We start from the raw sequence: 57,671 nt of genomic DNA, 5'->3' as shown, positions 1-57,671 counted from the left end.
GTCGCCCTGGGCGAGGCCGGTGAAGACGACGCCGGCGTCCGCCGTCTCCATCTCCACCTCGTAGCCCTGCTCCTCGAGGATGTGCTGCCACAGGTGGGAGACGGCGATGCCCTCCTCCCAGCCGGAGTGGATGCCGATGGTGATGGGGCCGGCGTCGCTCCCGGTCGTGGCGCCGGTGTCCGTGCCGTTGTCGTCGGCGGTGTCGTCGCCGCAGGCGCCGAGGGTGAGGGCCAGCGCGGTGGCGGAGGCGAGGACTGCCCCCGTGCGTCGGGTGTTCTTCATCGTTCGTCCTTTCGTGTGGCGTTCACGTCGTGTCGTGGAGGGTGCGGTTTCGTGTGGATCGGTCAGTCGTCGGAGGCGCGGACCTTCATGGCCCGCGAGACCGGGGCGCGGTCACCGAGTGCGGCGGTGACGCGGTCGAGGAACATCGCGAGGATGACGACGGAGAGTCCCGCCTCGACGCCCAGGCCGATGTTCACGCTCTGGAGCGCGCGGACGACGTCCTGCCCCAGGCCGGGGGCGCCGACCATGCCCGCGATGACGACCATCGACAGCGAGAGCATGATGAGCTGGTTGATGCCGGCCATGATCGTCGGCAGGGCGAGCGGGAGCTGGACCTGCCGCAGGATGCGACCGGGGGTGGCGCCGAAGGCGTGGCCGGCCTCGACGACCTCCCGGTCGACCTGCCGGATGCCGAGCTCGGTGAAGCGGACACCCGGGGCCATGGCGAACACGATCGTCGCCACGATGCCGGGCACGACCCCCACCCGGAAGAAGAGGATGGCCGGGATGAGGTAGACGAAGGCGGGCATCGTCTGCATGAGGTCGAGCACGGGACGGATGGCAGCGGACACCCCGGCGTTCCGGGCGGCCCAGATCCCGAGCGGGATCGCGACGACGGTCGCGATGAGCGAGGCGACGAGGACGAGCGCGATGGTGATCATCGCGTTCTCCCACTGGTCCACCCCGACGATCACCGCGAGACCGATGACCGTGCCCAGTGCCAGCTTCCAGCTCTTGGCGAAGAAGGAGATCGCGGCGAGCACGAGGATCACCGCCCAGAAGGGTGGGGCGGTGAAGAGGACCTCGGCCGTGTCGAAGAGCCAGCCGAGAACCCTGGTGACGAGGTCGAACAGGCCGGCGAGGTTGGTCCGCAACCAGTCGACGGCGGCTTCCGCCCACTCACCGACGGGGATGCGGAACGCGAAGGAGTCGTTCATCGGGTCTCACCCTCAACCGGGGTCTCGTCGGGGACGGGAACCGAGGCGGTGACCTCGTTACCGGCCGCGCCGGCGGCCTGGACCGCCCCGGGCGGGGCGCCGGCGGTGCCGGGGGACTGGTCGGCGGCGACATCGGGGCTCTCCGCGCCGTCGGAGCTCGGGGGGACCATCGCCTCAAGCATCGAGACCCGTGGGACGACGCCGACCAGGCGCCCGGCGTCGTCGGTCACGGCGAGCGGCAGCTGGGCCTCGGCCGCCGGCGCGAACATCTCCGACAGCGGGGTGTCGGGCGAGACGGCGGACGTGTCCGGCCGCACGACGGACTCCAGGGTCCGGTCTCCGCGGCGCTGGGCGTCCAGGAGGTCGTGGTCGTAGACCGTGCCGTGGAGCACGCGCCGACGGTCGACGACGTAGGCCGCCGATCCCTGGGTGCTCTGCAGCTCGCGCAGGGCCACGCCCGGGCCGCCGCCGAGCTGGACGACCGAGATCGGCCGCCGCATGAGCGCGCCGGCCGTGATGACGCGGGAGCGGTCGACGTCGGCGATGAACTTCGCGACGTACTCGTCCGCGGGATGGGCGAGGATCTGCTCGGCGGTGTCGATCTGGACGACACGCCCGTCGCGCATGACGGCGATCCGGTCCCCGAGGAACATCGCCTCGTTGAGGTCGTGGGTGATGAAGACGATCGTCTTGCCGAGCGTGGACTGCAGCTCGACGAGCTGCTCCTGCATCTCCCGGCGGATGAGCGGGTCGAGGGCCGAGAAGGCCTCGTCCATGAGGAGGATGTCGGTGTCCGCCGCCAGGGCGCGGGCCAGGCCCACGCGCTGGCGCATGCCGCCGGACAGCTGTGCGGGCAGCGAGCTCTCCCACCCGGCGAGCCCGGTGAGGGCGATGACCTCCTCGGCCTTGGCCACGCGCTCGGCCTTGGACACCCCGCGGATCTCCTGCGGGTAGGCGACGTTGTCGAGCACCGTGCGGTGCGGCAGCAGCGCGAAGTGCTGGAAGACCATCGAGATCTTCGTGCGCCGGATCTCGCGCAGCTCGGCGGGGGAGACGTCGGTGACACTCTGGTCACCGATGAGCACCCGCCCGGCGGTCGGGGTCAGCAGACCGTTGAGCATGCGGATGAGGGTCGACTTCCCGGAGCCCGAGAGCCCCATGACCACGAAGGTCTCGCCCTGCTGCACCTCGAAGGACGCGTCGATGACGGCGGCGGTGCCCATGGGCCTGATCTCGTCACGGGCGGCCCCGGCCTTGAGCCGACGAACGGCTTCCTGGGACCGGCGCCCGAAGACCTTGTAGACGTTCTCTGCGCGTAGCGCGCTCACGCTCACCTCACTGCGGCTCGGTGTGGACACGGCGTGGAGGCGCCGTGGCCGCTCACGATCACCGCACCAGCTGGTGGGCATCGCAAACTCGGGATGGATGGGGGAACGGCCATCCACCATGCCACCGAAACTCGCGCAGGGCCACCACCTCTCCGGCTTTCGACGCACCACAGCCCGTCGTCGGGACGCCGACAACCACGGCGTGACCTGCGGCTTTACCCGTCGTATAAACGTTACTGAACTGTGACGGGGTTAACCAGGCGGAACCCTAGCATTCCCGCTTTTCGGCGGCGACGTGAGACGGCGCGTCTCAGGTGTCGGAACGACGGCGGCGTCGCAGCACGATCCCGCCGGTGACGACCACCACCACCACCAGCCCGGCCGCGACGACGACCCAGGGGGTCGTGGCGTCGTCGTCCTCGCGGTCCGGCGTGGCGGCCGGGCTCGTCGCGTCGAAGGTGTGCTCCCAGCGCGTCGTCGCGTCGTCGGCGAGGTGGTAGGCCGACGGCGGATCGGGCTCGACCGTCACGACGACGGTGCCGGTGGCAGGGTGGGAGCCGGGGTCGGCCGGCGCACCGTCGACGAGGTAGACGACGCCCGTGCTGCGGGGGATCTCGACCGTGTCGGCCTCGGTGCCCGCCAGGTCGGTGAAGGTGACGTCCGTCGGCGTCACCTCCTCCGTACGGCGCAGCCCGAAGCCGACCTCGGCGAGGACGGTGCCGTCCTGCGCGGTGACCTCCACGGGAAGCCGGCCGGTGGGCAGCTCGCGACCCGAGAGGACGGCGGCGGCACCCCGGAAGTTGACGGTGGCCGCGCCGTAGCTCGCGACCACGCCGTCGATGTCCGCGGGGACCGCCGCGAGGTCGTACGGCGCACCGGCCAGGACCGCGAGGACGGGTGCGGCGCCGGCGGCGAGCTCCTCGAGGAGGGCACGCTGGGCGGCGTTGGCGCGCAGGTCGTCGACCGCGGCGACGACGGCGCCGACGTCCTCCTGCGCGGCGGCCCTGACGGCCGCCGACCGGTAGCCGGCGCTCGGGCTGTCGCCACTCTCGAGGAGCTTGGTCACGGTGAGGCCCTCGTCCTCCAGGAGCGGGCTCAGCCGTTCCGGCCACGCCGACCCGGCGCCGACGACGAGGACGTCGGCCTCCGGGTCGAGCGGCAGGGAGAGGTCGGGCTCGTCGCGCAGGACGGTGAGCGCCCGCTCGGAGATCGTCTGCGCGGTCGCGCGGTGCTCCTCGCTTCCGACGACGTCGAGGCCGGGGCCGGGTGTGCCGATCCCGCGCTCCGCCTTCCAGTCCAGGATGCGTGTGACCGACTCCTCCAGGCGCTCGCGGGTTAGCTCGCCCGAGGCGAGCGCCTCCTGGATGCCCGCGATGGTGGCGTCGACGTCGGGGGAGTCGAGGAGGATGTCCGAGCCTGCCTGGATGGCGAGCACGGCGATGTCGCCGTCGTCGAGCGGGTTGCCGGGCAGCTGCTTGAGCGCGGCCATGTCGAGGGCGTCGGTGGTGACGAGCCCGGTGTAGCCCAGCTCCTCCCGCAGCAGATCGGTGAGGACGCGGGGGGACAGGGTGCCGGGCAGGTCGGGGTCGAGGGACTCCACGACGATGTGGGCCGACATGATGATGTCGACGCCCGCCGAGATGGCGGCGCGGAAGGGCTCGAGGTGCGCGTCCAGGACCTCGGGGTCTCCCGCGACGACGGGCAGGCCGGTGTGGGAGTCGACGTCGGTGTCCCCGTGCCCGGGGAAGTGCTTGGCACCGGCCGCGACGTGCTGGGACTGCAGGCCCTCCACCTGCGCGGCGGTGAGCTCGGCGACATGGGCGGGGTCCGCGCCGAGGGAGCGCAGGCCGATGACCGGGTTGGCCGGGTTGGTGTTGAGGTCGGCCACGGGCGCCCAGTCGACGTTGACGCCCATGGCGGCGAGCTCGCTGCCGAGGAGCTCGCCCTGGGCGCGCGCGAGCCCGGCGTCGAAGGTCGCGCCGAGCGCCATCCCGCCGGGCAGGGCGGTGGCGGGCTCGCCGATCCGGGAGACCTCCCCGCCCTCCTGGTCCACCGTGATCGCCAGCGGCACGCCGGAGCTCCGGTCGGCGGCCTCCTGCAGGCCGGCGGAGAGCTCGGCGACCTGCTCCGGGGACTCGGTGTTGCCGGCCCAGGCGAAGTAGAGGACGCCGCCGAGGCCGTACTTCTCGACGACCTGCGCGGGGGTGTCGACCCCGTAGCGGGTGCGGTTCTCGGCGGCCATCGACGTGTCGTCCGCGGAGGAGCCGTACACGTGGGCCCAGACCATCTGCCCGATGAGCTCCTCCTCGCTCATCTCCGCGACCTGCGCCGCGGTGCCCGTGCCGGCCGTGGTGCCCGGGGCGGCCGCGTGGGCGGCGGGGGCGAGGAGGGCGAGGGCCGCGAGCGCGGCGCCGAGGACGGTGCGGGAGAGCGTCATGAGCCTGCCTGGGTGAGGGTCGACCGAGCACCCCCACGCTACGCCGCCCCTCGCCGTCGGGGCGTCCACGCACGAGGCCCCGCACCGTGTGGTGCGGGGCCTCGCGGGCGTGCCGTGGGTCAGGCGGCGGGGGTGCGGCGCACGCCGATGCTGTCGCGGCCGTCGCCGTCCCAGTCACCGACGAACACCTCGTCGCCCTCGCGCCCGTAGCGCATGACCTGCTCGGCCTCGCCACCACGCAGCGTGTTGGACACGTGGTAGTCGCGGCCGCGGCGCACCGCGAAGGTGTCGCGGCCGTCGCCGTCCCAGTCACCGGCGAGGGTGACGTCGGACTCGCGCCCGTAGGCGAAGACGGTGTCCGCGTCGCCTCCGGCGATCACGTTCTTCACGTGGTAGACCTTCCCGCGGCGCACGGCGAAGGTGTCGCGGCGGTCGCCGTCCCAGTCGCCGACGACGACGGCGTCACCCTCGCGGCCGTAGACGACCACGTGGTCGGCGTCCCCGCCACGCAGGGAGTTCTTCACGTGGTAGGTGGCCCCGCGACGCACCGCCAGGGTGTCGGTGCCGTCGCCGTCCCAGTCGCCCACGAGGACGACGTCGTCCGCGGTGCCGTAGGTGACGACGCTCTCCGCCGGCCCGCCGGTGGGAGCGTTGTTGACGAAGTACTGGTTGCCGCGGCGCACGGTGATCGAGTCGCGCCCGTCCCCGTCCCAGTCACCGACGAGGACCTCGTCGGTGTGCCGGCCGTACTGGAAGGCGTAGTCGGCGTCGCCGCCCGCCCAGCCGTTGGTGAGGAAGAAGCCGTAGCGCTGCGTCGGCTCCTGCGGCTCCTCGTCCTCGTAGCTGAGCCCGAAGCCCATCTCGTGGAGGATCTCCTCACCGGCGGCGTCCCAGATGTTGACCGGGAGCCGGCCGCTCGGGTTGACGTCGCCGGCGAGCGCGGCGACGGCCCCGTGGAAGTTGACGTTGTTCCAGCCGTAGATATTGAGGACGGCGTCGGCGCCGGGCAGCACGTTGGCGTCGTAGGGGTTGCGGGTGGCGACGACGACGACCGGTGTGCCGGTCTCCGCCAGCGCCGCGACCATCTCCTGCTGGGCGACGTTGCCGCTCGCGTTGTACGAGGCGAAGACGACGACGTCGTGGTCCGCGGCCGCCGCGACGGCACGCTCCCGGTACTCCGCGCTCGGGGACGCGCCGTTCTCGTAGTCCTCGGTGACCTCGAAGCCGCGCTCGGCGAGCATCGGGCCCATCCGCTCGGGCCACGCGCTGCCGGACCCGACCATGAGGACCGAGTCCTCCTCCGGGTCCAGGGGCAGCAGGCTGTCCTCGTTGCGCACCAGCGTGACCCCGTGCTCGGAGATCTCCTGGGCGGTGGCGGTGTGCTCGGCGGTGCCGACGACGTCCATCACCTCGTCGACGGGGACGCTCGGGTCCTCCTCCCACACGCCGCGCTCCTGCTTCCACTCGAGGATGCGGGTGACCGACTCCTCGAGGCGCTCGCGGGTGATCTCCCCGGACTCGACGGCGGCGCTGACCGCCTCGAAGGTGGCGGGGACGTCGGGGGACATGAGGAGGATGTCGGAGCCCGCCTGGATGGCGAGGACGGCGATGTCACCGTCGTCGAGCGGGTTGTCCGGGAGCTGCTTGAGTGCGGCCATGTCGAGGGCGTCGGTCGTGATGAGGCCGTCGAAGCCGAGCTCCTCGCGGAGCAGGCCGGTGAGGACGGCGGGGGAGAGGGTGCCCGGCATCTCCGCGTCGAGCTCCTCGACGATGACGTGCGCCGTCATGATCATGTCGACGCCCGCGTCGATGGCGGCCTCGAAGGGCAGGAGGTGCTGGTCGAGGGTCTCGCGGTCGTAGGTGACGATCGGCAGGCCGGTGTGGGAGTCGGTCTCGGTGTCGCCGTGGCCGGGGAAGTGCTTGGCGGCGGCGGCGACGCCCTGCGACTGCATCCCCTCGATCTGGGCGACGCCGAGCGTGGCGACGTTCTGCGGGTCCTCGCCCATCGAGCGGACGCCGATGACGGGGTTGACCGGGTTGGTGTTGACGTCGACGACGGGCGCGAAGTCGGCGTTGATGCCGACGGCGGCGAGCTCTGAGCCGAGGATCTCGCCCTGCGCGCGGGCGAGCCGGGTGTCGTAGGTCGCGCCGAGGGCCATGTTGCCGGGGAGCACCGTCATCGGCGCGCCCATGCGGGCGACGATGCCGCCCTCCTGGTCGATCGTCGTCGCGAGCGGGATGCCGGAGGCCTCGTCACCGACGGACACGGCCTGCAGGCCGTTGGACAGCTCGGCGGTCAGCTCGGGGTCGTTGACGATGCCGGGGTTGGACCAGGCGAAGTACAGGACCCCCCCGAGGTCGAACTTCTCGACGACCTCCGCCGGGGTGTCGACGCCGTAGCGTGCCTGGTTCTGGTCGGCCATCGAGGCGTCGTCGGCGGAGTTGCCGTAGACGTAGGTCCACGTCATCTGGCCGATGAGCTCGTCGACCGTCATGGTGCTGACGATGTGGTCGATCGGGTTCGCCGACTCCGGCGCGGACGTGGCGCCTGCGGGGACGGCGGACGCGAGCAGCATCCCCGCCCCGAGGGCCGTGGCGACGCCTGCGCGGGCGCCGGGTGTTCTTGTGGACAACGTTCCTCCAGGGGTGTGAGTCGTCATCGATCACGCGCGAGACCACGCGCGGCAACTCTTTTCGCGCATCCATGCGCAGGGGAAAGACCTGCCGTCATCACCCTACGCCAGCACAGTGGTCCGGGTCACGTCCTGGTCTAGACCAAGGTCCAAGGTCCCAGGTGGGCCGGGCCGGGGGATAGCACGGTAGGTCCCGTGGATATACCCCTGGGACCGCTGCCGGCACGTGGCCGCGCGCGCGAGGGCCTCTCGCCGGCCCGCCGCACGACGCTGGACGCGCTCCTCGAGCTGGGCGGGCGCCGCACCGTCGCCGAGCTCGCCGAGGCGCTGGGCCAGCACCCCAACACGGTCCGCGAGCACCTCGACGCCCTCGTCCGCGCGGGCCTCACCGAGCGGACGCTGCGGCACTCGGCCGGTCGCGGGCGTCCTGCCGCCCTCTACCGCGCGACGCTGGCCGCGACCCCCGCCGGCCCGGAGTACGCCGTCCTCGCCGAGGTCCTCATCGGCGCCCTCGCCCGCGCCGTGCCCGACAGGCGTGCGCGCGCCGCCCAGGCGCTGGCCGCGGGCCACGACTGGGGCCGCGCCATCCGCGAGCGCGAGCTCATCGACCGCCCCCTCCCCGCCGATGAGCGACGTGCCGCCGACACCCCCCTGACCGCCGACACCCCACCTCCCGCCGACAGCGGACTTGTTACCGACAGTCGACCTCCCGCCGTCGCGGAGGACCCCGCCGCCCTGCGCGACTCGGTCACCCGCCTCGCCGACATGCTCGACCGCGCCGGTTTCGACTGTCGCACCACCCCGGAACCCGACGGCGGGTACACCCAGCGCCTGCGCCGCTGCCCCGTCCTCGACCTCGCCCGGGAGCACCCGGACATCGTGTGCACGAGCCACCTCGGCATGGCCCGCGAGCTTCTCGCCCACGACGGCGTCGCGGCCGAGCGCGTCACCCTCGAGGCCTTCGCCGAGCCCGGCGCGTGCCTCCTGCGCATCGCCCCACCGGCGGCGGACGATGACTGACGGCCGCGGTGTCCTCACCCGTACGTCCTTCCGTCTACCCTTCCTCCTCCTCGGCGGGCTCGGCCTGCTCGCCGGCCTCGACGCCGCCCTCGCCCTCCTCGGCCTCCCGCACGTCCTCGTCGGCGCGCGGCTCGCCGACGTCCACGGCCCGCTCATGGTGCTCGGCTTCGTCGGCACGGTCATCGGGCTCGAACGCTCCGTAGCCCTGGGACGCGCCTGGGGCTACGTGGCCCCCGCGCTCAACGGCCTCGGCGTCCTCGCCACCGTCTCGGTCCTGCCCGACACCGTCGGCGCCGGCCTCATCGTGGCCGGCCAGCTCGGCGGGCTCCTCGTCTACCGCCCGCTGTTCGCCCGGCAGCCGGCCGTCGCCGTCGCCGTCCAGACGCTCGGCCAGCTCATGGCCGTGGCGGCAGCAGCCCTGTGGCTCGGCGGCGTCCCGGTGCCCGGGCTCATGCCGTGGCTCGTCGGCTACCTCGTTCTCACGATCCTCGGCGAGCGCCTCGAGCTGGCCCGCCTCGGTGCGCTGAGCCCGCGCGACGCCACGACCGCCCAGGGCATCGCCGTCGCCGTCCTCCTCGCCGCGGTCGTCTCCCTCCTCGCGCCCGACGCCGGCTTCACCCTCCTCGGAGCAGCGCTCCTCGCCGCGGCCCTGTGGCTCGCCGTCAAGGACGTGGCCCGCCACACCGTGCGGTCCACGGGGCTGCCCCGCTTCATCGCGGTCTGCCTGCTGGCCGGCTACGTCTGGCTGGGCGTCGCCGGGGCCGTGTGGTTCCTCGGCGGCCAGGTCGAGGGCCGTGCCTACGACGCCGCGGCTCACGCGCTCTTCCTCGGCTTCGTCATCTCGATGGTCATGGCCCACGCGCCGGTGATCATGCCCGCCGTCCTGCGCCGCCCGCTGCCCTACCGGCGCGCCTTCCTCGTTCCGGCCGGCCTGCTGCACATCACGCTCGCCTTCCGTCTCGCCGTCGGTGACGCGCGCGACCTCGAGTGGGCCGTCCAGGCAGGCGGGGTCGGGAACATCGTCTCGGTCCTCCTCTTCGTCGCGGTCGCGATCTGGTCGACCCTCACGGCACGGACGACGACGACGGCGCCGCCCGCGCCGTCGTCATCCTCCACCCGCGGGCAGGAGTCCGGCTCCCGGCGGGATGGTGAGGGACGGGGCGGGGAAGAACCCGGCTCGCGGCGTGAGGGCGGTCCCTCGCGGGAGCGCGCTCCCCGGCGGGACGAGAGAGTCAGCACGAGCTACGGAGCGTCCTCATGAACCTCGGCCGACCGACCCGCCCGCCGATGGCCCGCCGGCCGTGGCACGTCACGGTCAACGCGCTCGTCGTCGCGTGGTTCCTCGCCGCCTTCGTCGTGGCCGTCGCCCACCGGTGGATCCCCGAGGCGAACTACCTCATGGTCCACCTCACCCTGCTCGGGGCGGTGACGACGGCGATCCTCATCTGGTCCGCCCACTTCGCCGACACCCTCCTCGGCCGGCCCGCACCCGGCGGGCAGGGGCTGATCTTCCTCCGGCTCGGTGTCCACACCGTCTCGGCAATCTGCGTCATCGTCGGCATCGCGACGGACCGGTGGCCGCTCGTCGTCGTCGGTGGGGTCGGGATCACGCTCGTCGCGCTCGCCCACGTCGTCGTCATCCTCCTCCAGCGGCGGGGTGCTCTCATGGCGCGCTTCGGTGCGCTGTCCCTCTTCTACGTGTGCGCCGGGCTGTGCCTGGCCGTGGGGGTGTGGCTCGGCGTCATGCTCGCGCGGACCACGCCCTCGGCCGAGGTCGAGGGCCGCCTCTACACCGCGCACACGACGACGATGCTGCTCGGCTGGGTGGGGCTGACCGTGCTCGGCACGCTCGTCGTCCTGTGGCCGACGATGCTGCGGACGAAGATGGTCCCCGGCGCCCCGCTCGCCGCCCGCCGCGCCATGGTCGTCCTGGTCGCCGGCCTCGCGGTCATCTGGGTCGCCGCCGCGACGGGCCAGCGGCTGCTCGTCGTCCCCGCTGTCGCCGTCTACCTCACCGGCATCGTCCTCATCGTCCGGCCGATGGTTGCCATCGCCCGCGACAAGCCCCCGCGCAGCTACGCCACCCTGAGCGCGACGACGGCCGTGGTCTGGCTCGTCGGCTGCCTCCTCACCCTCGCCGTGCTCGCCGCGACCGCGCCCGACTGGGCGGCCCTGCGCGAGAGCCTCGGCGTCCTCGCCGCCCCCTACGCCGCAGGCTTCGCCGGCCAGGTGCTCCTCGGGGCGCTGAGCTACCTCGCCCCGGTGATGCTCGGCGGAGGCCCGCGCGTGGTCCGTCGCGTGGACGAGGAGATGAACCGTGCCGCCGGCGCCCGGATCGTCGTCGTCAACCTCAGCCTCCTCCTCTTCGTCCTCCCGCTGCCCAGCCTCGTGCGGGTGACCACCTCCCTCCTCGGGCTGGCCGGGCTGGCCTCCTTCCTCGTGCTCCTCGGTCGCGCGCTGTGGGCGCGCCGCCAGGCGGACAGGGAGAGCTCCGGAGCGGTCATCGCGGCCTCCATCAGCACCGGCCCGCCTCCGGTCCCGCGCCGCCTCGGTGCGCTGTACGGCGTCGGTGCGGTGGCGCTCGCGGTGGTCCTCGGGGTGGCCGGGGACCCGGCCGCCGCGGGCCTCACCGGCAGCTCCGCCGACGACGGCGCGGCCGCCACCGGCCGCACGACCACCGTGCGCGTGGAGGCCCGGGACATGCGCTTCGTGCCCGACGTCGTCGAGGTCCCCGCGGGCGACCGGCTCGTCGTCGAGCTCGTCAACACCGACGACGACGTCCACGACCTCGTCCTCGACAACGGCGTCCGGTCGGGTCGCATGTCGGCCGGGGAGACCGTGGAGCTTGACCTCGGGGTGGTCGGGCGGGACGTCGAGGGCTGGTGCTCGGTCGCCGGGCACCGGCAGATGGGGATGACGCTCGACGTCGTCGCGGTCGGCGCCGCGCCGGCCGCGGCCGCGGACCACGGCGACCACGCGTCGTCGTCGTCCGCGGCCGACCCCGCGCACGAGCAGCCGGACCTGCGCGCGGAACCGGACGAGGACTTCACCGCCCACCCGGCCGAGCTGCCTCCGGCGCCCGCCGGGAAGCTCCACCAGGTGACCCTCACCGTCGGTGAGGTCACCGCAGAGGTGGCGCCCGGCGTCGAGCAGGAGCGGTGGACGTTCAACGGCACGGACCCCGGGCCGACGCTGCGCGGGACGGTCGGCGACGTCTTCGAGATCACCCTCGTCAACGACGGCACCATCGGGCACTCGATCGACTTCCACGCCGGGGCGCTGGCCCCCGACGAGCCGATGCGCACCATCGCACCGGGGGAGTCGCTCGTCTACCGCTTCACCGCCGAGCGGGCGGGCATCTGGATGTATCACTGCTCCACCGCGTCGATGTCGATGCACATCGCCCAGGGCATGGTCGGTGCCGTCGTCATCGACCCACCGGGTCTGGAACCGGTGGACCGGGAGTACGTCCTCGTCCAGTCCGAGGTCTACCTCGGGGAGGCGGGCGGTACGGCCGACGCCGACGCCATCGCGTCCGAGCAGCCCGATCTCGTCGTCTTCAACGGCTACGCCAACCAGTACGACCACGAGCCGCTCATCGCCCGCGTGGGCGAGCGCGTGCGGGTGTGGGTCCTCGCCGCCGGACCCAACCGCGGCTCGGCCTTCCACGTCGTCGGCGGGCAGTTCGACACCGTGTGGAGCGAGGGCGCCTACCGGCTGGGCGGGCCCGAGGGGATCGGTGGCGCGTCCGGTGGGGCGCAGGTGTTGCCGCTCGTGCCGGCGCAGGGCGGCTTCGTCGAGCTCGAGCTGCCCGAGGCCGGGCACTACCCCGTCGTCTCGCACGCGATGGTCGACGCCGAGCGGGGAGCGCACGGCATCATCCGGGTCACCGAGTAGAGCGCCCCGGCGCGGCGGCCACCACACCCCTCAGGCACTGTGCGCCCCTTGGGTTCACCATGCGCCCGGTCGACCGGGCGCACAGTGGCCCGACGGGCGCACAGTGGGCGGACGGAGTGAGCCACACCCGGTGGCCGGGGCGATGAGCGTCAGCCCTCCAGGGCGAGCAGCTCGCGGACCGCCTTGACCCGCTTGTGGGTCTGGCGGCGCAGCGGCTCGAGCCGGTCCGCCTCCCGGGCGCGCTGCATCCGCGCCTCGAGCCGGGACAGCACGACCACGTGCGCGAGCGCCAGCTGCTCGGCCAGGGAGTAGTGGCCGCTCGTGTGGCCCACCAGCCCGCCGAGGGCGCCGTCGAGCCGGTCGAGCGCCTGACCGGCGGGCCCGGCGTTGACGTGCATCTTGGCGAGGTCGAAGGCCACGGGCCGGGTGCCGGCGTACTCCCAGTCGATGAGCACCACGCGGTCACCCACGCGGAGCACGTTGGAGGAGACGAGGTCGCCGTGCGTGAAGCTGACCTCCAGCAGCTCGTCGCGCGCGATCAGCCGATCCAGCCGGGCAGCGAGCTTGGGCGGGACGTGACCGTCCGTGACGACGCCACGCCAGCGCTCGGGGAAGGCCGGGTTGACGACGGCGGAGAGCGGCTTGCTCGTCACGCCCACCGCGCGCTGGAGGACCGACAGCTCTTCCGCCACCACCTCCATCGCCGCGGCGATCTCCGTGGGTGTGCGCGGGGTCCGCCCCTCGACGACCTCCTCGACGAGGTAGGCGGTGCGCCCCGAGAAGAGCGTGCCGTGGTCACGCATGGCCGGGGCCAGCCCCGGCCGGTGCGCGGCGACCAGCTGAGCGGCGCGGACGCTGCGGCTCACGCCGTGCTCCCGCTCGGGGTGGCGCGAGCCGGCCTGGATGCGGGCGCACAGGCCCTCCTCGGCGTAGAAGGAGCGCATGCGCACCTGGCGGCCGCGGTCGAACTTGCCGATGAGGACGGCGTCGGCCGCGACGGGCGCGGTGACGGGCACGGAGGGGGCGCCGGGATCGGTGGGGACGACGCCGCCGGGCAGCGCGGGGTGCGGGGGCACGCCGTGGGCCACGGGCCCCGAGGCCTCCAAACGTCGCCAGCGGACCGCGGCGGGCAGGACCGGGCTGCGCCGCTCGACCACGGCGAGCGCTCCCAGGGCGCGCCGCCACCGGCCGGTCGTCTTCCTCCACATGTCGTCCTCCGTCCTAGCCCTCGAGGCTAGGGCGCATCGATGGGATTGGGGGCGAGCCCCGCCGCGCTCACCGCAGCTGGAAGGGCAGGCGGCGCAGCTCGGCAGTGGTCGCGGCGAGCACCTCTCTCGCGCGCAGGCCCACGGCGTACTCCCGGTCGCGGCGGGCGACGAGCACCGCGGCGAGGAACCGCTCGGGGTGGGTGCCCCACGGCGGCGGTGGCGCCACGAGCGGCTCCACCCGGGCGGCGAGCTGGCGGCCGAGCTGCTCCCGCGAGGCGGGGTCGAGGGTGCCGGTGCGGTCGAGGAAGCGGCGCGCGGCCAGCGCCACGCCGTCGGGCATCGCGCGGATGTCGGCGCCGCGGGCCCACTCCTCGAGCTCGGGCGGCATGAGGAGCGGCGGTGCCGTGCGGTCCGCACCCCGGGTGCGCACGGCGTAGGTGCCGGCGAGCAGGTCGCCCAGCCGCTTGCCGCGGCCGTTGAGGAGCGCGGTCATGACGGCGATCGAGCCGGCCGTCAGCCACAGCTCGCCGAAGCCGGTGAGCGCACGGATGAACGCGTGCCGCAGCCTGATGGGGCCACCGTCGTCGCGCACGATGCGGATGCCGGTGGCGAGCTTGCCCAGCGACCGGCCGCGGCTCAGCGTCTCGACGACGGTGGGCGCGACGACGACGACACCGGCGAGCGTCGCGATCGACACCGCGGTGGCTCGGGCCTCGTTGACGTCGCCGAGGCTGCCGAGGACCCCGACCGCGAGGGCGAGGAGCACGGCCGCGTAGGCGGCGGCGTCGATGAGGGCGCTGACCACCCGCAGGAGGAACGCGGCGGGACGGACCTCCAGCGCGACGGCCTCCCCGGTGATGATGAGGTCGTCGGGCAGCTGTGCCGCCTGCAGCGCACGGCCTGCGGAGTGCGCCGCGTGCGTGGTCATGTGTGGCAGGGTACCCGCGTGGACATCGACGCCTTCGCGGCCGTGCACCGCCCGGAGTGGGAGCGGTTGCGTGCGCTGTCCACGCGCAGCCGGCTCGCCGGCGCGGAGGCCGACGAGCTCGTCGCGCTCTACCAGACGGCGGCCGGGCACCTGTCGGCGCTGCGCACCTCGGCCCCCGACCCGCTGCTCGTCTCCGAGCTCTCCGGCCTGCTCGCCACCGCCCGCGGCCGGATCGCCGGGGCCCACGAGGCCCGGCTGTCCGACGTCGCCCGTTTCTTCCTCCTCTCGCTGCCGGCCGCGTTCTACCGGGTGCGCTGGTGGACGGTGTGGGTGGGCCTCGCGTTCGTCGCCGTCGGCGCCGTCAGCGGCTGGTGGGTGGCGACGAACCCGGCGGCGCTCGCGTCCATGGGCTCGCCCGCCGAGCTCGAGCAGTACGCGGAGGAGGCCTTCGCGGCCTACTACTCCAACTATCCCGCCGGTGACTTCGCCGGGCAGGTGTGGACGAACAACGCGTGGATCGCCGCGCAGTGCATCGCCCTGGGCATCACCGGGTTCTTCCCGGCCTACGTGCTCGTGGCCAACGCCGTCGGGGTCGGCTCCGCGGGCGGTGTCATGGCCGCCCACGGGCACCTCGACGTGTTCTTCGGGCTCATCCTGCCCCACGGGCTCATGGAGCTGACCGCGATCTTCATCGCCGCAGGGGCCGGCCTCAAGCTGTTCTGGGCGTGGGTCGCGCCGGGGCCGCGGACGCGTTCGCGGGCGCTCGCGGAGGAGGGGCGCTCGTTGTTCGTCGTGGCGATGGGGCTCGTGCTCGTGCTCGCCGTCTCCGGCATCGTCGAGGGTTTCGTCACCCCCTCGGGGCTGCCCGGGTGGCTCAAGATCGCCATCGGTGCCCTCGTGCTGGCGGCCTACTGGGCCTACGCCCTCGTCCTGGGCGGACGTGCGGTGCGAGCGGGGGAGACCGGTGACCTCGAGGAGGACCTCGCCGGGCACACCCTCGCCCAGGCGGGCTGATCACCACGCCGGGACGACCGTGATCCCCTCCCGCCGCAGGGTGCGGTGGAAGGCGGGGTCGCGCAGCAGCCGCAGCTCCCACAGACGCTTGCGGCCGTCGGCTGCGGGCAGCCGGGCCGCGGCCGACCGGGGGGCCGGGTGCACGATGAGCTCGGACGTGCCCGGTGGCAGGCGGCGCAGCTGGGACAGGACCTCGGCGCGCAGCTGCGGGTAGCTGAGCGTGAGCCGGCCCGGCAGCCACGCACTGACGAGCACCTCGGGCAGGCGCACCCCGCGCTCGTCGGCGCGGGCCACCGCTCCGCGGTGCGCGCCGCGCAGCCCGCGCGCCGCCATCCCGAGCACCGGGCCGAGCCGCCGCGGCAGGCGGAAGGTCAGCCCGTGGGTGGCGCAGAAGTCGACGGCGGTGTCCGCCAGCGAGCGCCCGTGCAGGCCGTAGAGGGTGCCGGAGTGGGAGTCGATCGCGGGCGGGCGCAGGCCCGCGGACCGCATCCACTCCAGCTGGGCGGCCATCTCGCGGGTGACGTCGGCAGGGGCGGCCCGGTGCTCGGCCACGCCACCCTGGACCGGCAGAGCGCCGTCGGGTCCGGTGAGGGAGTCGACGCCGGGGGCCAGGGGCCGCCACCCGGCCCACTCGTGCCCCGTGGAGAGGGCGACGTGGAGGCGCGCGTCGAGGCCGGCGGCGCGGAGGCGGCTGACGGCGTCCTCGGCGGCCGGCGCAACGGGGATGAGGGTGGTGGCTGAGACGAGCCCGTCACGCATGAGGTCGACGATCGCAGCGTTGATGTCGGCGTCCGCCCCGAGGTCGTCCGCCGTGATGACGAGCCGGCGCTTCACGAGGCTCACGCTAAGGCCGCCCCCAGCACTCCGCACCCGGTCCGCCGCGCCCGCCGTCCCCCAGAACCTCGCACGTGGTGGACGTCTCAGCCGCCTGGAGCGTCGCCCGACCCACCACATGCGCAGTTTGCGGGGGAGGGGAGGGGGCTACAGGCGGCCGGCGGCCTTGAGGGCGAGGTAGGTGTCGGCGAGGGCGGGCGGGAGGTCGTCGGGGGTCGCCTCGACGACCTCGACGCCCCGCCGGCGCAGCCGGGCCGCCGCGGCCGCCCGTTCAAGGGCGGCGCGCTCGGCGGCGGCCGCGTCGAAGACCTCCTCGCTCGTGCCGCGCCGGCGGCGGATCTCCTCGGCCTCGGGGTCCGCGGCGGAGGCGAGCACCACCTGGTGGTCGCGGGTCATCGCCCCGACGACGGGCAGCAGGTCGGACATGACCGCGGCGGTGTCCAGCGCGGTGAGGAGGACGACGAGAGAGCGCTGGGAGAGCGCGTCGCGCACGGTCTGGGTGACGGTGGGCCAGCTCATCTGGACGAGGGAGGCCTCGACCGTCGCGAGCCCCTCGGCCAGCGCCGACATGAGGCGCGGCCCCTGCACCCCCGACACCCGGGCCCGGACGGCGGAGTCGACGGCGACGACGTCGACCCGGTCCCCGGCCCGCGAGGCGAGCGCCGCGAGCAGGAGCGCCGCCTCGATCTGCGCCTCCAGCCGCGGAGCGTCCCCGAGCCGCGCGGCGGACAGGCGCGAGGAGTCGACGACGACGAGGACGCGGCGGTCCCGCTCGGGCCGCCACGTGCGGACGACGACGTCGCCGCCGCGGGCGGTGGCGCGCCAGTCGATGGCGCGGACGTCGTCGCCGATGACGTACTCACGCAGGGAGTCGAACTCGGTGCCCTCGCCCCGGGTCTGGACGGCGGCGCGGCCGTCCATCTCCCGCAGCCGGGCCAGCCGGGAGGGCAGGTGGCGGCGGGAGGTGAAGGCCGGCAGCACCCGCAGGCGAGCCGGGGCGGGCAGCGAGCGCTGCCGGGCGGCGAGCCCGAGAGGCCCGTGGCAGCGCAGGGTGACGAGGTCGGCCTCCCGGTCCCCGCGCCGGCTGGGACGCAGCACGGTGCGCACGCGCCGTGCCTCACCGGGCGGCACCGTGAGGCGGTGGCGGTTGCGCTCGGCGCCGGCCGAGGGCACCCACGCGTCGCGGACGAGCAGCCTCGCGGGGCGGGCGCCGGTGTTGACCACGGTGAGCGTCGACGTCGCCGGCTCGCCCAGCCGCACCGAGTGCGGGACCGACCGCTCGAGGCGCACGGCCCGCGGCGAGGCGGCGAGGACGAGGTCGGCGGCCACCGCCAGCACGAGCAGCGCCGCCCACGCGAGCACCGTCGTCGTGCGCGGCACGAGCAGCACCGGCAGGACGCCGGCGGCGGCGACGAGGACGGTGCGCAGGGTCAGCGCCATGTCGCCTCCTCGGGTCGGGTGGGCCGCGGTCGCACGACGCTCAGCGGGGGACGGGGACGGTGCGCAGCACGCCGTCGAGGACGGTCTCGGCGGTCACGCCCTCGAGCTCGGCCTCCGCGCGCAGCTGGACGCGGTGACGCAGGGTGGCGTGCGTGAGCGCCTTGACGTCGTCGGGGGTGACGTAGTCGCGGCCGGTCAGCCACGCCCAGGCACGCGCGGTGGCGAGCAGCGCCGTCGCCCCGCGCGGGGAGACGCCGAGGGACAGCGACGGCGAGGTGCGGGTCGCGCGGCAGATGTCGACGACGTAGCCGAGCACCTCGGGGGCGACCTGGACGCGGGCGACCTCCTCGCGGGCGGCGGCGAGGTCCGCCGGCCCGGCGACGGGCCGCACGCCGGCCCCGGCGAGGTCACGCGGGTCGAAGGCGTGCGCGTGCCGGTTGAGCACCTCGATCTCGTCCGCGCGCTCGGGCAGCGGGACGAGCAGCTTGAGGAGGAAGCGGTCCAGCTGCGCCTCGGGCAGCGGGTAGGTGCCCTCGTACTCGACCGGGTTCTGCGTGGCGATGACCATGAACGGGTCCGGCAGCGGGCGGGGACGGCCGTCGACCGACACCTGCCGCTCCTCCATCGCCTCGAGGAGCGAGGCCTGGGTCTTGGGGGGCGTGCGGTTGATCTCGTCGGCGAGCATGAGGTTGGTGAAGACGGGCCCCTCGCGGAAGGAGAACTCCGCGGACCGCGAGTCGTAGACGAGGGAGCCGGTGACGTCACCGGGCATGAGGTCCGGGGTGAACTGCACCCGCGTCGTGGCCATGTCGAGGCTCGCCGCGAGGGTGCGCACGAGCAGCGTCTTGGCCACGCCCGGCACCCCCTCGAGCAGGACGTGCCCGCGGCACAGCAGGCCGATGACGAGGCCGGTCACGGCCGCCTCCTGGCCGACGACGGCCTTGCCCACCTCCTGGCGGAGCGCCGCCAGCCGGGCACGCGGCGAGTCGGGCGCCGGCGTGGCGGGCGGTGGCACGGGTGCCTGCGTCGGCGGCGGCAGGGGCTGGTCGCCGGGGGGGTGGGTGCTCACGACGGGTGGACCTCGCTTTCCAGGGTGTCGAGCTCGCTGGTGAGTCGGACGAGCTCGGCGTCGGACGTCGGGGGTGGGCCGTACAGGAGTGCGCCGACCGCGGCTTCCTCGCGCCCGGTGGCGCGGGCGACGGCGGCGACGAGGGCCTCGGCGCGGGCCGAGGACGGCACGCCGAGCCGCGCGGCCACCCGGGTCGCGCAGCCGGCGCGCAGCCCGGCGGCGGCGTGGGCGTGGTCGTGGGCGCGGCGGTACAGCCGCCCGCGCCCGAGGGTCGTCTCGGCGGAGCGGACGACGACGGGCATCGGCTCGGTCACCACCCGCCCCAGCCGTCGCCCGCCCCAGAGCACGACGACGGCGGTCAGCACGAGGAGCTGGACACCCAGCACCCGGACGGTGGGCGGGACGAGTGCGGAGGTGCCGCCGGTGCCGGCGCCGTCCTCGCCCACGGTGTCGCCGATGGTCGGCAGGTACCAGACGAGCTCGTCGTTGCCGCCGAGCAGGCGCAGAACGAGGGCGGCGTTGCCCGCGTCGGCGAGGTGCTCGTTGCTCATGAGGGCGGTGTCGGCGAGCACGGCGACGTCGCGGCCGTCCTGCTCCCAGGTGGCGAGTGCGCCGGCACCCTCGGCCGTGGGGAAGCACAGCTCGACGTCGTCGCCCAGGGCCACGACGCCGCCGACGCTGCGGGACAGGCGCCCGGCGGCGGTCGCGTCCGGGTCCTGGCACGCGGCAGCGACCGGCACGTCGCTGCCGACCGGGGAGGGCTCGACCCTGTCGGTCAGCGGCTCGAGGTCGGGCAGGAAGGTGGGCTGCCCCAGGACGAGGTCCGCGCCGGTGTCGCGCACGGCGGCGAGCTGGGCGTCGTCGAGCCGCCCGGTGGTCGTCACGAGCAGGGTGGTGCCAGGCCCGGCGACCCGGACGGCGTCGTCGGTCGTCGAGACGGTGCGGATGCGCACGCCCTGGTCGCGCAGGATCGTCGCGGTGGCCTGCGCCCCGCCCGGCTGCGGGTTGTCCGGCGCGAGCGGGACGGCGGACGTCGACCCGCGGCCGACGACGACCGCGACCACGGCGGCGACGGCGAACAGTCCGGCGACGACGAGGAAGAGCACCGGCCGGCGGCTGCGGGCGGGCGTCTCCTGCGCGGCGACGTCAGCGCTCACCGCACCGCTGCCCACGTCGCGCCCACGGCCACCGGGCTCACCGGCCGGCTGCGGGCGACGGCGGCGGCGAGCTCGCGCAGCCGGGCGTCCTGCGCCTCCCCGGGCGTGACCGAGCCGTAGCAGACGTCGTCGAAGAGGCGCCCGGCCCACGTGAGCCCGTCCGCGCAGTCGGGCAGCTGACGGGCCGCGGCGGTGCTCGCCTCGTGGGCGGTCAGCCCGGGACGGTCGTCGAGGACCGCGCGCTCGTCGAGGGACCGGATGACGGCGCGGAAGCGCATGAGGACGGCCTGGGCCCAGTCGCGGCGCCGGGCCGCGGCGTCCGCAGCGGCCGTGAGGTCCTCGCTCGTCGCATCGGTGTCGTCGAAGACGGCGTGCGAGGTACCGGCCCCGCTGCGACGGCGGGCACGGACCGGGCCGGCGAGGTAGAGGGCGACGGCGAGCAGGACGGCCGCCCCGACGACGACGACCACGGGGACGAGGTTGGGCGGGGCGCTCAGGTCGAGCTCGACCAGCCGCTGCAGCTGCTCGAGGAACCAGGACCAGGCCCGCTCGAGGAGGTTCGGCTCGTCGTCGTACACGCTGCGCGAGAGCTCCTCCTCCGCCCAGCGGCGCGCCTCCTCCGCGTCCGGTTCGACCGGCACGCCCAGCGGGACCCTCATCCGCCCTGCGCCGCGCGGGCGAGCTCGACGTCCAGGCCCTCCTTGCGCATCCGCACGTCGATGTAGAGGAGGGCGAGCACGGCCGCCATGACGGGGATGGACACCGCCGAGCCGACGAGCGACCCGATCGAGGACAGGATGAGCGGCAGCATGACGTCGCCCTGGACGGCGAAGACGCTGCCGAACATCGAGAACGGCACCGACAGGATGCTCACGAGGATCGTCACGAGGACGACGGTGAGGAGCATGATCCCGAAGAGCCGCCAGAAGTTCCCGCGCGTGAGCCGCCAGGAGCGGGCGATGGAGGCGAAGACGCCGGTGCCCTCGAGCATGATCACGCAGGTGGCGAGCATGAGCCGCACGGCGAAGAACGCGACGACGCCCGCGAGGAGCAGGAAGAGGAGGGGCACGAGGATGACGAGCGCGAGCACGCCGTCGCCGGAGATCTCGGCGAGCGCGACCGCGAGGAGGATGACGAGCGCACCCGCCCCGACGACGGCCACCACCCCGGCCAGCCCGAGGAGGAGGGACAGGGCGACGAGGCGCCACAGGCGCCCGCGCGCCCGCTGCCACACCTGGCCGAGGCTGATCTTGCGGCCCAGGACCGACTCGCTGACCGAGAGGATGGCCAGGCCCTCGAGGACGAGGGTGGCGAGGCTGACGGCCGCGGAGCTGAGCAGCACGCCGGCCATGCTGCCGACGCTGAAGAGGGCCTCGAGCTCGAGGGTGCCCGCCTGCGCGGCACGCTCGATCCGGCCCATGGCCGCCGCCGTGAAGCCGAGCTGGACGATGGCCCCGAGGCCGACGACGATGATGGCCAGCCCGAACATCACGAGCGGGTTGCTGCGGATGGCGCGGAAGGCGCCGTCGTAGATCTCTCCGAGGGTGAGCGGGCGCAGCGGGATGATCCCGGGCTGGGCCGCCGCCGGCACGAACCCCGGGCCGTAGTAGCCGCCCTGCCCGGGCGACTGGCCGTACTGGCCGTACTGGCCCTGCGGGGGGAGGGGCTGGCCGTACTGGCCGTAGTCCCCGGGCGGCGGAGCGGGCTGCCCGTACTGGCCGTAGTCCCCGGGCGGCGGAGCGGGCTGCCCGTACTGGCCGTAGTCCCCGGGCGGGGGCTGCTGCCCGTACTGCCCGGGTGAGGGCACCCCGAACGGCTGGGACGCCGGCTGTGGCTGCCCTGGTTCCTGGCTCATCGATCCCTCCGCACTCTCAGCGGTCATCGTGCCACGGACGGGCGTCGGCCCGGGGCGGTGGTGCACGACATGGCCCGGAGCTCACCGGTTTTGCCGCCGTGGGTGCGACGATAGTGGGCATGAACGCTCGAATTCTCGTGGTCGACGACGACACCGCGCTCGCGGAGATGATCGGCATCGTGCTGCAGGGCGAGGGGTACGACACCGTCACGTGCCCCGACGGGTCGCAGGCCCTGGAGATGTTCCGGGCCGAGGAGCCGGACCTCGTGCTCCTCGACCTCATGCTCCCGGGCATCGACGGCATCGAGGTGTGCCGCCTCATCCGCGCGGAGTCCGGCGTCCCGGTCGTCATGCTCACGGCCAAGTCCGACACCATCGACGTCGTCGCAGGCCTCGAGGCGGGGGCGGACGACTACATCCCCAAGCCGTTCAAGCCCAAGGAGCTCGTCGCGCGGGTCAAGACGCGCCTGCGCCGCACGACCGGCCCGCAGACCGAGCGGCTCACCATCGGCGACCTCGCCATCGACGTCGCCGGACACCAGGTCACCCGCAACGGTGAGCCCATCGCGCTCACCCCGCTCGAGTTCGACCTGCTCCTCGCGCTGGCCCGCAAGCCGTGGCAGGTGTTCAGCCGCGAGGTGCTCCTCGAGCAGGTCTGGGGCTACCGGCACGCCGCTGACACCCGGTTGGTCAACGTCCACGTCCAGCGGCTGCGCGCCAAGATCGAGAAGGACCCGGAGAACCCGGAGGTCGTCGTCACCGTCCGCGGTGTCGGGTACCGGGCGGGCAGCTCGCAGCGGTGAGCCTCCAGCCGAGTGGGGAGCCAGGCGCCCGCGGGTGGGCCGGTCGCGTCGTCGACCGCTGGCGCTCCTCGCTGCGGCTGCGGGTCTCCACCACGACGGTGCTCGTCGGCGTCGCCGGACTCATCCTCCTCGGTGCGGTCGTCACCGTGACGATCCGCGACGGACTCTTCGAGGCGCGTCGCGACGAGATCCTCGCCGACGCCACCGCCCGCACGCGCTCGGCGCAGCAGAGCTTCGACGCCGCGATCGCCAACACCAGCACCCAGGTCCAGGAGCTGGCCTACAACCTCGTCGCGGGAAGCCGAGCAGGGGGTGGCGGCGTCGTCGGCAGCATGCTCCTGCGCAGCCCCGACGAGTCCGCCCAGGTGCTCATCAACGACGCCGTGCTCCCCGAGCGACTCCTCGACGGCGCCGTCCTCACCGAGGAGATGCGGGCGGCGGTCGCGGACGGGGGCCAGCACTGGCAGTCGATCTCCCTGCCGCTGAGCACGGGCGGCGGCCCGGGCATCATCGTCGGCTCGGAGGTGACCCTGCCGGTCGCCGGCGTGCACGAGTTCTACGTCGTCTACAGCCTCGACCCGGAGGAGGACACGCTCACGCTCGTCACCCAGGTGCTCAGCGCCGGGGCGGTCGTCCTGCTCATCTTCCTCGGCGCGATGACGTGGTTCATCGCCCAGCGGGTCCTCGGCCCGGTGCGGCAGGCCGCACGGACCGCCGAGCGGCTCGCCGACGGACTCCTCGACGAGCGGCTCGACGTCCGCGGCCACGACGAGCTCGCCACCCTGGGACGCACCTTCAACGAGATGGCCGAGAGCCTGCAGGACCAGATCGAGCGGATGGCCGAGCTCTCGCGCCTCCAGCAGCGCTTCGTCTCCGACGTGTCCCACGAGCTGCGCACGCCGCTGACGACGATCCGGATGGCCAGCGAGGTCCTCCACGCCAGCCGGGAGGACTTCGCCCCGGCCGTGCGCCGGTCCGCCGAGCTGCTCCAGACCCAGCTCGACCGCTTCGAGCAGATGCTCGCCGACCTCCTCGAGATCAGCCGCTTCGACGCCGGGGCCGCCCTGCTCGACGTCGAGGAGCGCGACCTGCAGGACGTCGTCGCCCACGCCGTCGAGCTCGCCGCCCCGCTCGCCGAGCGCAGCGGCTCGCGGATCACCGTGACGGGCCCGGGGCGTCCGTGCACCGCCGACTTCGACGCCCGGCGCGTGGACCGCATCGTGCGCAACCTCCTCGTCAACGCGATCGAGCACGGGGAGGGCCGCCCGATCGACATCGCGGTGGGCGTCAACGAGGTGGCCGTGGCCGTCGTCGTGCGCGACCACGGCGCCGGTATGACCCCCGAGGCCGCCAGCAGGGTCTTCGACCGGTTCTGGCGCGCCGACCCCGCGCGCGCCCGCACCACCGGAGGCACCGGCCTGGGACTGTCGATCTCGATGGAGGACGCGCGTCTCCACGGGGGCACCCTGGAGGCGTGGGGCCGGCCCGAGCTGGGCGCCGCCTTCCGCCTCACCCTGCCGCGGCGGGCCGGCCTCGTCATCTCCTCCTCACCGCTTCCGCTCCACCCCGGTGAGGCACCGGTGCAGCCCGTCGCCGACGACGCCGGACCCACCTCCGTGCCCGACCTCGAGAACCTGGGGGGCCGATGACCGCCGCGCCGACCCGTCGCCGGGTGGCCGCCCGCCTCGCGGCCGCCGTGACGGCCGCCGTCCTCGCCGCCGCCGGGTGCGTGAGCCTGCCCGACTCCGGGCCGGTGACGGCCGCCGACCCCGTCCCGCAGACCGGCAGCTCGGTGGCCCTCCTCGCCTACGGGCCCACGCCGGACGCGACCGCCAACCAGATCGTCCAGGGCTTCCTCCGCGCCGTCGCCGCCGGCGGGGGCGACGAGTTCGCGGTCGCCCGCGAGTACCTCGCCGGGCCGGCCGCCGAGACGTGGAACCCGCGCGCCCAGGTGCGGGTCTACACCACGCGCGACATCGCCTACTCGCAGGCCGAGGACGGTGCCGTCCGGGCCAGCGCCGTCGCGGAGGCCAGCGTCGACGCGCAGGGCCGCTACACCGAGGCCTCGCCGGACTCGGTCATCGAGCTCGACTTCACGCTCGCCCGCACGGCGGCCGGGCAGTGGCGCATCGTCGACCTCGACGACGGGATCCTCGTCTCCCCGGTCGTCTTCGAGGCGCAGTACGACCAGTACCAGCTCTACTTCCTCAGCCCCGACGGTGAGGCGCTCGTCCCCGAGCTGCGGTGGTACCCCGACCGCAGCGCGAGCACGCTCATCGTGCGCCACCTCCTCGACGGCCCCTCGCCGTGGCTCGCCGGTGGCGTCACCACCGCCGTGCCCAGCGGCACCCGGCTGGCGGAGGACACCGTCACGGTGACCGACGGGGTCGCGGTCGTCGATCTCAGCTCCGAGACCCTGGCCGCCGAACCGGCCCAGCGTGCGCTCATGGTCGCCCAGCTCCAGGAGTCGCTGCGCACCGTCCCGGCGGTCCAGTCCGTCGACGTACGGGTGGGGGGCACCCGTCTGCCGGTCGAGGCCGAGCCGCCCCAGCTGCTGCGCAACCCCTACGTCACGGGCTCCCCCGTGGTCGTCGCGGACGGGCAGGTCCAGCGCCTCACCGGCTCCGAGCTCACCCCGATCGCCGCGTCGGGGACCGTCGAGAACCCCCGCTCTCCCGCGCTCCCGTACGACGACACCCCCGGCCGCGCCGTGGTCCTCGACGGCACCGACCGTCTCGTCCGTCTCCCCAGCGAGGACGACGGAGCGGCGCTGCTGCTCACGGGCCGCGACCTCGTCCCCCCGTCCGTCGACCGGCACGGGTGGGTCTGGACGACGCCGCGCGTCGGGGACGGCAGGCTCCGCGCGGTCCAGCCGAACGGCGTCGTCACCGAGGTCGACGCGACCTGGCTCGAGGGTGCTCAGGTGCTCGCCGTGCGGATCTCCCGGGACGGGACCCGGGCCGTCGTCGTCCGGAAGAACGACGACGTCGCGCACGTCGAGGTCGCCGCGGTCCTGCGCGACGCCGACGCCCGGCCGCTCGCGCTGGGCGAACCCGTCCGCGTGGGGGACTCGCTCACCGACGCGATCGCGGCCACGTGGGTGGACGAGCGGACGGTCGGGGTGCTCGGCACGAGCGGCGCGGAGCCCGCCGTGGCCGTCCACCTCGTGACGATCGGCGGACCCACCGACGACCTGCCGCCCGTCGCGGACGCCACCCGGCTGACCGCCGCGACCGGTGACCGGACGATCATCGTCGGCACCGAGGCCGGGGAGCTGTACGAGCGCAACGGCCTGGGCTGGACCCTCGCCGCCAGCGACGTCCGCGACCCCGCCTACCCCGGCTGACCCCACCCCCCTACCGCCGACAGCCCACTTGCCGCCGACAGCCCACTTACCGCCGACAGCTGACCTACCGCCGACAGCTGACTTACCGCCGACAGCTGACTTACCGCCGACAGCCGACTTGCCGCCGACAGCTGACTTACCGCCGACAGCCGAGCCTCCCGATGTCCCGCGGACTGCTCCCCGGCCACCCCTCGTGAGCGGCGTGCGCACGGACGACCTCGGTCCGCAGCGCCTCGAGCAGCCGCGCCAGTGACGCTGGTCCGGTGCCCCGGACCGTGCCCGCTCGCTCGCCCGGTGCCGCGCGGGCACTCGCCGAGGGCCTCGCTCTTGTCCTGCCCGCGGACTGTGCCGGATGCGGCGCCTGGGACGCCGCGGTCTGTCCCGCGTGCCGCGGCCTCGTGTCGCTCACCCCCGTGCGCAGCGACGGGGACGCCCCCATGCTCGGCCTCCCCGGAGACGCCGGCCCGGTGCTGCCGGTGTGGTCGCTGGCCGACTACGCCGGCCCGGTGCGAGGGCTGGTCGTCGCGTGGAAGCGCACCGGCCGGGCGGACATGGCCCGCGTCCTGCTCGACCGTGCCGCTCGCGGTGCCGAGGTGTGGGCGCACGACCCGGAGCTCGCACTGGCGGGCAGCGGGGACGTCCTCGTCGTGCCTGCTCCCTCGGGGCTCCGGCGCCGGCTGCGGGGCGCGCTCGTCGCCGCCGACCTCGCCGACGCCGTCGCGGCGGGGATCGCGGCGTCGGGTGCTCTCGAGCCGGGCCGGGCCGTGCGGTCGACCGACCTCCTGCGCCGGTCCGGCGGCCGGCGCCACCAGTCGGGTCTCGGTGTCCGTGCCAGGGCACGCAACCGCGGTGGTGGCGTGCGGGTGCTGGCGGCACCGGGCCCGGACGACGTCGTCGTCCTCGTCGACGACGTCCTCACGACCGGGTCGACCCTCGCCGCGTGCACACGGGCGCTCGTCACGTCCGGGACCAGGGTGGCCGGAGCCCTCGTCGTGGCGGCGACCCCGCCGCCCGGCAGGACGCCGGCGAGAACCTGCCGGTAGGTGCGCTGCCGATGCCAGCTCCGCTGTCGGCGGAAGGGTGGGACCGGCATCCCAGGTCAGTGGGGCGAACCTCGATTAACGTTTGTGTATGGACGCCCGCTCGCCCCGCCGGCCGCTGCTGCCGGAGGTACGCGAGCTCCGAGGAGAGGAGGTGCCACACAGCTTCCTCACCCGCCACAGCCGGCGGGACGCACCAGGAACCGACTAGGTTTCACTCTCTCTACGGAGGTCACCATGGACATCGCCGTTGTTGCCCGAAACACCGAGGTCGCGGACCGTTTCCGCACGCACCTGGAGGACAAGCTCTCGAAGGTCGAGCAGCTCGCCCCGCGCGCGCACCGCATCGAGGTGGAGATCACCCGGGAGCAGAACCCGCGACTGGCCGACCAGGCCGAGCGCGTGGAGCTCACGGTGATCGACCGGGGCCCGACCGTCCGCGCGGAGGCCGCCGCGGACGACCGGTACGCCGCCCTGGACCTGGCGACGACGAAGCTCATGGAGCGCCTGCGCCGGTCGCGCGACCGCCGCAAGAACCACCACCGACGGGACGCCGCCAAGGTGCCGGCGCCCCTGCCCGACACCCTCCCCGAGGTCGTCGAGGAGGAGGCGCCGAGCGCGCCGACACCGCCCACCGAGCCCGGGGTCGCCGTCGAGGCGCAGCTCGGGGACTCGCCCGTCATCGTGCGCCAGAAGCTGCACGACGCCACCCCGATGACCGTCGACCAGGCCCTCTACGAGATGGAGCTGGTCGGCCACCCGTTCTACCTCTTCATCGACGAGGAGACGAGGCAGCCCTGCGTGGTCTACCACCGCCACGGCTGGACCTACGGGATCATCCGCCTCAACCACGAGGTCCGCGTCCAGGACTGACGAGGACGACGACGGCGGGTCGCGGCCACGTCGCGGCCCGCCGTCGCGCTCGCACCGGTAGCGTCGCCGGCGTGACGCGCACGATGAGCCTGGCCCAGACCCGCCGGGTGGCGATCGCTGCCCAGGGGCTGGACCGGGCCCGACCTGGGGCCGTGACGATGCGCCACCTCACGGGCACCCTCGAGCGCATCGGGCTGCTCCAGATCGACTCCGTCAACGTCCTCGCCCGTGCGCACCTCCTCCCGCTCCTCGCCCGGCTCGGGCCCTACGACACGGCGCTCGTCGACCGCGCCTCCGGCCGTGCGCCGCGGCGGATGGTCGAGGCGTGGGCCCACGAGGCCTCCTACCTGCCCGTGGACACCTACCCGCTCGTCGCCGGCACGCGCCGCCGGTGGGCCGGCGTGGACCCCGCCGTCATCCAGGAGCGCCACCCGGGCCTGCTGCGGCTCGTGCACGACGTCGTCGCCGAGCGGGGGCCGCTCACCGGCCGGGAGGTGGAGGCGTTCGTCGACGCCCGCTACACCGAGCGCGGTGAGGGCTGGGGGTGGCGCTGGAGCGCCGCCAAGACCGCCCTCGAGTGCCTCTTCGGCGGCGGTGACCTCATCGCCGCCCGCCGCAACGCCCAGTTCGAGCGGGTCTACGACCTCACCGAGCGGGTGCTGCCCCCGCACGTTCGCGACCGCCCGGTGCCCGACCCCGAGGACGCCGTCCGCGAGCTCGTCCGCATCTCCGCCCGTGCCCACGGCGTCGGCACGCTGCGCTGCCTCGCCGACTACTTCCGTCTCGGCCAGCGCGTCACCCGCCGGGCGGTCGACGAGCTCGTGGACGCCGGTGAGCTCCTGCCGGTCACCGTCACCGGCTGGGACCGTCCGGCCTGGATGCACGCCGCCGCCCGTGTCCCGCGCCGCACGTCGGCGCGCGCGCTCCTCGCGCCCTTCGACCCGCTCGTCTTCGAGCGCCGCCGCCTGCTCGAGCTCTTCGGCATGCACTACCGCATCGGCATCTACACCCCCGCCCACCTGCGGACCCACGGCTACTACGTCCTGCCCTTCCTCCTCGGGGAGCACCTCGTCGCCCGGGTCGACCTCAAGCACGACCGCGACGGCGGACGCCTCCTCGTGCGCAGCGCCTTCCTCGAGCAGCCCCGGTCCGGTGACACCGCCACCTGGCCCGCTCCCGCCGTCGTCGTCGCGGAGCTGGCCGCGGAGCTGGGGACGATGGCGCGGTGGCTGGGCGCCCACGCCGTCGTCGTCGACGACACCGCGGCCGGCGACCTCGCCCGTCCGCTGGGAGCGGAACTGGACAGGGTTCGGCTGGCGGACGCAGACGCTTACCATTGACGGCAGGCGTGCGCACAGACTGTGCGCCCGACGCCGTCAACGGCGCCGACTGTCGAACCGGGAGTGGAACCGCGTGGCTTCGATCCTCAGCAAGATCTTGCGCATGGGCGAGGGACGGGTGCTCAAGCAGCTCACCGCGATCGCCGACCAGGTCAATGCGCTGGAGGAGAGCGTCAGCGGTCTCACCGACGCCGAGCTGCGCGCCGAGACGGACCAGTTCAAGGAGCGGCTCGCCGCGGGGGAGACCCTCGACGAGCTCCTGCCCGAGGCCTTCGCCACCGTCCGCGAGGCCGCCAGGCGGACCCTCGGCCAGCGGCACTTCGACGTCCAGGTCATGGGTGGCGCCGCCCTCCACCTCGGCAACATCGCCGAGATGAAGACCGGTGAGGGCAAGACCCTCGTCGCCACCCTGCCGGCCTACCTCAACGCGCTCACCGGCAAGGGGGTCCACGTCGTCACCGTCAACGACTACCTCGCCGGCTACCAGGCCGAGCTCATGGGCCGCGTCTACCGGTTCCTCGGGCTCACCACCGGCGTCGTCCTGTCCGGCCAGAAGCCCGACGAGCGCCGCAAGCAGTACGAGGCCGACATCACCTACGGCACGAACAACGAGTTCGGCTTCGACTACCTGCGCGACAACATGGCGTGGTCCACCGCCGAGCTCGTCCAGCGCGGCCACCACTTCGCGATCGTCGACGAGGTCGACTCCATCCTCATCGACGAGGCACGGACCCCGCTCATCATCTCCGGGCCCGCGTCCGGCGACTCCAACAAGTGGTACACCGAGTTCGCGCGGCTGGCGTCGCGCCTCAAGCGCGACGACGACTACGAGGTCGACGAGAAGAAGCGCAACGTCGGTGTGCTCGAGCCGGGCATCGCCAAGGTCGAGGACCACCTCGGCATCGACAACCTCTACGAGTCGCTCAACACCCCGCTCATCGGCTTCCTCAACAACGCCCTCAAGGCGAAGGAGCTGTTCAAGCGGGACAAGGACTACATCGTCACCGACGGTGAGGTCCTCATCGTCGACGAGCACACCGGCCGCGTGCTGGCCGGGCGGCGCTACTCCGAGGGCATGCACCAGGCCATCGAGGCCAAGGAGGGTGTGCAGATCAAGGCGGAGAACCAGACGCTCGCCACGATCACCCTGCAGAACTACTTCCGCCTCTACGACAAGCTCGCCGGCATGACCGGCACCGCCGAGACCGAGGCGGCGGAGTTCTCCAGCACCTACAGCATCGGCGTCGTGCCGATCCCGACGAACCGGTCCATGCAGCGCATCGACCAGGCCGACCTCATCTACAAGAACGCCCAGGTGAAGTACAAGGCGATCGTCGAGGACATCGTCGAGCGCCACGCCAAGGGCCAGCCCGTGCTCGTCGGCACGACGAGCGTGGAGAAGTCCGAGCTCCTCTCCGCGCTGCTCAAGCGCAAGGGCGTCCCGCACGAGGTCCTCAACGCGAAGAACCACGCCCGTGAGGCCGCGATCGTCGCCATGGCGGGCCGCAAGGGCGCCGTCACCGTCGCGACGAACATGGCCGGGCGTGGCACCGACATCATGCTCGGTGGCAACGCCGAGCACATCGCGATCGAGACGTTGCGCCAGCGCGGGCTCGACCCCGAGGAGAGCCCCGAGGAGTACGAGGCCGCCTGGCCCGAGGCCCTCGAGGAGGCACGGCAGTCGGTGGCCGCGGAGCACGAGGAGGTCGTCGAGCTCGGCGGTCTGTACGTGCTCGGCACCGAGCGCCACGAGTCCCGCCGCATCGACAACCAGCTGCGCGGCCGCTCCGGCCGACAGGGCGACCCGGGCGAGTCCCGGTTCTACCTGTCGATGGAGGACGACCTCATGCGGCTGTTCAACTCCGGGCTCGCCATGCGCGTCATGGACGGCTCCGCCTTCCCCGACGACATGCCGCTCGAGGCGAAGATGGTCTCCCGCGGGATCGCCTCCGCGCAGGCGCAGGTCGAGGGCCGCAACTTCGAGATCCGCAAGAACGTCCTCAAGTACGACGACGTCCTGTCCCGCCAGCGCACCGTCGTCTACGAGGAGCGCCGGCGGGTGCTCGAGGGGGAGGACCTCGAGGACCAGGTCCAGAGCTTCCTCGACGACGTCGTCTCCGGTCTCGTGCGCGAGTACACCGCCGCCCCGGACTCCGGCACGTGGGACCTGGAGACCCTCTGGGCCGAGCTCGGCCGCGTCTACCCGGTCTCCATCACCGCCGAGGACGTCATCGAGGAGGCCGGGGGCCAGAACCGGCTCTCCGCCGACATGCTCGTCGAGGAGCTGCGCTCGGACATCCACCTCGCCTTCCAGCGCCGCGAGGAGGAGCTCACCCCCGGCGTCATGCGCCAGCTCGAGCGGCGTGTGGTCCTCTCCGTGCTCGACCGCAAGTGGCGTGAGCACCTCTACGAGATGGACTACCTCAAGGAGGGCATCGGGCTGCGCGCCATGGGGCAGCGTGACCCGCTCGTGGAGTACCAGCGCGAGGGCTACCAGCTCTTCCAGGCGATGAACGAGGCCATCAAGGAGGAGGCGGTCAGCTACCTCTTCAACCTCGAGGTCAAGGTCCAGCAGCCGGAGGACGCGCAGGCCGGCAACGGCCAGGGTGGCGTGACCGCGGAGGCGGCGGCGCAGACCGCAGCCGGCGCGCGGCTGGGGGCCTCCGCGGCGGGGACCGCGGGTGACGGCGAGAGCAAGCCGTCCGGGCGCCGTGCGGGAGCGAGGTCCGTGACCGCCAACCGCGCGGCGGGTGCCGCCGCGGAGGCGGAGGACGCCCCGGCAGCGCCGGCCGCCTTCGGTGGGCCGCAGATCGTCGGGCTCGAGGAGCCGCAGCGGCCGGGTGCGCTCACCTACACCGCCCCGTCCGCCGACGGCGACACCCGCCCGACCGTCCGCACCGACGGTGCCAAGGGCGCGGCCGCCGGGAGCGGTGACGCCGGGGCCGCGCAGGCGGCCGCCGGCGGTGGGAACCGCGAGGCTCGGCGCCGCGCCGCCAAGGCCGCCAAGAAGCGCTGACCCCCACGGACGCCCCGCACTGCCGCGCAGTGCGGGGCGTCCGTGCGTCCCGCCTCAGCGGTGCCGGAATAGAACCGTGCCGGTGCCCGTTGGACCGCACGTACATGCATACGCATCGAACTTGAGGGGCTGGCACGACATGCAGTTCGGAATCTTCACCGTCAGTGACGTCACCACCGACCCGACGACGGGGCGCACGCCGGACGACACGGAGCGGGTGCGTGCCATCCTCACCATCGCCGAGCACGCGGACCAGGCGGGGCTGGACGTCTTCGCCACGGGCGAGCACCACAACCCGCCCTTCGTCGCGTCCTCGCCGACGACGATGCTCGGCTACCTGGCGGGGCGGACGACGAACATCACGCTGTCCACGGCCACGACGCTCATCACGACGAACGACCCGGTGAAGATCGCCGAGGACTACGCGATGCTCCAGGTCATCAGCGAGGGTCGCATGGACCTCATGATGGGCCGCGGCAACACCGGGCCGGTCTACCCGTGGTTCGGCAAGGACATCCGCCAGGGCGTCAACCTCGCGGTGGAGAACTACGCGCTGCTGCGTCGCCTGTGGGAGGAGGAGGTGGTGGACTGGCAGGGCACGTTCCGCACGCCCCTGCAGGGGTTCACCGCCACCCCGCGGCCGCTGGACGGCGTGCCGCCCTTCGTGTGGCACGGCTCGATCCGCACCCCCGAGATCGCCGAGCAGGCCGCGTACTACGGTGACGGCTTCCTCCACAACAACATCTTCTGGCCCGTCGACCACACCGAGCGGATGGTGCAGTACTACCGCCGGCGCTACGAGCACTACGGCCACGGCCGCGCCGACCAGGCGATCGTCGGGCTCGGCGGCCAGTTCTTCGCCCGCAAGAACTCCCAGGACGCGTGGAACGAGTTCCGCCCGTACTTCGACAACGCCCCCGTGTACGGCCACGGCCCGTCGATGGAGGACTTCACCCGCGAGACCCCGTTGACCGTCGGTTCGCCGCAGCAGGTCATCGACCGCTACGCGACCATGCGCGAGCACGTCGGGGACTACCAGCGCCAGCTCTTCCTCATCGACCACGCCGGCCTGCCGCTCAAGACCGTCCTCGAGCAGATCGACATCCTCGCCGAGGACATCGTCCCCGCCCTGCGGGAGATCAACGACTCCCAGCGCCCCGCGCACGTCCCCTCGAACCCGCCCAGCCACGCCGAGCGCGTCGCCCGGGCACGGGCCGAGGGCAAGGCCGGCGACGCGCACGTCGTCGGCGAGGACCGCTGGACCGGCCGCCGCGCCGAGGACGAGGCCGCCGCCACCGCCACGCGCGGTGCCGCCTTCGGCCTGTGACCCACGAGGAGAGAACAGACATGACCACCCGCACCATCGCCGTCGTCTCCGGCGGCCTCAGCCAGCCCTCCTCCACCCGGATGCTCGCCGACCGGCTCGCCCGGGCGGCCACCGCCGTGCTCGCCGAGCGCGGCGTGGCGGCCGAGGTCGTGACGATCGAGCTGCGCGACCTCGCCCACGGCATCACCGACGCCCTGCTCACCGGGTTCCCCACCGGGGAGCTGCGCAGCGCGCTGGAGACCGTCACCGGCGCGGACGGGGTCATCGCCGTCACCCCGGTGTTCATGACGAGCTACTCCGGGCTGTTCAAGTCCTTCGTCGACATCATCGACAAGGACGCCCTGCGCGAGGTGCCGGTCCTCATCGGCGCCACCGGCGGCACGCCGCGGCACTCCCTGGCGACCGAGTACGCCATGCGCCCGCTCTTCGCCTACCTCCACGCCGACGTCGTCGGCACGGCCGTCTTCGCGGCCACCGAGGACTGGGCCGGGCAGGGCGACGACGTCAACCCGCTGCCGGCGCGCATCGAGCGGGCCGGCCGGGAGCTCGCCGAGAAGGTGGCCACCCGCCCGGCGCGCGCCGCCGCGACCGACGAGTTCGACGCCGTCCCCGACTTCGCCGACCTCCTCGGGCGGTAGCCGCTCACCCGATCTCCAGCGCGGTGGCCCGCCACCGGCCGCGGTGGCACTCCACCCGGACGGCCGCCGCGCGGATCCGGACGCCGTCGTGGACGACGACGGCGGCCTCGTGGACCCCGGGCCGCACCTCGGTGCAGCGCACCCGGCGCACCCCCGCGCACAGCGCGGGGTCCGGGCGCCCGAGGATCCGCACGGCCAGCCCGGCCCGCCGGGCGAGCGACTCGTAGAGCTCGGCGCTGAGCCAGCGGGCGAGCTGGGCGGTGGGCCGGCTGCCCGTCAGCACCTCCACGGCGGCGCGCACGAGCGTACCCGCCCACGGGCCGACGGGTGGCAGCCCGCCGAGCTCGGCTCCCGCCGGTGGCGGGTCGGCTGCCTCGGCGGGGGTCTGCGCGCTGAAGCGCACGCGGTCCCAGGAGCGGGCCTCTTCCAGCCCGGGCCCGGACGGGCTGGGCGGTGCTGAGGTGGACGCCGGTGAGGCGAGTGGTGGGGCGAGCGTCGTCATCGCTGCTCCTCGATGTCGGGGGCCAGCAGGGACTGGCCCGGGTGGATGAGGTGGGGGTTCGCACCGATGACGGCGCGGTTCGTCGTGTGCCACCGCGGCCACTCGGCCGCGACCTCGGCGTCGGAGGCGCCCTCGCCCAGGTGCGCCCGGGCGATCGACCACAGCGAGTCCCCGGGCCGGACGACGTACGCCTCGGTGCCGGCGACCGCCGCGCTCGGGACGGCGCCGCGCGGGCGGTCCGCGGCCCGGGCGCCGCTGTCGGCGACGGCCTCGACCGTGGGGCCGGTCGTCCCCCGGGGTGCCGGTGGCTCGGGCGTGCTCGGTGGGTCCGACGGCTCCCGGGGAGGTGGGGTGTCGGCCGCCGACGGCTCGGCGGCCTCCGGCTCCTCCGCCGTCCCCTCCGCAGTGGATGCCTCCGCAGGAGGCGCCTCCCCGGACGGCGCCAGGCCAGGGCCGGACAGGGCCCCGACCCCCGGCCGCAGGTCGTGGGGGACGCCGTCGTCCGTCGTGGGGCCCGCGCTCGCGGGGACGGCGGCCAGTGCGAGACCCGCACCGACGCCGAGCACGGCCGCGCGGCGCAGCACCGGCGCACCCGCCAGCCCGACGGCGGCGCGCAGGCCACGCGCGAGCCGCGGGGCGCGGCGGCCCAGCTCGGCCAGCCGGGCGAGGAGGAGGGCGGTGGCCGTCAGGGCGTACCAGGCGGCGACGAACGTGCCGCCCGCCGCGGCGCCGAGTGCGACGGCGTCGTCCACGCGCACGACCCCGCGCGTCGCGAGCTCGGCCGACCACGTGCCCAGCAGGGCGGTGGCGACCAGGGCGAGCGCGGCGAGGACGGCGGTGCGGAGCATCGTGGCCTCCGTGTGGTAGCGGACGGTGACGTTTGATGTCGTTTGATGTGGCTTGAGTCACATGTGTACGCCTGCGCGGGACGGCTGTCCAGGGGGAGCGGGCGGCTGTGGACGGGCACTACCGTGGGCCGATGCGGTGGGAAGCCCTCTTCGACGACCTCGAGCGTCAGTTCCTCCAGGCGGCGCGGCTGGCCGAGGACGAGGAGGTCGCGGACCTCACCGAGGCCGAGCAGGCGCAGGTCTCGCTCGCGGACCGCCTGCGCGCCCGCGTGGGGCGCGAGGTGGTGCTGCGCCTGCGCGACGGCAGCGACGTGCGCGGCACCGTCCTGGACGCCGCCGTCCAGTGGCTCCTCGTCGCCGACGCCGGCCGCCGCGTCCTCGTGCCGACGTCCGCCGTGGCGGCCGCCCGTTCCCTGGGGGCGGCGGCGCCCGAGGCACCCGTGGTCGAGCGGCGCCTGCGGCTGACCCACGTGCTGCGGGCCGTGGCCCGGGAGCAGAGCGAGGTCGTCGTCCGCACGACAGCCGGTGACTACCGGGGCCGGATCACGCGCGTCGCGGCCGACCACGTCGACGTCGAGGCCGAGCCGGGCACCGTCGTCGCGGTCGCACTCGCCCACGTGCTGGCCGTGCAGACGGCCTGAGCGGGCGGCTCAGCCGCCCAGGTCCTCCCCGCGGGCGACGGAGGACCGGGTGCGCTCGTACTGCCGCTGGATGTACTCCTCGAGCACCACGGACTCCACGCGCCACACGCCGCGGCCGCCCACCTGGATCGCGGGCAGGTCACCCGAGCGCACGAGGGAGCGCGCCTGCGCCACGGAGACCGACAGCTCCTCCGCGACGTCCGCGAGGGTGAGGAAGCGCGCCATGGGCACAGTCTCTCACCGGGGCGGGAGCTGGTGGAGCACCCTGTGCACAGGCGGGTCGGGAGAGAACGCTGTGGAGAACGCCTCCACGCCGGGCCGGGAGCGGGCACGATGGGCCCAGGCGCGCGGAGGGGGAGTGCGATGAGCGACGACGACGGAGCGCAGCGGCTGAGACGTCCCAGCTGGCGTGATCCGCGCCTGGGCGTGGGCGTGCTCCTCGTGGCCGCCTCGGTGGCACTGGGCAGCTGGGCGGTGGCCCGGGCCGACCGCACGACCGACGTCCTCCTCGCCGTCGAGGCGCTGACACCCGGCGACCGGCTCGCCGACGCGGAGCTGCGCCCGCACGCCGTGCGGCCCGACGGTCTCGCCGGGGCCTACGTCGCCGCCGCGGAGGACCTGCCGGACGACGCCGTCGTCACCCGCGTGGTCGGCGCCGGGGAGCTCGTCCCGGCCGCCGCCGTGGGCCGCTCGGCGGAGGTGGAGCTGCGCCCCGTCGTCGTCGGCCTGCCGGGGGCCGCGCCCAGCGGTGTCGTCAAGGGCGCGGCCGTCGACCTGTGGGTGACACCGCCCGCCGCCACCGGCCCGCAGGAGGAGGGCGAGCCGGAACCGCCGCGGCTGCTCGCCGAGGCACTCCTCGTCTCGGACCTCCTCGAGGCCGACTCGCTCTTCGTGGGCGCGGGCGGCTCGGCCGTCCAGGTGCTGGTCCCGCAGGCGGAGCTGCCCGGCGTCCTCGGGGCACAGAGCGGGGAGGGGCAGATCGTCGTGGTCCCGGTGCCCGGTGGCGGCCCGTGACGACCGGCGTGCTCCTCGCCCTCACCGGCCCGGAGGAGGCCGAGCTCGTCTCCCTCCTCGACGCTCCCGGCACCGGCCTGCAGGTCGTGCGCCGCTGCGCCGACGTGCCCGAGGTCGTCGCCGCCGGCCTCGCGGGCCTCGGCTCCCTCGCCGTCGTGTCCGCCGCGCTGCCCGGGCTGGACCGGCCGGTGCTGCGCCAGCTCGCGGGCACCGGGGTGCGGACCGTCCTCGTCGCCGCCGAGGAGGACGCCGAGCGCTGCCGCGCCCTGGGGGCGACGGAGGTGACGTGGGAGGGTGCGGGCGCGGCGGAGTGGTTGCGTGTGGTCGCCGAGCTGGCCGGCAGCGAGCCGGCGGAGGTCCCCGCACCGGTCCTCCCCGCCCCGGTCGAGGAGGGTGCCGGCGAGCCCGCCGGGCGCCTCGCCGTCGTGTGGGGCCCACGCGGGTCGCCGGGGCGCACCACCGTGGCCGTCAACCTCGCCCAGGAGCTGAGCGAGCGCGCTGAGGTGCTGCTCGTGGACGCCGACACCGAGGCGCCGAGCGTCACCCAGGTCCTCGGCGTGCTGGACGAGACCGCCGGCATCGCCGCCGCCGCCCGCCTCGCGGGCGACGGACGGCTCGACGGCGCAGCTCTGCGCTCCCTCACCCGGCGGCTGGACCGCGGGCCGCGACTGCTCACCGGCCTCACGCGCGCCGACCGGTGGCGCGAGCTGCCCGCCGCCTCGCTCGACGTCGTGTGGGAGCGCGCCCGGGAGCTGGCGGGGTGGACGGTCGTGGACGTCGGGGCGGGCATCGACGACCCGGTCGGCGGCCTGAGCGCCGGGATCGCCCCGCGCCGCCACCAGGCCACGCTGTCGGCGCTCGGGGCGGCGGACGTCGTCGTCGTGGTCGGTGCCGGTGAGCCGGTAGGGATGCACCGTCTGGTCATGGCACTGCAGGAGCTGGCCGAGTCGAGTGCCGCCGCGCTGCACGCCCAGCGGCTGGTCGTCGTCAACCGGGTCCGGGGCTCGGCGACGGGGGCGAGCCCGGAGCAGGCCGTCGTCGAGTCCCTCGCGCGCTTCGCCGGGGTGAGCGCGCCGGTGCTCGTGCCCGACGACCGGCCCGCTCTCGACCGCGCCGTGCTGCGTGGTGCCACGCTCGCCGAGGTCGCCCCGGGCAGCAGGGCGCGCACGTCCCTGCGGGAGCTGGCCGACCGCGTGGCCGGCCCGGCGGCGGACTCCCGCACCCGGCGCCGGCGGCGCAGGGAGACGGGCCGGGTCCTCCGGGCCGGCCGCACCGGCGCGGGGTGACGACCTTTCGTACGTCCGTGCGGGAGAATGTCGGTATGCGGATCTACCTGCCCGCCACGAGCGCGGACCTCAGCCGACCGGCCGGTGTGCCGCCGCGCTGGGCGCACGCGGTGACCGCCGAGCTGCGGCGGGCGCTGCCGGACGAGGACGACGAGGGCCTGGAGGCGAGCGCGATGCTCGCCGCCGCCGACGAGAGCATCGTGCACCTGCGGGCCGCGTCCTCCGCGGTGCCCCGGCGGGTCGTCGTCGCCGCGGACGTGGCGGACCCCGCCGTCGTCGTGCCGCAGCGGGCGCGCCCGTGGCGGGAGGGTGACGACCAGCTGCCGAGCGCCGTCGAGGTGCGGGCCATCGTGTCGTGGGCGGACGTCGTGAGCATCCACGTGGACGAGCCGGTGGCGGAGGCGGACGTCGCCGCCGCGCTCGCGGACGACGCCGCCGTCGACCGTGCGGCCGAGCACGAGCTCCTGTGGCACGACATCGTCGAGCGCGAGGTGCTCGCCCGCGAGCTGCGCGGCTGACCCCTAGGCCCGCACGGTGAGGGTCGAGGCGCCCGAGGGCAGGTGGGAGACCTCGATGCGGTCGGCGATGCGCTCCTTGAGCTCGCTGACGTGGCTGACGATGCCGACAGCGCGGCCCCCGGCCTGGAGGCGGCTGAGCTCGCCGAGCACGCCGTCGAGCGTGTGCGGGTCGAGGGAGCCGAAGCCCTCGTCGATGAAGAGGGTGTCGAGGGAGATCCCGCCTGCCTCGCTCGTGACGACGTCGGCGAGGCCCAGGGCCAGGCACAGGGAGACGTAGAAGGTCTCCCCGCCGGAGAGGGTGTGCGGGTCGCGGGTGGTCTCGGTGACGTGGTCCTGCACCGCCAGACCGAGGCCGGCCTTGCGGGAGCGGCCCTCGCGCTCGTCGATCCGCGTGAGGGAGTAGCGGCCGTCGGACATGACGGCGAGGCGGTCGTTCGCGGCGGCGACGACGTCCTCGAAGCGGCGCAGCAGCACGAAGGTCGACAGGGTGGTCGCCCGTGCGTTGCCCTCCCCGGCCGCGGCGAGCTCCCCCATCCGCAGGACCGGTGCGGCACGCTCGGTGACGGCGCGGTGCCGGTCGAGCACGTCGCTGAGGGACCCGTGGCAGCGGCGCAGGCGGCTGAGGGAGTCCGCGGCCCGGCCCGCGGACTCCGTCGCGGTGATGAGCGCGGCGTGCCGCTCGGCGTGGGCGGCCTGCGCCTCCTCGACCCGGGGGGCCTCCTCGCCGGTGAGCGTGGCGATCGGGGCCTCGGCCAGGCACTCCCGCACACGGGCCGTGGCGGCTCCGTGCTCGGTGACCTCCCGCTCCAGCGCGGCCATCCGGGCGGCCGACAGCTGGGCGGCGGCGGCCTCCGCGGCGTCGGCGAAACCGGACTCGGTGAGGGCGGCCGCCAGGGCGGCGGCGGACTCGTCCTGGCGGCGGCGGGCCGCGTGGTGCGCGTCCCGGGCGTCGACCACCAGTCGCGCCGCGCCGAGCCGGCTCTCGATCCGCCGCACACGTGCGGCGACCGTGCCGGCCTCGGCGGCGCCGCGGCTGCACCGCTCACGGTCGGTGGCGATGGCGGCGCGCCGGCCGCGCAGCTCCTCGCCGGCAGCGGCGAGCGAGCTCTCCTCGCGGCTCACGGCCTCGCGCAGGCCGGCGGTCTCCTCGTCGAAGACGGCGAGCTCCTGCTCGCGCAGCGCGGCCAGCCGCACGGCCTCCCGCGCGTCCTCGAGCTCCTCCTGCGCGGCCGTGAGGGACTCCTCGGCGTCCGCGAGAGCGGCACCGCCCGATGCCTCCTGCGCGGCACGCAGCCGCGCCTCGGCCTGCGCGCGGGTCTCCCGGGCGGCGCCGAGCGCGTCCTCCGCCCGCGCGCGCCGTGCCCCGGCGGCGTCGACGTCCTCCGTGGTGGCGTGCTCGGGTGAGCGGGGGGCCGGGGCGGGGTGCTCGGTGCCACCGCACACGGTGCACGGCTCTCCGGGCTCGAGCTCGGCGGCGAGGCTGCCGGCCATCCCGGCGATCCACCGGGCGCGGACGGTCTGCTCCTCCTGCGCGGCGGCGGCGGCTCTCGTGGCCGCCGCGGTGACGGCGTCCTCCGCCGTCACGAGCTCGGTGAGGTGCTGCTCGACGCGCCGGGCGGCCTCGCGCACCGTGCGGCACGTCGCGACGCCGGCCTCGGCGGCGGGCACGCTCATCGCCTCCCGCTGGATCCGGGTCAGCGCCTCGGACAGCCGTTCCCGCTGCCCGGGCCGTGCGGCGAGCGCGGTACGGCGCTCCGCCAGGGCGGTGCGGCGCTCGGTCAGCGCGGCCTCGTCAGCCTCGGCGGCCGCCTCACGGGCCGCCAGCCCGGCCTCGAGCTCGAGCAGCTCGACGAGCCCGCCCCGCTCGCCGGTGAGCCGGGTGACGAGCTCACGGAGGGCCTCGAGCGCGAGCTCGGTGAGGTCGGCGTCGGGTCCGTCGGCGGAGGCGGTGCACACCTGCGCCAGCCGTTCCTCCGTCTGCTCGACGGCGGCCCGGGCCGCGGCCTCCGCGCGCAGTGCCCCGGCGGCCACCGCGGCCCGGCGCCCGGCCGCGAGCTCCGCGCCGCGGGCGGCCACGGCCACGGACCGCTGGGCGAGCAGCTCCTGCTCGGCGAGCAGCTCGCGGCGCCGGCGCACCCGCTGCGCGAGGTCCCGCTCGGCGTCGAGGACCTGCTGGGCCGCGCGCTCCGCCGCCCGGGCCTCCTCCCGCTGCTGCTGTGCGGCCTCGTGCTCGCCCTCGGCGCGCGCGACGACGGCGGACGCCACCTCGGTCAGCGCCGCGGGGTCGAGCTCGGCTGCCGCATGCTCGAGGGCGGCGACGGCCTCGTCCTCCGCGGGCAGCAGGGAGCCGAGGTTGCCGACGCACCCGGTCACGTCCCGGCGAACCGACTCCAGCTCGCCCCTCGCCTGGCGTGCCATCGCGACGAGCTGGTCCTGCACCCGCTGGTAGACCTCGGTGCCGAAGACGTCCTGGAGGACGGCGGCGCGCTCGTCGGGCTTGGCGCGCAGGAAGGTGGAGAAGCGGCCCTGCGGCAGGACGACGGTCTGGCTGAACTGGTCACGGTCCAGCCGCACGATCCGGCGGACCTCGGTGCCGACCTCCTGCGTGGTGGTCGCGAGCGGCTCGCCGGACGGGTCCGAGACGGACTCCAGGCGCCACAGCCTGGCGGTGGCGTTCTGCCGGGTGGTGCCCTCCCCCCGGCGCTTGGGGCGCTGGAAGGCCGGGGTGCGCCGGACCCGGTAGATGCCTGCCCCGGTGGAGAAGACGACCTCGATGACGGGCTCGGCACCGGGCGCGTGGGCCGAGGGGAGGCGGTCGTCGCGGGCGGGGCTGCCCAGGGTGCCGTACAGGCCGAAGGTGATCGCGTCGATGAGGGTGGACTTGCCCGAGCCGGTGGGGCCCTCGAGGAGGAAGAGCCCGCCGGCGGAGAGCTGGTCGAGGTCGACCTCGTGGTGCCCGGCGAAGGGCCCGACGGCCTCCAGGCTGAGGTGGTGGATCCGCATCAGGCACTCCTCTCCGCGGCGAGCGCGGCCTCGTAGGCGGCGCGCAGCACGGCGGTCTCGGCCGTGGTGGGAGCCTCGCCGGTGACCTCGTGGACGAACTCGGCCGCCACCTCCAGCGGGTCCCGCGCGGTGGTGACGGCCCGGACCGGGCCGCCCGTCAGGGGCACGGCGGGCCGGTGCTGGACGACGAGCGCGTGCGGGAAGCGCGCCCGGACCCGGGCGTACAGGTCCCGGGGCCGCGCGGTGTCGGTGACCGCGACCCGCACCCAGTCCTGGGCCTGGGAGTCGAAGGCGGGGGAGAGCAGCTCGTCGAGGCTGCCGGAGGCCTCCGACAGGCGCCGTGGGCGGGGGGTGGGCACGAGCTCGACGTTCCCTACGCCGTCGGCGGCGAGCTCGAGGAGCACGCTCGACTTCGTGTGGTGCCTCTCGGAGAAGGAGTAGGCCAGCGGGGAGCCGGAGTACCGCGCGAGCGGGCCTCCCGCCCCGTCGGCACGCTCGGGCCCGACACGCTGCGGGCCGTGGAGGTGGCCCAGGGCGAGGTAGTCCGGCGCGAGGTCCCCACCCGTGAGGACGTCGAGCGGGACGGCGTCGACGCCACCGACGCGGATGTCCCGCTCGGACTCCGAGGCACGTCCGCCGACGACGAAGGCGTGCGCCATGACGACGGCGGGCACGCGCGCCCCCGCGGCACGCCGGGCGGCGAGGTCGACGCGCACCCGGCGCATGGCGGCGGCCGCCACCGCCTCGTGCGAGCGGGCGGGGACGACCGGGGCGCCGTCGTCGTCCTCGGCGAGGCGGTGGCGGGTGGTGTCCGGGTCGAGGTAGGGCAGGGCGTAGACGAGCGCGGAGGACTCGCCGTCCGCGGCGGGGAGCTCGAGGGGGCGGGCGAGGTCCTCCACCCGCGCCCGCACCGCCAGCCGCTCGCGGAAGAGCGGGGCGGCGAAGCCGAGGCGCGTGGCGGAGTCGTGGTTGCCCGGGGTGAGCACGACGCGGGTGAGCTCGGTGAGCCGCAGCAGGGCCTGGGTGAGGAGGTCGACGACGGCGACGGGCGGGATGGCGCGGTCGTACACGTCACCGGCGACGAGGACGGCGTCGACGCGCTCCTGGCGGACCACCTCGACGAGGTGGTCGAGGAAGGCGGCCTGGTGCTCGACGAGGTCGACCCCGTGCAGGGTGCGCCCCAGGTGCCAGTCCGAGGTGTGCAGGATGCGCATGGGTCGACGGTAACCGCGGCCACCGACATCGCCGGGGAGCCCCGCGGGAGGGCACTCGTCGTGCCATGAGGGCAGGGGTCCCTGCCCCTTCGGGCAGGGGGGATCGACCACGGCCGGCGGTACGATCGAGGCGGTCCGGTAAGGGGTCACGGGGATGCCGATGTCCGAGGACGTGTGTGAGAGCTGCGGGGCCGCGAACCCGCAGGGGACCCAGTTCTGCCGCGCCTGCGACGCCTACCTCGGGTGGGACACGGGTGCCACGACCATCGGCGGGCACCCGGCCGTCGCGACGGTGCCGGACACCGTCGACACCGTCGAGACGGCCGAGGCGGTGGCCCCCCTGCCGGCGTCCCACCAGGGGGAGACCGCGACCGCCGTCCGCGCCGCGCCGGCCGACGCCCGGGCGCCCGAGGTCCACGCCGCCACCACGGAGGTCACGCTCGTGCCCGAGCAGCCGGGGACGGTGACCGCACGGGTCTCCAACAGGTCCTCGGTGGTGGACGGCGTCCTCGTCGAGGTGGAGGAGAGCCCTGACTGGCTCGACGTGAGCCCCGCGCCGCTGCGCCTCATGCCCGGCGACGAGGGCACCCTCGAGGTCGCCCTGCGGATCCGGGACGGCGCCCTCGTCCCGGCCCAGCGGCTGACCGTCCAGCTCCACGTCTGCTCCGAGTCCGCGCCGGACCGGCGGGTGCCCGTGGCGGTCACGCTCACCGTCGCCCCGCACGGGCCGCCCGCCACCCTGGACGTCCAGCCACGCCTCCTCCGGCTCACCGACGAGGCGCGCGCCCGCTTCGTCGTACGGATCGACAACCGGAGGGCGAACTACCCGCAAGGCTTCGAGCTCTCCGGTGGTGATCCCGAGGGCGTCGTGCGGTTCGGCTTCGTGCCGCGGGTGGTGCAGGTGCCTGCCGGTCAGCTCGTCGAGGTGCGCGGCCACTTCATGGCCCCGGCCCCGGCGCCCGGGCAGGACGCGACGCGGCAGCTGACGGTCACGGCCGCGAACGACGGCGGGGAGAGCGTCGCGACGCTCACGCTCGTCCAGCACACCTCCCCGGAGCCGGAGGTGGTACCCGTCGGTGTCCGGCTGTCACCGCGCGAGCTGCGGGTGACCAACGCGGTCGCCGCGGACTTCGAGGTCCACGTCGACAACCGCGGCGGTCGGGAGGCGGTCGAGCTCGCCCTCGGCGGCCGGGACCCCGCCCGGTCCCTCGTCATCACGCTCGCACCGCAGCGGCTCCTCGCACCGCCGGGCCAGGTGACCGTGGCCCGCGGGCACGTCCAGCTCACCGAGGCGGTCCCGCGCGGACGGACCGTCGTGCGGCCGTTCACGGTCGTCGCGGGGGACGGCGCCTCCGAGCACGAGGCTCCGGGGTCGCTGGAGGTGACGATGACGCCGTCGCCGATCACGACGGCGCAGCTGCAGGTGACACCCCGCCACCTCACCCGGGCCGACACGCGCCACGGGTCCTTCGCCGTCCTCGTCGACAACACCGCGGGCCAGCAGCCCCTCTCCGTCCGGCTGACCGCCGTCGACTCCCACGGCACGGCGCGCGTGGGCTTCACGCCCCCGGTGGTCTCCGCACCGCCGGGAGGCGTCGGCCAGGCCCGCATGACGGTCCAGGCCCCGCCACCGCCGGGTGGGGAGTCGGTCACCCGGGACCTGGAGATCACCGCCGACGACGGCGAGGGGCGGCTCCTCGCGCACGCCGCCTTCACCCAGACCGCCTCCGACCGGCGACCCCTGCTGCGGACCCTCCTCGTGCTGGGCGGGGCCGCGCTCGTCCTGCTCGGCACGCTCCTGCCGTGGAACCTCCTCACCACCGCCGACGGCTCCACCATCGTCGCCACCGCCCCTGTCCAGGCGCTCGGCGACCTCCGGAACGTGTCCGAGACCGCGGCGGTGCACCTCGTCGCGGCGGCGACACGCGTGCTGCTCGTCGTGCTCGCCGTCGCGATGGCCTTCGGGGTGACGGGCAAGGGCAGTCTCACGCGGAAGACCGCCCTCCTCGTCGTCCTCCTGTCGGTCGCCTACGTCATCGCGGCGATCGTCGTGCGCGGGGCCACCTTCCGGCTCGACGGAGGGCTACTGCTCCTGTGGACCGGGGCCGTCGCCGGGTACGTCGGCGGGGTGCTCGCGCGCCCGGCGTAGCCGCCACCACCGGCGCCGGCGTACCGGTGGGACACGTGCGTCCGGCGGCGTTCCGTCGGCCGCCGCGGCGGGCTCCCGGTCGGCGCGCCACCGGGCGACGACGGCGTCGACGTCCGCGGGCGCGACCGGGAGCACCGGTCCGGTCGGGGTGCGGATGAAGGCCGCGACCCGCCGGTTGAGCGCACGGACGGCGTCCCGGACGGCGTCCTCGTCGGGGAGGTGACGGACGGTCTCGGGCAGCGCGGCGAGCTCCTTGCGGAGCAGCAGCGCGGGCGGCAGCAGTCCGTCCGCGGGCAGGTCCTCGCTGCGCAGCCTCTGACGGATCCACCAGTCCTCGTGCAGCGGCTCGTCGATGCCGGGCAGCGGCTTGCCCGCACCGGGCAGGTCGCGGAACGCCCCGCGTGCCTCCGCGTCGCGCACGAGGCGGTCCACCCAGGTCTCCACGGGGACGTCGTGCGGCCGGCGCTCGGTCATCGCTCCATCCTCCGGTCGCGAGCGAGGACGCGCTAGGTCAGCGTGCTCGCGTCCGCCCCGGCCGCCTCGGCGATGACGGCCGCGAGGTCGCGGGGGCGCGACCACATCGGCCAGTGGCTCGTGGGCAGGTCCACCCAGGTCGTGTCGGTGAGCTCGGGGATGCCGGCGAGCCACGGCATCGTGCCCTCGGCGGCGTAGGCCCGGTAGGCCTCGGCAGTGAAGCTTGTGCACACGAAGGTGCTGGGGACGTGGCGACGGGCGTCGTCGACGAGGTCCGCCGCCCCGCGCAGCACGCCGCCGGGCTGGGGGACGGCGCGGGTGCGGAAGGTCTGCAGCTGCTCCTCGCTGAGGCCGTCGAGGTTCTCCTCTGCCGCGAGGGACTCCCAGTCGAGCGGCATGTCCGCGCCGTCGAAGCCGGGGTCCATCGGGCCCACGCCGGGCGCGGTGTCGACGTACACCATGCCGGCGAGACGGTCGGTGAGGCGGTCGCTCGCCGCGTACCCGGAGAAGCCGGCGCCGCTGTGGACGACGAGGACGGTCGGGCGCCCGGTGGCCTCGACGGCGGCGCAGACGGCCTCGACGTGGTCCTCGAAGGTGACGCCCGAGCGGTCGGTGTCCGCGTGCTCGAGGCCGGGCAGCGTCAGCGCCTGCGCCTCGACGCCGGCCCGCCGCAGCTCGGTGAGGACGTCCTCCCAGGCCCAGGCGCCCAGCCAGAAGCCGGGGACGAGGATGACGGGGTGGGCCATGGCGTTCTCCGCTCGTCGACTGCGGCCGAGCGTAGTGCCGGCTGCGGCGCCGCGGAAGGCTCCCGGCTCAGTCCTCCTGGGCGGTGAGCAGCTGGAGGACCTCGTCGTGGAGGAGGCCGTTGGTGGCGACGGCGTTGCCGCCGAAGGGGCCGGGTGCGCCGAAGAGGCTGGTGAACCTCCCACCGGCCTCGGTGACGATCGGGACGAGGGCGGCCATGTCGTAGGTCTCGAGCTCGGGCTCGGCGGCGAGGTCCACCGCGCCCTCGGCCACGAGCATGTAGGACCAGAAGTCGCCGTAGGCGCGGGTGCGCCAGCAGCGCTGGGCGACGTTGAGGAAGGCGCGCAGCCGTGAGGACTCCGCCCAGCCGTCCAGGGAGGAGTAGCTGAGCGAGGCGTCCTCGATGCGGGACACGCTCGAGACGTGGAGCTGGCGCGCCGAGGACAGCGCGCGGCCCGTCCAGGCACCCGAGCCGAGCGTGGCCCACCAGCGGCGGCCCAGCGCGGGGGCGGAGACGACGCCGAGGACGACCTCGTCGTCCTCGACGAGCCCGATGAGCGTGGCCCACACCGGCACGCCGCGGACGAAGTTCTTCGTCCCGTCGATGGGGTCGATGATCCACTGCCGCGAGGACCGGCCGGTGGTGCCGAACTCCTCCCCGAGCACGGAGTCGCGCGGCCGGGTGCGGCCGAGCTGTGCGCGGACGATCTCCTCGGCGGACCTGTCGGCGTCGGAGACGGGGGTGAGGTCGGGCTTGGTCTCGACGACGAGGTCGAGGGACTGGAAACGGGCCATCGTCTGGGCGTCGACCTGGTCGGCGATCACGTGGGCCAGGCGCAGGTCGTCGTCGTACCGGAGGCGCGAGATGGGCATGCGCCTCACGCTAGCGGGGACGCCGCGCGGGGCTGGGACGCGCGCCGGGCACGCGGACGGGCAGGGCGGGATCCAGCTGTCGGCGACAGCTCGGCCGTCGGGAACAACTCACCTGTCGGCGACGGGGGTGGGCGGGCTCGTCACAGCGGGGTGCGGAGGCCGGAGGCGCGGCGGACCGGGGTCTGGACGGCGCGGCGGACGGCGGCGGCGGTGCCGAGGACGCGCACGTGCTCCCGGGCGCGGGTGAGAGCCGTGTAGAGCAGCTCGCGGGTGAGGAGCGGGGAGGTGGCCGGCGGGAGCACGAGGGAGACGCGGGCGAACTGGCTGCCCTGGCCGCGGTGGACCGTCATGGCGTGGACGGTCTCGACGGCGGGCAGCCGGTGGGTGCGCACGCGCACCGGGGAGTCGGGGTCGCCGAGGACGGCGACGAGCCCCTCGCCGTCGGCGACGACGACTCCGGTGTCCCCGTTGTACAACCCGGTCTCGCGGTCGTTGGCCGTGACGAGGATCGGCCGGCCGGGGTACCAGGGGCTGCGGGGGTCGAGCGGGTCCGGGTGAGGACCGGCGGCCTCGCCCACCCACTGCTCGACGAGCGCCGACCAGTGCGCCACCCCCGCCGGGCCCCGCCGGTGGGCGACGAGCAGTCGGTGCGACCCGAGCGCGCGCAGCGCAGCGGCCGCGTCCCCCTCTCGGGCGGCGTGGACGAGCGCGCGACCCGCCGCCGCGGCATCGGCGCGCAGGGAGCCCAGCTCGACCTCGCCCGGCAGCTCGTCCTCGGCCGTCTCGACGAGCTCGACCGAGGGGTGGCCGGCGCGCAGCAGCCGCAGCGTCTCCTCGGCGTCACCGGCGCGGACGGCTGCGGCGAGCGGGAGGATGGCGCTGTCCCCCTCCTGGCGGTGCACGGTGAGGAGGCGGACGACGCCGCCGTCCCCGGCGGGAGTGCGCGCGACGAGGTCGCCCAGCACCGCCCCGGCCTCCACCGACGCGAGCTGGTCGGGGTCGCCGACGAGGACGAGGCGTGCGTCGGGCCGCAGCGCCTCGAGCAGGCGGGCCATGAGCGGCAGGGACACCATCGACGTCTCGTCGACGACGACGACGTCGTGGGGCAGGTGGCGGCCCGGACCGTGCCGGAAGCGGGTGGCGCTGCCCGGCAGCCAGCCGAGCAGCCGGTGGAGGGTCGAGGCGGTGAGCGTCCCGACGCGCTCGCGGTCGGCCGCGCCGAGCTCGTCGACGACCTCGTGGACCGCCTCCTGCAGCCGGGCCGCGGCCTTGCCCGTGGGGGCCGCCAGCGCGATGCGCAGCGGGCCGGCGACGTCCTGGAGGACGGCGATGAGGCGGGCGACCGTCGTCGTCTTGCCGGTGCCGGGCCCACCGGTCAGCACCGTGAGCCGGCCGTCGACGGCGGCCGCGGCAGCCTGCCGCTGCAGCGCGTCCCCGGCGTCGGGGAAGAGGCGGTCGAGGGCGGCGGCGAGCCGGGCGTCGTCGACGGGCGCGGCGGGTGCGGCGAGACGCGCGTCGGCCTGGCGGCGCACGACCATCTCGTCGCGCCAGTAGCGGTCGAGGTAGAGGCGCCCGCCCACCCACCGCACCGGCCGGTCGGCCGCGCCGTCGACCCCGACGGCGACGAGCGGGCTCGCCTCGATCGCGGCCCGCCACGCGGCGGGGTCGGGCCACGGGAGCTCGCCGGGTGGTGTCTCGGCGTCGGCGGCGAAGGACTGGGCGTCCTCGAGGTGGAGGCACACCGAGCCCGACCGCACCGCGCGCGTGGCGAGCGCGACGGCGAGGAGCACGTCCTCGTCCCGCTCGCCGACGAGCGAGCCCAGCCGGCGTGCCACCTGGACGTCGGGCGCCGCGATGACACCGGCGGTGTTGAAGCGGGCGAGCAGCGGCGGGGCCTGGACCGCGAGCCGGGCGTCGCCGTCGTCGAGGACGGTCATGAGGCTCTTCCCTCGAGGAGTGCGGACAGCGCGACGACGAGCGAGGCGGGCGGCCGCCACGCCATGACCCCGTAGGGCGTGCCGTCGGCGGCGGGCGTGGCCGGCCCGGCCATCGCGCGCACGAAGAGGTAGAGCCCTCCGCCCAGGTGCCGCTCGGGGTCGTAGCCGCGGTGGCGCCAGCGCAGGTAGCGGTGCAGGGCGGCGAGGTAGAGCAGCAGCTGGAGCGGGTAGTGCGAGCGCATCATCGCCTCGGCCACGGCCTCGGGGCGGTAGTGCCACAGGGTGAGCGGCTCGTCGGGCGGCGCGAGACGGTTGGTCTTGTAGTCGACGACGAGGTAGCGCGTCGTGTCGCCCGACCCGTGCCGCAGCACGGCGTCGATGCTGCCGGTGAGGTAGCCGTGCAGGCGCTCGGGGCCGAGGGCGGCGAGCTGGTCGGCGTAGGGCGCGAAGACGTCGTCGGCCGGCAGGTGGCGCCGCAGGAGGAGCGCGAGGTCGACGAGCGTGGCCGCGCTCGCGGCCGGGGAGTCACCGCCGGCGAGCGGCAGCTCGAACTCCAGCTCGGCCAGCCGGTCCGGCGGGGCGAACCCGGCGAGGGTGGCGCCACCGGCGAGCGGACCGAGCGGCGTGGCGAGCACCTGCTCCAGGGCGACGGCGAGCGCCTCCGGGTCGAGTCCCGGCACCCGCGCCGTGCCGCCCTCCCGGCAGCGCTCGCGCAGCTCGGCCGCGAGGTCCGGCGCGGCGGTGTCGACCTGCTCGAGGACCTCGTGGACGACGGTCCCGAACCCGGTGCCGCCGGGCAGGTCCGCCATGGGCGAGGGCTGGTCGTGCGTGGGGTCGGGGCCGCCGGGGCCGGCGACGGGCACGTCGGCCTCGTCCTCCACGCCCGTGCCCTCCGGCTCGCTGCCCACCGGCTCGTGGTGCGCGGCGGCGGTGAGCCCGGTGTAGGAGGTGCGCCGCCACGTGTGGTCGAGGCTGCGGCCCAGGCGCGCGACGGACAGCTCGGGCCGCTCGGGCGCCGGCGGCTGCCAGGTGACCGGCTGGGGGCGCGCGGTCACGCGCTCGAGGGCCAGCGTGCCGCCCGAGCGGGCGACGACGGCGGACAGTGCGTCGGTGACGGCGTCGTCGGCGCGCACGGGCACCCGCGCCGGTGGCTCCTGCCCGGGGGTGTGCCCGCCCAGGAGGAGACGGGTCAGCGGGCCGGCCGGGGAGTTGGACGACGGCGCCCAGTGGACGACGACCTGCGTCGCGGCCCGCGTGAGGGCGACGTAGAGCAGGCGCAGGTCCTCACCGCGCTCCTCGGCGAGGTGGCGGTCGCGGGCGTCGTCGTAGCCGGGGTCCTCCTGGCCGCCGACGTGGAGCAGCCGGGTGCCGGCGTCGTCGTGGTACCGCAGCACCGGCGGGGTGCGCGACTCGTAGCGGTCCCAGCCGAAGGGCACGTAGACGACCGGGAACTCCAGGCCCTTGGAGGAGTGGACGGTGACGACCTGGACGGCGTCGGCGTCGGTCTCCAGGCGGCGGCTGCGCTCCTCGGCGTAGTCGCGGTCCGCCTCGGCGATCCGGGTGCGCAGCCAGTCCGTGAGCGCGGCGACCCCGAGGTCCTCCTCCACCGCGGCCAGGTGCAGGGCCTCCCCGACGTGCCGGACGTCGGTGAGGACACGCTCGCCGCTGGACGTGGCCATGAGCCGCTCGGCGACGCCCGCGGTGGTGACCGCCTCGACGAGCGCCGCGACGCCCCGCTCGGTGAGGAGCCGGGCCCAGCCGCGCACGGTGTCGGACAGCTCCTCGCGGGCGGGGTCCTCGGCCGTGCCGAGGCGGGTGGCGTCCCAGCCGAGGAAGGGGGTGAGGGCCAGCGCCGCTGCCCTCCCGCCGTGCCCGGGCTGCTCGAGCGCGGTGAGGAGGGTGAGCCAGTGCCGGGCGGCGTCGGTGGCGAAGACGCTGAACAGCCCGGAGACGACGGCGGGCACGCCGGCGGCGGCGAGCGCGTCCCGCACGGCGTCGGCGTCGGCGTTGCGGCGGGCGAGCACCGCGACGTCGCCCGGGTGCAGCGGCCGCCAGGCCTGCCCCTCACGCAGCCGGGTGGTACCGAGCTGGGCGACGACGTCCGCGGCGACGTCGTCGGCCACGAGCCGGCGCACGTCGCCCACCCGCGGGTTCTTCGTCCCGGTCAGCCGGAAGGGCTCGCGGGTGACCTGCCGCAGGCGCACGGGCGCCCCGCCCCGCAGGCGCCGCTCGCCGGTGTGGGCCGCGGCGACGGGCCGCACGACGATCGCCTCGTCGCCGAGCGCGGCGCCGCCGAGGAGCGCCTCGAGGCCGGTGAGGAGCGGGGCGTCGCTGCGCCAGTTCCGCCCGAGGGTGGCCGTGCTCGTCGCGAGCCCGCGGGCCTGGAGGTAGGTGACGACGTCGCCGCCGCGGAAGGCGTAGATCGCCTGCTTCGGGTCGCCGATGAGGACGAGGGTGCGGTGCCCGTGGAAGGCGGTGCGCAGGATCTCCCACTGGACGGGGTCGGTGTCCTGGAACTCGTCGACGAGGACGACGGCGTAGCGCTCGCGGACCCGTGCGGCGGCGGCCGGCCCGTGGACGGGGTGGGTGAGGGCGTCGCGCAGGAGGGTGAGGAGGTCGTCGTAGTCGAGGAGGCGGCGGGCGCGCTTGCGGTGGTGGACCTCCTCGCGCACCGCCTGCGCCAGGGCGTGGCGGTGCCCGGGCAGGGAGTCGGGAGGGGCGTCGGTGGGGCGCAGCGCCGCCTGGTGGTCGCTCACCGCCTCCTTGCCGATCGTCCGTGCCTCGTCCGGGGTGAGCGCGGGCTCGCGGGAGCCGGCGTAGCGGCGCAGGTAGACGTCGTCGAGGACCTCCTCGCGCAGGTCGGCGACGTCGGGGACGAAGGTGTGGTCGGGGTCGAGGTCGGCGGCCACCCCGAGCGAGGTGAGCATCTGCTGGCAGAAGCCGTGCGTGGTCGTGATGGTGGCGGCGTCGAGCTGGGACAGCGCGCGGGTGAGCCGCAGCCGGCGGGCGGCGACCTCCGCGTCGTCGACGGCGGCGAGGTGGGCCACGACTTCGTCCCGGCTCTCGCGGGCGGTCTGCGGGTCGCGCAGCGCCCGCTCGGTGGCGAGCAGGCGGGCGCGGACCCGGTCGCGCAGCTCGGAGGTGGCCGCGCGCCCGAAGGTGACGAGGAGGAGGTCGGCGAGCTCGATGCCCTGCTCGGCGACGTAGCGGGTGGCGAGGGCGGCGATGGTGAACGTCTTGCCGGTGCCGGCGCTCGCCTCCAGGACGGTGGTGCCCTCCGGCAGCGGTCCGCACACGTCGAAGACGGTGGTCCCCAGCTCGGTGGCGGTCACGGCTTGTCCACCTGCTCGCGGGCGAGGAGCGGCTCCCACACCCGGCGGGCGAGCACGCCGAGACGGCTCGGGTCCTGCGGGTACCAGGCGCGCTCGGTGTCGGTGGGGGTGCCGAGGATGTCGTCGAGGCTCGCGCCGGTGCCCCAGCAGATGACGTGGTGCTCGTCCGCGCGCAGGAACTCGTCACCGTCCCAGGCCCGCCGGGCGTTGACCAGGGCCATGTCCGCGGAGTCCCCGGCGGAGCGGGAGGTGGCGTAGGTGCAGGCGACCGGGACCGGGACCGGCAGCGGCTCGCGCAGGGCCAGGGCGTGGAGGTGGACGAGCTGGTCGAGCAGCTCGACCGCCTCCGGTGGCGTGGGCGGGGAGAGGCGGGCGACGTACGCGCCCGGCCGGCGGTGGTCGGGCCGGGCCACGGTGGCGGCGCGCCAGGGCCGCTCGGGGTGTGCGGCGACGAGCGCGAGCAGCTGCACCCAGGCGCGCAGGCGGTGCTTGGGCGCCAGGCGGGAGTACGTGGCACGCACGACCGTGCCGCCGTGGACGCCGGGGACCGTGCCGGTGAGCGTGGTGCCGGAGGGCAGCGGGACGAGGACGTCGACCGTCTCGGCGGGCTGGGCCCGTTCGGCCGCCGCGGCGCTCGCGATGGGCACGACCCGGCTGCCGACGTCGAGCAGGGCGGTGCGGCCCAGCTCCTTGGGCGGCGTGACGCCGCGGCGCCACTCGGCGTTCATCACCTGCTGGTCGGGCACGCCCGCGAGGCGGGCCTGGAGGAAGCGCTCGCCGATCGCCCAGCCGTCGAGGGGCGCGAGGGTCAGGGGCAGGCGGTCGGCGACCTCGGCGTTCTCCCCGGCCACCGACAGCCCCAGGCGGTGGCGCAGGAAGAACTTCACCGGGTGCTCGAGCATCGCCACGAGGTCGGCGAGCTCCAGGGTGCTGGGGCGGTCGAGCGCGGGCAGCGGCTCCGTGAGGAAGGGGCGTCGCTCGACCCGCTCGCCGCGCCCGACCTCGGCGGCGCGGTGCGCGACGGCGTCGAAGCTGAACGGCGCACCGGGCCGGCCGAGGGCGCCGGGGACGAAGTTGCGCTCGTCGACCACCTGGAGCGGGTGGTGGCGCAGCACGTGCTCCCGCACGGTGCCCGTGGGAGAAGTGGCGGCGCCCTCCAGGGCGTCGAGGAGCTCCCCGACGGGCACCGCGGGCGGCCGCGCGGCCCCGGTGCGCTCGTGCGCGCCGGAGTAGAGCAGGACGAGGTGGTCCTGGGCCGCGGTGACGGCGTCGAGGAAGAGCTGGCGGTCCTCGCTGCGGCGGTCGCGCTCGCCGACGCAGGGCTCGCGCAGGAGGAGGTCGTCGCCGTCCTGGCGGGTTCCGCGCGGGAAGGCGCCGTCGTCGAGGCCGAGGAGGCACACCACCCGGTGCGGCACGGCGCGCATCGGCTCGAGGGAGCACACGGTGAGGGCACCGGTGCGGAAGCCGGAGCGGGTGGGCCGCCCGGCGAGGCGGTCCGCGAGCAGCGCCCGCACGTCGGGCAGCCGCAGCGGCGCGTCGGTGGCGCGGGCGCGCTCCTCCGCGAGCACGCGCCGGGCCGAGGTCACCTGCCAGGAGTCGGCGGGCGCGGTGTCGGCGAGGAGGGTGACGGCACGGTCGAGGGTGTCGAGCCAGTGCGCCAGCGGCCGCGTGCCGTCGAGCTCGGCGAGGAGAGCGGTGAGCCGGTCGACGAGCTCGGCGAGCCGTCCGGCGAGGTCGATGTCGGTGCTGTCGACGTCGTCCAGCGGCAGTGCGTGGCCGACGTAGCGGTGGTCCTCCTCCGCCATGGCCGCGCCCAGCAGGAGCCGGTCCAGGGCGACGTGCCAGGTGCCCTGGAGCAGCGCGGGCAGCTCGAAGCGGGCCCGCCGGCGGGCGTCCTCGCCCCACCGCACGCCGGCGGTGGCGGACCACTCGCGCACGCGGTCGAGGTCGTCGTCGGTGAGGTGGAAGCGACGGCGCACCGGCTCGGTCGCCGAGAGGTCGAGCACCTCCGAGGCGGTGACCCGGCCGTCGGCGAGGGTGAGCAGCGTGGCGAGCAGGCCGAGGACGGGGTTGGTGCGCCCGGGCGCGCGGTCCGCGAGCCGCACCCGCATGGTGTGGCCGGGGTGGACGTCGGTCACGCCCTCGGGCGCGAGGCCGAAGCTCGCCGTGACCAGCGGCGCGACCGCCTCGACGTCGGGGCACATGACGACGACGTCGCGCGGCTCGAGGCTCGGGTCGGCGGCGAAGAGCCCGGCGAGCACCTCGCGGAGCACCTCCACCTGGCGGGCCAGGCCGTGGCAGGCGTGCACCTGGACGCTGGTGTCCTCGGCGGTGAGCCGGTGCGGCGGGGCGTCGGGGGCGTCGGCGGCGAGGCGCTCCTGGAGGGCGGCGAGCAGCGTGCCTCCGGGGCGGGGCGCGGGGTGGTGGGTGTCGGTGGCGCCGTCACCAAGGAGGCGGGTCTCCAGCTCGGTGGCGTCGCGGGCCGTGGAGGCGAGCAGCGGGTGCTCGGCGTGGACGCGCTGCTCACGGCGCCGGCGGGTGGCCGGCTCGCCCGGGGCGGCGACCCTGTCCCACAGCGCGGGGGAGGGGTGCGGCAGCCACAGGTGCACCTCACGGTGCCGGGCGAGCGCGCGCAGGACGCGCAGCTGGTCCTCGGGCAGCCGGGTGGGTCCGAAGACGCTGAGCCGTTCGGGCAGGTCCACGGCCCCGGGATCCTCGGTGACGGCGCGCAGCGCGTCCTCCAGGCGCTCGGCCGGGCCGGGCTCACTGACGTGCGCGCGCAGCCGGCGCCACAGCTCCACCTGCCAGGTGAGGTCCGCGGGCACGGTCCCGCCCGCGCCGTCGTCGTCGTGCCCCTGCGCCCAGGCGCGCACCATGTCCGGGCGCTGCGCGGCGTAGGAGGCGTAGAGGCGGGCGAGGTGACGGGCCGCCCCGAGGCGGCGCCCGTGGCGGTGGTCGTCGGCCTCGTCGGCCCCGAGGTACCGGCCCAGCGGCGCCAGCCACGGCTCGCCGGCGTGGGCGTCGACGACCTCGAGAAGGGGCCAGGTGAGGCGGTCGGGCGCCCACGGGTCCTCCTCCGGGGCGCCGGGCAGGCCGGCGAGGACGCCGGTGACGAGGTGGGCGGGGGAGCCGAAGCCGACGTTCGCGCAGATGCCGGGCTCGCCGCCCGGGCCGGCGCCGAGGTGGTGGGACAGGCGCTGGGCGAGCCAGCGCTCGACCCCGCGGGTGGGCACGGCGACGACGTCCGGCGTGAAGGGGTCCTGGGGGGCGTCGGCGAGCAGAGTCGCGAGAGGCGGGACGAGCGCGTCGGCGCGCTCGGAGCGGTGCAGGTGCAGCACGTCCCAGCCTCCCTCCGTCGGTTCGGTGCCCAGCCTAGGTGGGCCCACCGACATCGCAGGCTACGGCGCGTGGTCGAGGGCGCTGGCCGAGCGGGCCGACAGGAGCCGGCGGAAGGAGTCGAGCCGGGCCTCCCCGGCGGGTCCCGCGTCCCCGCGCTCCACCCAGGCGTCGAGCTCGCACTCGCGCGCGCCGGCCTCGTGGTCGCAGCCGCGCGGGCACTCGGCGGTGACGGCGGCGAGGTCGGGGAAGCCGCGCAGGAGGTCGTCGGGGCCTACGTGCGCGAGCCCGAAGGAGCGCACGCCCGGGGTGTCGATGGCCCAGCCGCCGCCGGGCAGCTCGAGCGCGACGGCGCTGCTCGAGGTGTGCCGCCCGCGCCCCGTCACCTCGTTGACGATCCCGGTCGCCCGGCCCGCCCCGGGCACGAGGGCGTTGATGAGCGTGGACTTGCCCACGCCGGAGTGGCCCACGAGCACGGAGTCGTGGCCGGTGACGATCTCCCGCACGGCGTCCAGGCCCTGGACCTCGCCGTCGACGACGGCGGTCGCCACGGCGGGCACCTCGAGGGCGGCGTACTGGGCGAGGAAGGGCCCGGGGTCGGCGAGGTCGGCCTTGGTGAGGACGAGGACCGGCTGCATGCCGGCGTCGTAGGCGGCGACGAGGCAGCGGTCGACCATCCGGGGGCGAGGGGGCGGGTCGGCGAGCGCCGTGACGATGAGCAGCCGGTCGGCGTTGGCGACGATGACACGCTCGACGCCCGCGGCCTCGCTGTCCTCGGCGGAGCGCCGCAGGGCGGTCACCCGCTCCTCGACGCGGACGATGCGGGCCAGGGTGTCGGGGGTGCCGCTCGTGTCACCGACCACGCCCACGCGGTCGCCGACGACGACGGCGTTGCGGGCGCCGCGGCCGAGCTCGCGGGCCTTCATCGCCACCAGCCGCACGCCGTCCTCGGTGAGGAGGGCGTAGCGGCCGCGGTCGACGGCGAGGACCCGCGCCTCGACGGCGTCCTCGTGCTGTGGACGCTGCTTGGTCCGCGGCCGCGAGCCGCGCTTGGACGGCCGGACGCGGACGCGCTCGTCGTCCGTGCCGGTGTCCCGCTGTCGGCTCATCGCCCCTCCCTCAGCCGCGGCCGCCCGTCGCGACCATGTCGGTCCACATCCGGGTGAAGTCGGGCAGGGTCTTGGCGGTCGTCTCGACGTCCACGACCTCCGTGCCCGCGACGCGCAGGCCGACGACGGCGGCGAAGGTGGCCATCCGGTGGTCGTGGTACGTCTCGACGCGGGCCCCGTGGAGCCGGCCGGGCTCGATCTCCAGGCCGTCCTCCGTCTCGCGGGCGTGCCCGCCGAGGCGGTTGATCTCGGTGGCGAGGGCAGCGAG

The 57,671-nt window shown here is 75.2% G+C and carries 44 protein-coding genes (2 of these 44 cut by a window edge); 18 read left to right on the top strand and 26 right to left on the bottom strand.

From position 1 onward, the window contains the following. From DSZ44_RS10985 to DSZ44_RS10965, 5 genes are all read right to left on the bottom strand, one after another. A protein-coding gene (locus DSZ44_RS10985) for a glycine betaine ABC transporter substrate-binding protein (protein WP_110852675.1) crosses the window boundary here: on the bottom strand, positions 1–282 show its 5' end (the start). Its footprint begins 633 nt before the window's first position; the window shows 282 of its 915 coding nt (coding positions 1–282); it begins with the start codon at positions 280–282; its stop codon lies beyond the left edge, outside the window. 62 nt (positions 283–344) lie between these two features. After that, a complete protein-coding gene (locus tag DSZ44_RS10980; protein WP_110852674.1) occupies positions 345–1,220 on the bottom strand; it encodes an ABC transporter permease in 876 nt (291 codons plus the stop codon). Beyond that, entirely contained in the window at positions 1,217–2,548 is a 1,332-nt protein-coding gene (locus DSZ44_RS10975; protein ID WP_502530287.1) for a quaternary amine ABC transporter ATP-binding protein, read from the bottom strand. The genes DSZ44_RS10980 and DSZ44_RS10975 overlap by 4 nt, the downstream gene beginning before the upstream one ends. 310 nt (positions 2,549–2,858) lie before the next feature. Next, entirely contained in the window at positions 2,859–4,985 is a 2,127-nt protein-coding gene (locus DSZ44_RS10970; RefSeq protein ID WP_110852672.1) for a glycoside hydrolase family 3 protein, read from the bottom strand. A gap of 119 nt (positions 4,986–5,104) precedes the next feature. Next, a complete protein-coding gene (locus tag DSZ44_RS10965) occupies positions 5,105–7,618 on the bottom strand; it encodes a glycoside hydrolase family 3 protein (protein WP_258369429.1) in 2,514 nt (837 codons plus the stop codon). A 195-nt stretch (positions 7,619–7,813) separates the two neighbouring features. On the opposite strand from DSZ44_RS10965, the gene DSZ44_RS10960 reads away from it, so the two are divergent. From DSZ44_RS10960 to DSZ44_RS10950, 3 genes are read left to right on the top strand one after another with little or no spacing between them, the layout of a single operon-like run. Continuing rightward, positions 7,814–8,638, top strand: a complete 825-nt coding sequence (locus DSZ44_RS10960; RefSeq protein ID WP_110852671.1) for a helix-turn-helix transcriptional regulator — start codon at positions 7,814–7,816, stop codon at positions 8,636–8,638. Further along, a complete protein-coding gene (locus DSZ44_RS10955) occupies positions 8,631–9,899 on the top strand; it encodes a DUF8744 domain-containing protein (RefSeq protein ID WP_220035166.1) in 1,269 nt (422 codons plus the stop codon). The genes DSZ44_RS10960 and DSZ44_RS10955 overlap by 8 nt, the downstream gene beginning before the upstream one ends. Continuing rightward, on the top strand, positions 9,896–12,535 hold the full coding sequence (locus DSZ44_RS10950; protein ID WP_258369427.1) for a multicopper oxidase domain-containing protein: 2,640 nt from the start codon (positions 9,896–9,898) through the stop codon (positions 12,533–12,535). The genes DSZ44_RS10955 and DSZ44_RS10950 overlap by 4 nt, the downstream gene beginning before the upstream one ends. A 149-nt stretch (positions 12,536–12,684) precedes the next feature. Here DSZ44_RS10950 and DSZ44_RS10945 read toward each other — a convergent pair whose 3' ends face one another. After that, positions 12,685–13,743, bottom strand: coding sequence for a phosphotransferase (locus tag DSZ44_RS10945; protein WP_110852670.1), 1,059 nt, complete (start codon positions 13,741–13,743; stop codon positions 12,685–12,687). A 67-nt stretch (positions 13,744–13,810) separates the two neighbouring features. Continuing rightward, positions 13,811–14,671, bottom strand: a complete 861-nt coding sequence (locus DSZ44_RS10940) for an RDD family protein (protein ID WP_110852669.1) — start codon at positions 14,669–14,671, stop codon at positions 13,811–13,813. An 18-nt stretch (positions 14,672–14,689) separates the two neighbouring features. Here DSZ44_RS10940 and DSZ44_RS10935 point away from each other — a divergent pair, with 18 nt between their 5' ends. Then, positions 14,690–15,685: a stage II sporulation protein M gene (locus DSZ44_RS10935; RefSeq protein ID WP_110852723.1), complete on the top strand. Its 996-nt coding sequence runs from the start codon at positions 14,690–14,692 to the stop codon at positions 15,683–15,685. On the opposite strand, the gene DSZ44_RS10930 is transcribed toward DSZ44_RS10935, so the two are convergent. The 6 genes from DSZ44_RS10930 to DSZ44_RS10905 all read right to left on the bottom strand — a co-directional run bounded on the left by DSZ44_RS10930 (position 15,686) and on the right by DSZ44_RS10905 (position 22,040). Then, positions 15,686–16,519, bottom strand: a complete 834-nt coding sequence (locus tag DSZ44_RS10930; RefSeq protein WP_181424610.1) for a carbohydrate deacetylase — start codon at positions 16,517–16,519, stop codon at positions 15,686–15,688. A 147-nt stretch (positions 16,520–16,666) separates the two neighbouring features. Then, positions 16,667–17,959 (bottom strand): DUF58 domain-containing protein, encoded by a 1,293-nt coding sequence (locus DSZ44_RS10925; protein WP_110852667.1) that lies wholly within the window; start codon positions 17,957–17,959, stop codon positions 16,667–16,669. Between the two features lie 40 nt (positions 17,960–17,999). After that, a complete protein-coding gene (locus DSZ44_RS10920) occupies positions 18,000–18,998 on the bottom strand; it encodes an AAA family ATPase (RefSeq protein ID WP_502530288.1) in 999 nt (332 codons plus the stop codon). A 26-nt stretch (positions 18,999–19,024) separates the two neighbouring features. Continuing rightward, positions 19,025–20,185 (bottom strand): DUF4350 domain-containing protein, encoded by a 1,161-nt coding sequence (locus tag DSZ44_RS10915; RefSeq protein ID WP_181424609.1) that lies wholly within the window; start codon positions 20,183–20,185, stop codon positions 19,025–19,027. Beyond that, complete coding sequence (locus tag DSZ44_RS10910; protein WP_110852664.1) at positions 20,182–20,844, bottom strand: DUF4129 domain-containing protein; 663 nt, start codon at positions 20,842–20,844, stop codon at positions 20,182–20,184. Before DSZ44_RS10910 ends, DSZ44_RS10915 begins: the two co-directional genes overlap by 4 nt. Continuing rightward, on the bottom strand, positions 20,841–22,040 hold the full coding sequence (locus DSZ44_RS10905; RefSeq protein WP_146237526.1) for a DUF7847 domain-containing protein: 1,200 nt from the start codon (positions 22,038–22,040) through the stop codon (positions 20,841–20,843). Before DSZ44_RS10905 ends, DSZ44_RS10910 begins: the two co-directional genes overlap by 4 nt. A gap of 119 nt (positions 22,041–22,159) precedes the next feature. On the opposite strand from DSZ44_RS10905, the gene mtrA reads away from it, so the two are divergent. The 9 genes from mtrA (at position 22,160) to DSZ44_RS10860 (ending at position 34,423) form a co-directional block, all read left to right on the top strand. Further along, positions 22,160–22,843, top strand: coding sequence for an MtrAB system response regulator MtrA (mtrA, locus tag DSZ44_RS10900; protein WP_110852662.1), 684 nt, complete (start codon positions 22,160–22,162; stop codon positions 22,841–22,843). Further along, positions 22,840–24,492 (top strand): MtrAB system histidine kinase MtrB, encoded by a 1,653-nt coding sequence (gene mtrB / locus DSZ44_RS10895; protein ID WP_110852661.1) that lies wholly within the window; start codon positions 22,840–22,842, stop codon positions 24,490–24,492. Before mtrA ends, mtrB begins: the two co-directional genes overlap by 4 nt. Further along, entirely contained in the window at positions 24,489–26,189 is a 1,701-nt protein-coding gene (locus tag DSZ44_RS10890) for an LpqB family beta-propeller domain-containing protein (RefSeq protein WP_110852660.1), read from the top strand. Before mtrB ends, DSZ44_RS10890 begins: the two co-directional genes overlap by 4 nt. A gap of 263 nt (positions 26,190–26,452) precedes the next feature. Continuing rightward, on the top strand, positions 26,453–27,232 hold the full coding sequence (locus DSZ44_RS10885; RefSeq protein WP_146237525.1) for a ComF family protein: 780 nt from the start codon (positions 26,453–26,455) through the stop codon (positions 27,230–27,232). Positions 27,233–27,466: 234 nt separating this feature from the next. Then, entirely contained in the window at positions 27,467–28,102 is a 636-nt protein-coding gene (gene hpf, locus DSZ44_RS10880) for a ribosome hibernation-promoting factor, HPF/YfiA family (RefSeq protein WP_110852658.1), read from the top strand. A gap of 71 nt (positions 28,103–28,173) precedes the next feature. After that, positions 28,174–29,442, top strand: a complete 1,269-nt coding sequence (locus DSZ44_RS10875) for a winged helix-turn-helix domain-containing protein (protein ID WP_309146712.1) — start codon at positions 28,174–28,176, stop codon at positions 29,440–29,442. Positions 29,443–29,515: 73 nt separating this feature from the next. Then, the gene (secA, locus tag DSZ44_RS10870; protein WP_110852657.1) at positions 29,516–32,458 is read left to right on the top strand and encodes a preprotein translocase subunit SecA; all 2,943 of its coding nucleotides are present in this window, start codon (positions 29,516–29,518) and stop codon (positions 32,456–32,458) included. A 139-nt stretch (positions 32,459–32,597) separates the two neighbouring features. Continuing rightward, positions 32,598–33,785: an LLM class flavin-dependent oxidoreductase gene (locus tag DSZ44_RS10865; protein ID WP_110852656.1), complete on the top strand. Its 1,188-nt coding sequence runs from the start codon at positions 32,598–32,600 to the stop codon at positions 33,783–33,785. A 20-nt stretch (positions 33,786–33,805) separates the two neighbouring features. Continuing rightward, positions 33,806–34,423 (top strand): FMN reductase, encoded by a 618-nt coding sequence (locus DSZ44_RS10860; protein ID WP_110852655.1) that lies wholly within the window; start codon positions 33,806–33,808, stop codon positions 34,421–34,423. A gap of 4 nt (positions 34,424–34,427) precedes the next feature. Here the strand turns inward: DSZ44_RS10860 and DSZ44_RS10855 are convergent, their stop codons facing one another. Together DSZ44_RS10855 and DSZ44_RS10850 are read right to left on the bottom strand one after the other, a co-directional pair. Beyond that, complete coding sequence (locus DSZ44_RS10855) at positions 34,428–34,925, bottom strand: Rv3235 family protein (RefSeq protein ID WP_110852654.1); 498 nt, start codon at positions 34,923–34,925, stop codon at positions 34,428–34,430. Further along, the gene (locus tag DSZ44_RS10850) at positions 34,922–35,773 is read right to left on the bottom strand and encodes a LysM peptidoglycan-binding domain-containing protein (RefSeq protein WP_110852653.1); all 852 of its coding nucleotides are present in this window, start codon (positions 35,771–35,773) and stop codon (positions 34,922–34,924) included. Before DSZ44_RS10850 ends, DSZ44_RS10855 begins: the two co-directional genes overlap by 4 nt. A gap of 131 nt (positions 35,774–35,904) precedes the next feature. Between DSZ44_RS10850 and DSZ44_RS10845 the strand changes: the two genes are divergently transcribed. Then, positions 35,905–36,414 (top strand): DUF2642 domain-containing protein, encoded by a 510-nt coding sequence (locus tag DSZ44_RS10845; protein WP_110852721.1) that lies wholly within the window; start codon positions 35,905–35,907, stop codon positions 36,412–36,414. Between the two features lie 9 nt (positions 36,415–36,423). Here the strand turns inward: DSZ44_RS10845 and DSZ44_RS10840 are convergent, their stop codons facing one another. Next, a complete protein-coding gene (locus tag DSZ44_RS10840; RefSeq protein WP_110852652.1) occupies positions 36,424–36,645 on the bottom strand; it encodes a helix-turn-helix domain-containing protein in 222 nt (73 codons plus the stop codon). Positions 36,646–36,777: 132 nt separating this feature from the next. Between DSZ44_RS10840 and DSZ44_RS10835 the strand changes: the two genes are divergently transcribed. Genes DSZ44_RS10835 through DSZ44_RS10825 form a run of 3 tightly spaced genes read left to right on the top strand, consistent with a single transcriptional unit; the run spans position 36,778 to position 39,232 of the window. Then, positions 36,778–37,428: a hypothetical protein gene (locus tag DSZ44_RS10835; protein ID WP_110852651.1), complete on the top strand. Its 651-nt coding sequence runs from the start codon at positions 36,778–36,780 to the stop codon at positions 37,426–37,428. Next, complete coding sequence (locus DSZ44_RS10830; RefSeq protein ID WP_110852650.1) at positions 37,425–38,714, top strand: CpaE/TadZ family protein; 1,290 nt, start codon at positions 37,425–37,427, stop codon at positions 38,712–38,714. Before DSZ44_RS10835 ends, DSZ44_RS10830 begins: the two co-directional genes overlap by 4 nt. A 35-nt stretch (positions 38,715–38,749) precedes the next feature. Further along, positions 38,750–39,232 carry a DUF6912 family protein gene (locus DSZ44_RS10825; protein ID WP_110852649.1) on the top strand — a complete coding sequence of 161 codons (483 nt, stop codon included), beginning with the start codon at positions 38,750–38,752 and terminating at the stop codon, positions 39,230–39,232. 3 nt (positions 39,233–39,235) lie between these two features. On the opposite strand, the gene DSZ44_RS10820 is transcribed toward DSZ44_RS10825, so the two are convergent. Both DSZ44_RS10820 and DSZ44_RS10815 read right to left on the bottom strand, forming a co-directional pair. Further along, the gene (locus DSZ44_RS10820; RefSeq protein ID WP_110852648.1) at positions 39,236–42,235 is read right to left on the bottom strand and encodes an AAA family ATPase; all 3,000 of its coding nucleotides are present in this window, start codon (positions 42,233–42,235) and stop codon (positions 39,236–39,238) included. Then, entirely contained in the window at positions 42,235–43,449 is a 1,215-nt protein-coding gene (locus DSZ44_RS10815; RefSeq protein WP_110852647.1) for an exonuclease SbcCD subunit D, read from the bottom strand. The genes DSZ44_RS10820 and DSZ44_RS10815 overlap by 1 nt, the downstream gene beginning before the upstream one ends. Before the next feature lie 160 nt (positions 43,450–43,609). Between DSZ44_RS10815 and DSZ44_RS10810 the strand changes: the two genes are divergently transcribed. Continuing rightward, positions 43,610–45,598 carry a hypothetical protein gene (locus DSZ44_RS10810; RefSeq protein ID WP_146237524.1) on the top strand — a complete coding sequence of 663 codons (1,989 nt, stop codon included), beginning with the start codon at positions 43,610–43,612 and terminating at the stop codon, positions 45,596–45,598. On the opposite strand, the gene DSZ44_RS10805 is transcribed toward DSZ44_RS10810, so the two are convergent. From DSZ44_RS10805 to aroA, 8 genes are all read right to left on the bottom strand, one after another. Further along, entirely contained in the window at positions 45,533–46,072 is a 540-nt protein-coding gene (locus DSZ44_RS10805; RefSeq protein WP_110852645.1) for a DnaJ family domain-containing protein, read from the bottom strand. The genes DSZ44_RS10810 and DSZ44_RS10805 overlap by 66 nt on opposite strands. 32 nt (positions 46,073–46,104) lie before the next feature. Continuing rightward, the gene (locus DSZ44_RS10800; RefSeq protein WP_110852644.1) at positions 46,105–46,818 is read right to left on the bottom strand and encodes an alpha/beta fold hydrolase; all 714 of its coding nucleotides are present in this window, start codon (positions 46,816–46,818) and stop codon (positions 46,105–46,107) included. 67 nt (positions 46,819–46,885) lie between these two features. Continuing rightward, on the bottom strand, positions 46,886–47,689 hold the full coding sequence (gene hisN, locus DSZ44_RS10795) for a histidinol-phosphatase (protein ID WP_110852643.1): 804 nt from the start codon (positions 47,687–47,689) through the stop codon (positions 46,886–46,888). A gap of 140 nt (positions 47,690–47,829) precedes the next feature. Next, on the bottom strand, positions 47,830–49,626 hold the full coding sequence (gene recD / locus DSZ44_RS10790) for an exodeoxyribonuclease V subunit alpha (RefSeq protein WP_110852642.1): 1,797 nt from the start codon (positions 49,624–49,626) through the stop codon (positions 47,830–47,832). Then, on the bottom strand, positions 49,623–52,958 hold the full coding sequence (locus DSZ44_RS10785) for a UvrD-helicase domain-containing protein (protein ID WP_220035164.1): 3,336 nt from the start codon (positions 52,956–52,958) through the stop codon (positions 49,623–49,625). The genes recD and DSZ44_RS10785 overlap by 4 nt, the downstream gene beginning before the upstream one ends. Continuing rightward, complete coding sequence (gene recC / locus DSZ44_RS10780) at positions 52,955–56,296, bottom strand: exodeoxyribonuclease V subunit gamma (protein WP_110852640.1); 3,342 nt, start codon at positions 56,294–56,296, stop codon at positions 52,955–52,957. The genes DSZ44_RS10785 and recC overlap by 4 nt, the downstream gene beginning before the upstream one ends. Before the next feature lie 60 nt (positions 56,297–56,356). Next, the gene (rsgA, locus tag DSZ44_RS10775) at positions 56,357–57,403 is read right to left on the bottom strand and encodes a ribosome small subunit-dependent GTPase A (protein ID WP_110852639.1); all 1,047 of its coding nucleotides are present in this window, start codon (positions 57,401–57,403) and stop codon (positions 56,357–56,359) included. Between the two features lie 10 nt (positions 57,404–57,413). Beyond that, positions 57,414–57,671 carry the 3' portion of a 3-phosphoshikimate 1-carboxyvinyltransferase gene (gene aroA, locus DSZ44_RS10770; RefSeq protein WP_110852638.1) on the bottom strand. The gene runs 1,080 nt beyond the window's last position, so only the last 258 of its 1,338 coding nucleotides appear in the window; its start codon lies off the right edge, out of view; it ends in the stop codon at positions 57,414–57,416.

The organism is Georgenia satyanarayanai (assembly GCF_900116375.1).
Lineage (GTDB): Bacteria > Actinomycetota > Actinomycetes > Actinomycetales > Actinomycetaceae > Oceanitalea > Oceanitalea nanhaiensis.
The sequence above is the reverse complement of the archived record's forward strand: the minus strand, read 5'-3'. Positions and strand labels throughout refer to the sequence as shown.

Bases quoted from the DNA above. Each gene is read 5' to 3' on its own strand.
- hisN (WP_110852643.1), bottom strand. From the start codon at position 47,689: ATGCCCATCTCGCGCCTCCGGTACGACGACGACCTGCGCCTGGCCCAC.
- rsgA (WP_110852639.1), bottom strand. From the start codon at position 57,403: ATGAGCCGACAGCGGGACACCGGCACGGACGACGAGCGCGTCCGCGTC.
- DSZ44_RS10925 (WP_110852667.1), bottom strand. From the start codon at position 17,959: ATGGCGCTGACCCTGCGCACCGTCCTCGTCGCCGCCGCCGGCGTCCTG.
- DSZ44_RS10825 (WP_110852649.1), top strand. From the start codon at position 38,750: ATGCGGATCTACCTGCCCGCCACGAGCGCGGACCTCAGCCGACCGGCC.
- hpf (WP_110852658.1), top strand. From the start codon at position 27,467: ATGGACATCGCCGTTGTTGCCCGAAACACCGAGGTCGCGGACCGTTTC.
- DSZ44_RS10890 (WP_110852660.1), top strand. From the start codon at position 24,489: ATGACCGCCGCGCCGACCCGTCGCCGGGTGGCCGCCCGCCTCGCGGCC.
- DSZ44_RS10940 (WP_110852669.1), bottom strand. From the start codon at position 14,671: ATGACCACGCACGCGGCGCACTCCGCAGGCCGTGCGCTGCAGGCGGCA.
- DSZ44_RS10905 (WP_146237526.1), bottom strand. From the start codon at position 22,040: ATGAGCCAGGAACCAGGGCAGCCACAGCCGGCGTCCCAGCCGTTCGGG.
- DSZ44_RS10910 (WP_110852664.1), bottom strand. From the start codon at position 20,844: ATGAGGGTCCCGCTGGGCGTGCCGGTCGAACCGGACGCGGAGGAGGCG.
- DSZ44_RS10860 (WP_110852655.1), top strand. From the start codon at position 33,806: ATGACCACCCGCACCATCGCCGTCGTCTCCGGCGGCCTCAGCCAGCCC.
- DSZ44_RS10820 (WP_110852648.1), bottom strand. From the start codon at position 42,235: ATGCGGATCCACCACCTCAGCCTGGAGGCCGTCGGGCCCTTCGCCGGG.
- DSZ44_RS10850 (WP_110852653.1), bottom strand. From the start codon at position 35,773: ATGCTCCGCACCGCCGTCCTCGCCGCGCTCGCCCTGGTCGCCACCGCC.
- DSZ44_RS10955 (WP_220035166.1), top strand. From the start codon at position 8,631: ATGACTGACGGCCGCGGTGTCCTCACCCGTACGTCCTTCCGTCTACCC.
- DSZ44_RS10835 (WP_110852651.1), top strand. From the start codon at position 36,778: ATGAGCGACGACGACGGAGCGCAGCGGCTGAGACGTCCCAGCTGGCGT.
- DSZ44_RS10815 (WP_110852647.1), bottom strand. From the start codon at position 43,449: ATGCGCATCCTGCACACCTCGGACTGGCACCTGGGGCGCACCCTGCAC.
- DSZ44_RS10945 (WP_110852670.1), bottom strand. From the start codon at position 13,743: ATGTGGAGGAAGACGACCGGCCGGTGGCGGCGCGCCCTGGGAGCGCTC.
- DSZ44_RS10970 (WP_110852672.1), bottom strand. From the start codon at position 4,985: ATGACGCTCTCCCGCACCGTCCTCGGCGCCGCGCTCGCGGCCCTCGCC.
- DSZ44_RS10810 (WP_146237524.1), top strand. From the start codon at position 43,610: ATGTCCGAGGACGTGTGTGAGAGCTGCGGGGCCGCGAACCCGCAGGGG.
- DSZ44_RS10950 (WP_258369427.1), top strand. From the start codon at position 9,896: ATGAACCTCGGCCGACCGACCCGCCCGCCGATGGCCCGCCGGCCGTGG.
- DSZ44_RS10865 (WP_110852656.1), top strand. From the start codon at position 32,598: ATGCAGTTCGGAATCTTCACCGTCAGTGACGTCACCACCGACCCGACG.
- DSZ44_RS10855 (WP_110852654.1), bottom strand. From the start codon at position 34,925: ATGACGACGCTCGCCCCACCACTCGCCTCACCGGCGTCCACCTCAGCA.
- DSZ44_RS10980 (WP_110852674.1), bottom strand. From the start codon at position 1,220: ATGAACGACTCCTTCGCGTTCCGCATCCCCGTCGGTGAGTGGGCGGAA.
- DSZ44_RS10800 (WP_110852644.1), bottom strand. From the start codon at position 46,818: ATGGCCCACCCCGTCATCCTCGTCCCCGGCTTCTGGCTGGGCGCCTGG.
- DSZ44_RS10845 (WP_110852721.1), top strand. From the start codon at position 35,905: ATGCGGTGGGAAGCCCTCTTCGACGACCTCGAGCGTCAGTTCCTCCAG.
- mtrA (WP_110852662.1), top strand. From the start codon at position 22,160: ATGAACGCTCGAATTCTCGTGGTCGACGACGACACCGCGCTCGCGGAG.
- recD (WP_110852642.1), bottom strand. From the start codon at position 49,626: ATGACCGTCCTCGACGACGGCGACGCCCGGCTCGCGGTCCAGGCCCCG.
- DSZ44_RS10805 (WP_110852645.1), bottom strand. From the start codon at position 46,072: ATGACCGAGCGCCGGCCGCACGACGTCCCCGTGGAGACCTGGGTGGAC.